We start from the raw sequence: 57,671 nt of genomic DNA, 5'->3' as shown, positions 1-57,671 counted from the left end.
CTCCACGGGCCAGGCTTCGGCGTCTTGGGTTAGACCCGTCGTCAGGGTACCGATGGTGTTGTACTCATAGGTCTCGGCTGCTCTGTGGGCGTCGGGGTCGGCCACAATACGGTCGTTAATATAATTCGTATCGCGGGTAAAGGGTTTACCGGGTGTCGAGTATCCAGAATTTTGTGCTGATTCCATAGACTCACCATATGAGTTCTTCTATCACCCTGGCTAGTAGCCAGTTCACAACACGAGTTACCCAAGACAATCCATCCGGCATGACACTCACGGGGACCAATACGTACGTCGTGGCCGCGCCCGGTGCCGATACCGCAATGATTATTGATCCGGGTTTTGGCGAAGGTGCCGCAGAGCATGCCGATGCAGTGGCCGAGGTGTTGGGCGGTAGATCCGTCGAGTTGATCTTGGTGACCCACCACCACTTCGATCACACGGGAGCCGTGGACACCTTCCACCAGCGTTTTGGTGCACCCGTGCGTGCAGTCGATGAGGATTGGTGTCGCGAGGCTTCACCGCTGTTAGCTTACGAAGTGATTGCGGCTGCTGGCACGCACCTCCGGGTGGTCCCCACCCCGGGGCACACCTCGGATTCGGTGTCCTTTATGCTCCCTGATGACGATGCTGCTCCACATCCCGGTGGCACCGTACTGACCGGCGACACCATTTTGGGAGAGGGCACGACGATGCTCGACTATCCGGACGGGGACCTTTACGACTATCTGATGTCGATGGACACGCTCGAGGGGCTTGAAGTTGACGGGCGTCAGGTATCCGTGTTGCCTGCCCACGGCCCCACGTTGGATTCTGTGGCGCGCACCGCCGACGAGTATCGGAGCCACCGGCTGGAACGCGTGGAACAGCTTCGCGAGCTCATCTCGGACCACCCTGCGATACTGACCCCGGTGGATCCACACTCCGTGGTGGTACACGATCTGTCGATGCAGCTGTATCCCACACTGCCGGATGTGGTGCGTGACCCAGCCAAGCTAACCCTGGCTGCAACTCTGGACTATTTGCTATCGAATGCGAAGAGTTAACCCATGACGATTGTGATTGGATACAAGGAATCAGACACGTCCCGTGCCGCGTTAGATCACGGTTTGGCGCTGGCCGAACGACTCTCGATGCCCGTCGTGGTCATCAATGCTGGCCCCGGGGCCGAACATCGGGCAGAATCCCAGTTGACCCGTGCTGAGACGGAGCAGCTGGAACAGTATTTGGCCAAGGCCCCCGTCGCCGCTGAATTTCGACAGTATTCACGTGGCCGTTCCACCGCCGACGAGTTCAAAGATGTCGTGGCCGAACTGCACCCCTACATGGTGGTCATCGGTGCCGCGCGGCGCTCCGGGTTTTCAAAATTCATGATGGGCTCGGTAGCCGATGAGTTGCTGCGTGAGCTGCCGGTACCGGTCCTTTCGGTAAAAGTACCGGAAGAATCCATCGTCACGAGCGCCAAGGAGTAACGCGTGGAACTGCTCGTGAAACAAGGTGACATCACCACGATCGAGGTTGATGCGATCGTCAACGCCGCCAATACCACTCTGCTGGGTGGCGGCGGCGTTGACGGGGCGATTCACTCGGCCGGTGGTCCCGACATTTTGGCTGCCACCAAGCAGCTCCGCGCCACGAGCCTGCCGGAGGGGTTGGCAACAGGTGATGCGGTTGCCACGACCGCAGGGAACCTGCCGGCACGGTGGGTGATCCACACCGTAGGGCCGGTGTATTCTGCTCGCACGGATCGCCGCAACCAGTTGGTCAGTGCGTATCAGCGTTCACTCGAGGTCGCCGATGAGCTGGGGGCTAGGTCGGTGGCTTTTCCGACCATCTCAGCAGGGGTTTACGGCTGGCCACATGAAGATGCTGTGGCCGCAGGAGTAGACACGGTTTCAGCAATGGCCGAAACCGTGTCTGTTGCGCAGGTGATTTTCGTGCCCTTTTCAGCACAGATGAAAGACCTCTATGAGGCTCATCTGACGCGCTGATCACTCTTTGCGAGTGTCTGTGTCCTCTTGGGCCTCTTCATCGCCCTCGACCACGTCGACTTCGTCGGTGCGCTGCTGACGGGCGCGGTAGACATCTTCGCCCGGTCCGGCCATATCTGCACCGCGTTCGAGTGCGGCAATCGAGCCGGTGTACATCGAACCGTCTTCAGATGGCTGTGTCAGTGGCACCGAAGAGGTATCCGGGCCGGTTTCGACTAAACCGTCCTCATTCTTGCGTGGGACCGTGGGCATCCAGCCCCGCTCAACGGGCGGTTCGCTACCGCGCCGGGAGCGAACTTTGCCTGTGTCGACTTCCGGCACTCGGTTCATATCCCAAGCTTCCTGACGCTTCGATGCGGCTGATCCGTTGGACGAAGTGTCCTTGGTGGTCGCCGCCTCGGTGAGTTCTGCCGATGGTCCCGGTGGCGTATTTTCGATGCGCATGATGTTCATGGCTTCGGGATATTCCTCGGTAATGAATTTAATGGTGTCTTCGCGGACCAGACACTGCAGGTCCCACAGGTCGCCTGCATTTCGTGCTGAGACAGCTGCGCGAAGGGTGGCACGATCATTGGAAATGTCGAGCACCTGAATCGAGACGTCACGACCGTCCCACAGATCCGAGGACTCAACCAGTGCACGCAACCGTGCCCTCAGCGGCTCCACGTTGACTCGCCAATCCACTTCGAAGTCGATGCCCACAGACAACTCCGACCCCACACGTGTGTAGTTTTCGAATGGTGTGGTCGTGAAGTAGGACGATGGATAAATGATCCGTCGACCGTCCCAGATTTTCAGCACCACATACGACATCGTGATGTCTTCGATCGTGCCGTAGTACTCGTCGATCACGACGACGTCGCCGACACGAATCGCATCGGTAAACGCCAGCTGCATCCCTGCGAACACGTTCGTCAGCATCGTTTGCACTGCCAGGGCAGCCACAACTGAAACCAAACCGGCAGACGCAAGAATACCGGCGCCGAGCGCCCGTACCTGCGGGATGGCTAACAGAATCGCGGAAAGCGCGATAATAATAATGATCGTATTGAGCACACGCTTGATGAGCTGCATCTGCGTCTTGATACGGCGACCGCGACGGTCCTCGGTAGTGACCTCGTCGTATTGCAGCTCCACGCGTCGCTCGATCACATTGACCACACGCAGCGCCAACCAGGCAAAACCTGCGGCCGTACCAATGAGCAGCAGGAACGCCAGCACCTGGTAACCGGAGATTTCTTGACCGGACAGCTCGAGTCCAATGCGGGCACCCAAAAAGAACATCGCGACGAAGGCCGGCCCGAGCACTGTCTTCAGGTGCGACCGCAGCCGTGGACGTCGACGCAGCACGAAGCGCACCACGAGTGCCACAATCGCTGTGAGTACCACTCCCACCAGGGCACCAATGGCGATGTTCAATGACACACCGACTATTGGACCCAGCGCGTCAATATTTTCAAGAGCCGAATCCTGCACATTTTCGGGTACAGCTTCTTCAACATTTGGTAACGAGGGCGATTCGGTCGGCTCCGCCGGTCCCTCTTCGGTTCCTAATTGCAACATGGGCTCCATCCTGTCAGCACGATCTTAATTAAAGCTGAAAACCGCTACACTAACAGTCATGCTGAACATCGCAGATTTGCGCAATACCACCTATGATCCGGCCACCGTGATGCCGCGTGCCAAACTCGAAGTTGCCGATGCTTCGGCCGTCGTGGAACCTATCATTGACCAGGTACGACACGGTGGCGCCACGGCAGTTTTAGAACTGACCGAACGCTTCGATGGTCTGCGCCCGCAGACCCTGCGCGTGCCCACCTCCGCAATGGACCGGGCTTTGGAAGAACTCGAGAGTGATGTTCGCGTTGCGCTAGAAGAGTCCATCGCCCGCGCCCGCGCCGTCCACGACGCGCAATTGCCACCAGACACAGTTGTGCCACTAGCGGATGGCGCCCGCGTCGAAAATCACTGGCTCCCCATCCAACGCGTTGGTCTCTATGTTCCCGGTGGCCGTGCGGTGTACCCTTCATCGGTCATCATGAATGTCGTGCCGGCCCAGGCCGCCGGGGTGCCATCCATCGCAGTGACCTCGCCTCCGCAGACCGATTTTGACGGACTCCCCCACCCCGTCATCCTGGCTGCTTGCCAGCTGCTAGGCGTTGAGGAAGTGTATGCCACCGGCGGGGCTCAAGCCATTGCGATGTTTGGCCTCGGTGCCGATGACGACGCCGGCAACACCGTGTGCGCGCCGGTCGATCTGATCACCGGACCGGGCAATGTGTATGTAGCTGCTGCGAAACAGGCATTCCTTGGTCAGGTTGGTATCGATGCGGTCGCTGGCCCGTCCGAAATTTTGGTGCTCGCAGACCAAACGGCTCATCCAGCCTGGGTTGCAGCCGACCTGATTTCCCAATCCGAACACGACCCACTCGCGGCTTCGGTACTGGTCACCACTTCGATGGATCTGGCTGAAGCCGTGGTGGCCGAAATCGAAGCTCAGGTCCCCGGAGCTGTACTGGAAGATCAAATCCGCGAAGCGCTGACTGGACAACAGTCTGGCGCACTCGTCGTTGAAACGCTCGACGAGGCCATTGAAGTCACCAACGCGATTGCCACCGAACATCTCGAACTCCAGACCGCAGATAACGACGCCGTGCTAGAAAAAATCACCCACGCCGGAGCGGTCTTTCTGGGGGCCTTCGCACCGGTGCCCCTGGGCGACTATTCTGCCGGTTCGAACCATGTGCTGCCGACTTCCGGTACGGCACGATTCTCCTCGGGGCTCAACACCGTCTCCTTCTTACGCCTGCAACAACGCATCCACTACGACAAAACCGGCTTGGAACCACTGTCAAAAGGCATTCAGGCACTGGCTACCTCCGAAGGGCTCCACGCTCACGCCGACGCAATTCGTCACCGGTTTGACGAAATGTGACAAAGTCCACTGTCACTGGTCATAAAAATCCGTTAGTCTAGTCTGCAGAATCACGAGCTCTTACCAAACTGTAGCCCTGGCTGGTAAGACGGCAACCCTCCCACGTTGTAGTGGGGTGCCCCAGGTGATGATTTGGCCTCACGGAACACGCCGTGTCGGGCAAGTACAGCGTTCGAGCGCATTCGGGCGCAAAACCTTTAAGGCATGATTGTGACTACTGCTTTGCAAGCTAACGACGTTGACACCACCGCGCAGCTATCCCACGATATTTCGCCGCTGTCATTGCGCAGTGCATTCGGGCAGTTCCCCTCCGGCGTGGCGGCACTAGCCGGTTACACCGATGACGGCACCCCACAGGCCATGGTTGCGTCCTCGTTCACCGTGGGAGTCTCCCTCGACCCACCCCTGGTATCAGTCGCTGTGCAATATACTTCCGCCACATGGCCACTGCTTCGTGACGCCCACCGAATTGGCATCTCCATCCTGGGCGAAGGTCAAGGTACCATCGCACGCCAGATGGCAGCCAAGGGCACCGACCGTTTCGCCCATCTTGAAACCCAGACGAGCAACGACGCTATCTTGGTTGCCGATGCGGCACTGTGGTTAGAAACATCCGTCTACGGCGAATTTCCTGCCGGTGATCACCTCGTAGCCCTTCTAGAAGTGCATAACCTGGCCGATTTCACAAACATCATCGAACCATTGGTCTTTCACAAATCCCAGTTCCGCAATATCCGGGACCACTAACGCCCTATGGAATTTGTTCGTGTTGATGTTTGGTTGCACGCTGTTCGGCTCTTCAAAACTCGCTCAGCAGCAAACACCGCAGTCAAGGGCGGGAAGATTAAGGTCGATGGCGAGCCAGTCAAGCCCTCACATAAGCTCAGGGTTGGTCAAACTGTCACGTTTCGCCAGCCGGGCCGGGAACGCATCATCGAAGTGACCGGACTCCTCGAAAAGCGCGTCGGCCACCCGGTGGCCATCAAGCACTACACTGACCACTCGCCCGAGCCGATCCCTCGCTATCTCATGGCTGTGCCCAGACGCGAGCGCGGCGCCGGACGCCCCACCAAAAAAGAACGTCGTGAACTCGACAAATTGCGCGGCTACAGCAGCCAATAAATACACCCAGGAAGTTCACAGCTAACGTTCGGGCAATATCAAACAAGAATTATTAGACTGATAAGTACCTCTTCAAGGTGCGAGTGATGTTGTAATCCCGCTGCTAGATGATCCCCTTTCATTTGGCAGCGGGATTTTCTTTGTACACAGCCGCTCAGCAAGCGAAAAATTAACCAGTGGCGTAAACTTTTATCGGTGGTGCACGCACCTTTTTGCATTTGGCAGACGCGACAAGAAATGGGACATTTTTGATGTCAGCTCGACAGACCGGAACCATCAAGTGGTTCAACGCCGAGAAAGGCTACGGCTTTATCACCCCCGACGACGCGTCACAGGACGTATTCGTCCACCATACCGGTATTGTCCAGACCGGTTTCCGCAAGCTCGAAGAGGGACAACAGGTCGAATATCTCGCCTCCGAGGGCGACCGTGGCCTCGTCGCGAAGAAAGTTATAACTCGGGCATGAAACTGGCAACTCGTATCGGCGCACTGACAACCGCAGGTCTCATGGCCTGCGGTTCACTGGGTGCTGCACATGCGGATGTCGTCGAGCCTGAACCCTCTGAGACTGCTGAATCACCAGAAAGTGGTGTCGACGAGCCAACGCTCGAAGCGCCAACCGAGGCGAGCACTGAAGAATCCCCTGACCCGCCACCCGAGCCGACCCCCGGGGCATCTGACACGCCAGAGCCCACACGGGAGATGGAGTGTAGCCTGATCGAGACAGTCGACGGTCTCGTCACCATTGAGGTTTCAGATGCCAGCCCCGGCGATGTCGTCCACGTCGGAAATACGGCAGAGACAGTGAACTCCAGCTCCGAGATTCAAATCGCCTACCAACTCGGTGAGCCGCTGGTGTTAAAGCTGCAGCAGGGTGATGAGGAGACACCAGCGCTCCAATGCGAAATCACCGTCAATGCCGACGACGAAGATGAAGTCGATGAAGAGTCCCCCGACGAAGACGAAGAAAACGAAGAAGACGAAGAACCCTCCGACGAACCTACAGGCGGCGCAACGGATACCCCGGAGCCCTCGCCGACAGACCCGACGACAACCGAAGAACCCGAGCCCTCGCCGACTGAGACAGAGGACCCAGAGGTCCCTGCCCCAAGCCCGACCACACCGGATGAGACATGGCCTGAGCCGGCACCGTCGCAGCCAGTGGCTCCACCGAACACGCAGCCGGCGCCCACCTCGACCCCGGACGGCAACGACGCGGCCCCTAGTCCCCCACCGACACCGCCTACGGATGCATCATCTGGGCCCGTAGAGCGCGATATTCGCCCGTTCACCTCGAACCCGCGCCGCCTGCTCTCACAGCTGTGGGGCACCGACTCCAATAATGGGTCGCGGCTCATCATGCCTGGACCCCGGGATGCCGATGAAACACCTGCCCTGGAAACGCTGCCACCGGTTTCGGAAGATGAACTAAACGCCATCAAAGCCGAACGGGCCTCGCCTGACCGCAATGCAACCGGGTCACCGCAGGACGCAGCACTCGACGCCGACGTCGATGAACGCCTGTCAGGCACCGGTTCCTGGTGGCTACTCACCGGTATAGCCGGTCTCGTGTGTCTCAGCGCGGGCATCTGGTGGATTGTCGCCCGTCGCAAACCCGAACACTAATTCCCCGAAGTCCTCAGTGGGTTGCGGCCGGTCCGTCTGCTGATCAACCGTTCTGCTCCCGAGACACCCAACACAGCACAGGCGAACCACACACCGCCGGCTGGCCCGACCGGCCCGGCAACCACGCTGGCCGCAATCGGCAACACCACTTGGCCAACCCGATTACCCATGAGCCGCAGAGCCAATGCTGGCCCCCGCCATGACCGCGGTACAGCCTGAGAAATCATCGTCATGGTCATCGGTTGACCCACACCAAGCGTGAAACCACCCACCGACATGAAAATAAATGCTGCGACCACGCCGGGCGTTCCTAGCCCGAGCACGAGCGGGACCACCGCTATCGTGGCGCCAGAAACGAGCAGGGCCACCAGCACCAAAACATTACGCGAAAAACGTGCTGACAACGGTTGGATAAAGATTCGTGAGATGACCGAGGTGGCCCCACGGGCTGCCAGCAGAGCACCGATAACCATCGGAGAGACGCCCATGGATTCACCCACGAGTGGCATAAAGGCCACTAAAATATCCAGGATGGCAAGCAACGCCAGTGCAGCCAGCATATGCGAAGCAACTCCTGGCATTTTCAAAATATTGAATGCTGACGGCTTGGTGCCTGGTTCAACCACCACGATGTCTTGGGTCTGCGTGACGGGTGATTGTTGCGAGGCTCGCATGGTGTAGAGCACCGGCACCGCGATGATTGAGGTGATCGCACCAATCCATAAGGCGAGGTTCACACTGAATATGAAGTCGTCCCCACCGGCCTGGGTTTGGGTCAGCGATGTATCGCCCAAAATGATGCCGGATAGTAACGGCCCCAGCATCTGTCCCACCGAAAATGAGGCGGTGAACCAACCAAAATTTGCATCCATTTGTGTGGCACTCGATCGTCTGGCGATCATACTTTGACCGCCAATAGTAAACATCAGGTGCCCAACCCCGAGCACAGCAGATGCGATCATCAGTTGGACGATATGGTCGGTCAGCGCCAAATATGCGGCACCGATCGCCAGAATGAGGATACCGAGGATCACGAAATTTCGTGGTGATTTCAATCGAGATTGTAACCGGCCAAATGGTAGTGCCAGGAACAGCGGCAACAGCGCATAGGCCGCGGTTGCGATACCAATTTCTGTCTCACCCCAGCCAAGCGAAATCAACTTATAACTGGTGACCGGTCGAACCAGATTGGCAGTTGTCTGGGTGAGTACCCCCGCAGCAACCATGAGCCATAACCAGCCCGGTAAGGCACTCTTGACCATTTTCATCATATCGAGAGCGTACCCCTATCTTCGATTCCACCACGAAGTGCAACAGCCGGCGAGGGTCGAACAGTAGGGTTATAGACAACGACGTATCGCAACCGCACATACCCTTGAGGTGACACTATGGCTTTTCCTTCCGCTCGGCGATCTGGCACTGAGGTCGGACACCGCGGCGCATCGCCGCTTCGTGCCGCTCAAGATTCGCCGCTAGGGTCACCACTGTTCTTCTACCTGTCACAAATGGAACACGTGTTTCGCACTGAGCTGTCTGCAGCGCTGACCGAATGTGAGCTGGACCTTCGACAATATTCGACACTTGCGTTCATTGCCGATGGCCACACGCCGACACAGCACGAGTTGGCTCAGATTCTGCATCTTGATCCATCGCAGGTCGTCACATTGTCGAAAAGCTTGGAAGCCAGAGGGTTGCTGGTCCGTCAGACCCTCCCCACGGATCGACGCGCCAAGGCGCTAGGCATCACTGAAGCCGGTCGTGCTATCTATTCCGATGCCGTGAAGAGCGTGCGGAGCATCGAAGAATCGCTGACCGCATCGTTATCTCGTCGGGACCACAACGCCCTGAAGTCTTTTCTCGAACGGATTCTCCCGCTGTCTTAACGAAATATTGTCAGGTTCAACGAACCAGACAATATCGAAGAGTTTTGTGAACTAGTCGGCGCTCGAGACGGTGTATAGCCGTTTCTCAGATGCGTCGTCAGCGGACTGTGATGGCAAGTAATACTCGGGGTCCACCCATTTGTCATTCACTTTGACTTCGAAATGAATGTGTGGCCCGGTGGAGTTACCAGTCGATCCGGCCAGCGCGATGGTGTCGCCCTGCGATACAGTCTCGCCAACCCCGACACTGAGCTGAGAGTTGTGGCTATACGCGGTAATGACGCCGTTGCCGTGGTCGATTTCTACACGGTTACCACCGGTGCTGTGCACACCTGCGAAGCTCACGGTTCCTGCTTCTGTGGCTTTGACCGGGGTACCACTTGGGACTGGGAAGTCGGTGCCAACGTGAAACTGCGTACCGGCACCCGTGGGGTTGCTGCGCATGCCGAAGGTCGACGAGGTGCGAGTGGATTCCGCGGGGAAACTGAGCTGCAGGTTGCCCGGCAGGTTCTTCTGGGAACCGTTGTCTGGGTTCTGTGCTTCGGCCACGGCCAGTTGACCGGCTGCAACGTCCCCTTCACCTTCTTGATGGAGGCGACCCAGACCAACTTGTGAAGCGGCCATTTCGTCGGTCATTTTCGCAACAACACGCTCGTCGCCGCCGGAGATGGCAGCGGGAATGACGGTGGTCTGTCGTGGTGCTTCCTCAACGGATGCGCCTGCAGCATCTGCATGGGCGGTCTCGCCAAATGCAAAGAGGTCGCCTTCAGCTACGGCGTTGCCGCCGAAAGTCACTGCAGCAGACGACACCGCAACTGCTATGCCTGCCGTGACGACGGAGGCTTTCGTGCGCTCGTTCTTTGTGCTGCCTGATTCGCGCAGCGAACGGCGTGAAGGGTATTCGGAAACAGTCATAAGTGTGTGGTCACCAAGAAAGGGAAATCGATGATTGCTTTTCATATAGTACCGTTATCGTTTCGTTATATCCAATCGTTGCTCTCACGTGGTTGGATACCGAATCGTGAGCTCTCGGGCGGGCATACGTGATCATGGGTTGTAGCCTAATTGTGACTTTCCAACGCCTCTTTCGTGTCGCGCTCAATTGTGGATAACCGTGTAAGCGATGAGACATCCCGGCCCTTCGATGTCATGAGTTGTATGATGAGCCCAACATGTCCGGCCACAAGCTGGACATGAACGTTGCCCACAATGGTGTGTGTGACAACTCTGCTCTACATCATGGAGCGCTTCTGAGTTTTCTTGCCCGGGTTTTGCACCCGGGTCTTTGTATGTGTCAACCGCGTTGGTGCAGTCCTACGGCAGTATGCGCCAGCGCGGATATGGATAAGTGAGTCATGACTGAAGTTCAAACCCATCTACGCACCGAAACCGATCTCATCGGCCCCGTGGAACTCCCGGCCGACGTCTACTACGGTGTCAACACTGTTCGTGCAGCAGAAAACTTCCAGCTGTCGTCCACGCGCCTGGAACAATTTCCCGAGCTCATCTCCACGCTGGCAATCATCAAACAGGCGGCCGCGGCAGCGAACCGCGATGTTGGTGGCCTCGAAACGACGATTGCCGATGCGATTATTGCAGCATCGCAAGAGATCGCAGCAGGACAGTTCCACGAGCAGTTCATTTTGGACATGATTCAAGGTGGCGCAGGCACTTCGACAAACATGAACGCCAACGAGGTGATCGCCAACCGCGCCCTAGAGCATCTCGGGCATGCCAAAGGCGACTACGACGTCCTGCATCCGCTGAACCACGTGAACATGGGCCAGTCGACCAACGATGTATACCCCACCGCGTTGAAGCTGGCGCTACATCACATGACCGGTCTCCTGTTGGAAAACCTAGCGGTGCTGAAAAAATCATTGCGCACCAAGGCTGAAGTCTTCGACTCGACGGTCAAAATGGGGCGCACCCAGTTACAGATCGCCGTCCCGATGACACTGGGCCAAGAGTTTGCGGCGTGGGCCGTCATGATCGAACGTGCCGAAACCGGTCTGAAACGTGTTCGTTTTGATCTGCTGGAACTCAATCTGGGTGGTACCGCCATTGGTACCGGCCTCAATGCCAATCCCGGCTACCGCGAGCGCGCCATCCACCATCTGCGTGACATCACCGGTCTCACCGGGATTGCCTCAGCTCCAGATTTGATCGCTTCTACCGCTGATACACAAATCTTCGTGGACCTGTCGAGTGCGCTCAAACGTGTGGGGACATCGATGTCGAAGATTGCCAATGACCTGCGTTTGCTGTCGTCTGGCCCGTCGGGTGGTTTCGGTGAACTCAATTTGCCTGCTCGTCAGGCCGGCTCGTCGATTATGCCGGGCAAGGTCAACCCGGTCATCCCAGAAGCTGTCAGCCAGGTAGCTTTCCAAGTGGCCGGTCACGATGCGGCAATCACCATGGCGTCCGAGGCGGGGCAACTGCAATTGAACCCATTTGAGCCGATCATGGCTCGGGGCCTTTTCGATTCGATCTCGACGCTGAGCAACGCGGCAACCATGTTTGCAGAAAAATGTATCGACGGCATCACCGCAAATGAGTCACTCATGCGAGACATTGTGGAGGGTTCAGCTGGTCTCGCCACCGTCTTCTCACCGGTGGTCGGCTACAAGGAAGCAACCGCTTTGGCGCTTGAAGCCAATGCAACCGGTGCAAAGGTGACTGACCTGGTCCTTGCAAAGGGTCTGTTGTCTCCACAACAGGTGGAGCAGCTCATCAGCGAGGCCCTGACAAACTAACCAAACAGTTCGGGTGCGTACATAATGAGCACACCGGCAACCATGATCACCAGTCCGATCACTTGCAGTGGTTGGACTGGTTTTCTTGGTGCCGATAAGACGCCGAAGTGATCGACGACCAACGAGCCGGCAATAATGCCGACCTGGATGACAATGACGGTGGCTGCCGCCCCGATCAGAGGAGACAGAAACGCGACGCCGGTGACGTAGAGCGCACCGAGCAGCCCGCCCAACCACATCCACCAGGGGTTGTGCGTTTCTGCCGCGGGTACGGTGATGCGCAGAGACGAGCGCGTGATGACCACCAACACCAGTAACGCCACGGTGCCCACAACAAACGAGATAAATCCGGCGTGGATGGCTGACCCCAGTACGCCGGTGAGTTGACCATTGACGGCGACCTGAATACCAAAGCACACACCCACCGCGATGCCGATGACGTACCAGCCAGGCGACGGGGCGACCTGACGCTGCGGACGGGCTCGACCGGCAAGGACAGCCAGCAGTGCCGCGCCCACGACGACGAGCGCCCCGGTCAGTCGCCAGCTCGTGGCACGGTAGACGTCAACGCCAAACAGCCCGAAATGATCAATGACCATCGTCGTGATGACCTGAGCGGTCAGGTTCAGCGCCGTCGAATACAGTGCGCCCAAAATAGGTAGTAATAAGACGGTGGTGGTCATCCCGACGACACCAACGAGCCCACCGATCCACAACCACCAGGGTTGCGTGACGAACAGCGTGGCGTCGAAGCTGACGGTGCCGACCGTGGCCCAGGTGAGGACCGCCAAGCAGATGGTACCGACCAAAAACGAGATGACGGCCATGACCCAGGGGGTGGAGACCGAAGCGCGCAACCGGTTGTTGACCGCAGATTGATTCGGTAACAACACCCCGATAGCGACGCCTAGCAATGCGTAGAGCAACAAGAATCCTCGTGGACGTGCATGAATTGGGACACAACGCAGCTAGTCTAATCGAGGTTTTGTCCGTGACGCCTGCTGGCGCGGGCGGAAAACTCCTACGACTTTCGACGCCAGAACTAGTAGGATGACAAGATAGTAGATCGCTGGGCGTTCCGGGACTTCTCAGGTTGGTTCGGTACACTATCCCGGGAACTCAACGCACTGTTCCGCTCACTCAACCGGTTTTCAAGGGAGGAATGCCTGATGACTCAAGGGTCACGGTGGATTACCCCGGCCGAAACGGAACCAATCCAACGTGTCTGGATGCATTTTCCTCGCGCCGGTACCGTGAATTTTTCTGCCATGTGGCAACTATCTTCTGCACGTCGTGCGTGGACGCGGCTGGCCGAGACCATCAACCAGTATGTGCCCGTCACGCTGTTAGTTGATCCGGATGATCAGCACACGGTGTCCTCACACACCTCCTCGAGCCTCGACACCATGGTGATCCCTTTTCATAATGCGGCACTGCGCCGTACCGGTCCGACGATGGTCGTGTCGCGTCGTCCACAGTCCAACGGAGGCCGTCGACCACGTCGTGTTTTAGGGATGGTCGACTTTACCTTTAACGGTTTTGGCCGGCTGCCAGGCGTCGAATACGGGTTGGACGATACCCTGCCCGGCACCCTGATGGATTTGCGCCCGACGACCTCTGGGTGGAGCGAGCGCCTCCTATCGATGATGGTTTCCGAGGGCGGTTCCTGGATTACCGACGGCAACGGTACGGCAATAGCTTCCGAACGCCTGTTGACCGATCAGCGGCGCAACCCCGGCTGGTCGACGCGTGCCGTCGAACGCGAGCTCCGCCGCGATGTGGGGCTGGACCACATCATCTGGTTACCCTCTGGCCTGACCCGCGGTGCAGCACCGGCCGGCTGGGGTGGCTACATCGACCAGCTCGTCGCCTTCCACTCGCCCGGCCGCGTCCTGCTGCACACCCAGCCCGACGAGACCCATCCGGATCACGCCGCCACCAGCCAGGCACGCGAGATCCTGTCTGAAGCCACCGATGCCAACGGCAACCAGCTAGAAATTATTGACATGCCGGCCCCGCAAACGCATTCGGATATGCGCGGTCCGGTCAACTGGTCCTACATCGACTACCTGGTGCTCAATGACGTCATTATCGTGCCGCGCTTCGTGGACCCACACGACGACCAGGCCCGCCAACTGTTGAGCCGACTCTATCCGGAACATCGGGTCGTCTCCTTTATGGCCCAAGATCTCTTTGACCACGGCGCTTCCATGCGTGCCGTCACCCTGCCCCAACCCCAAGTCAGTTCCAGAAAATAATGATGTCTTGACCACAGAAAAAATGACCGGTATCCAACGAGCCATCTTGGTGGTGGTGCTGGTACCCGTGTTCATGTCCCTGTTGTCGATCTCCTCGATCAACGTGGTACTGCCCTCCGTCCAAGCCTCACTCGACGCGCCCACCAGCCAAATTCAGTGGGTGCTCTCGGGCTATACGCTCGCCTTCGGCGTGCTGCTGGTCGCCGGTGGTCGCGCCGGCGACACCCTTGGCCGAGGCAAACTCTTTGTCGCCGGACTCGGGCTGTTCGGGCTCGGATCACTGATCGCCGGACTCGCACTCAACGGCCCCATGCTGATCGTCGCACGCTTCATCACCGGCTTCGGCTCCGGGCTGCTGAACCCACAAACCGTGGGCTTCATCCAACAGTTCTTTGACGGGCCCCGCCGTGCACGGGCCTTCGCCTCATTCGGGTCCGTTGTCGGCGTTTCGGTAGCCATCGGTCCCGTCCTGGGCGGTGGACTCATCGCACTACTGGGCCCCGATTGGGGTTGGCGTTGGACGTTCTTGGTCAACGTACCCATCGCGGTGGCCGCCATCTACTTCGCCTATCGCAACTTTCCGACCTCGGCGTGGCAGCGCTACGTCCCCGAAGGCGTGACCGACGAGGCACGCACCAAACCCGATCTGGACCCTATCGGCACCATCACCTTTACCCTCGGTGCACTATTGGTCATGTGGACCTTCTTAGAACTCGATAAAGGCGGCATCTACTTCGCAATGCTGCCCGTGGGCCTGCTGATTTTGACCTGGTGGGTGTGGTGGGAACGCCGGTATAAACGACGCGGCGGGTCGCCCATGGTCGACATGAACCTGTTCACAAACCGGGCCTACCGCAACGGCACCCTACTCATTGGACTCTTCTTCACCGGTTCCACCTCCGTCTGGGTCACCGTGGCAATCTTTTTACAAACAGGCCACGGCATTTCGGCACTCGTCGCAGCACTCGTGGGCCTACCCTCGGCATTTGCCACCTCGATAACCTCCCAAATCGCCGGACGCTACGTACTGAAAACCGGTCGCGCAATGGTCGCCTGGGGCATGAGCGTGACCCTGACCGCTTTGGGATCATCCATCCTCGTCGTCATCGGGGTCCAACTCTGGGACTGGCCCATCTGGTGGCTCATCCTCACGCTGTCACTGATGGGTGCCGCACAGGGCTTCATTATCTCGCCCAACCAAACACTGTCGCTGATCGAAGTGCCCGCACACGTCTCCGGGGTGGCCGGAGGCGTCATGCAAACCGGCCAACGAGTCGGCACCTCCATCGGCACCGCGCTCATCACCTCGATGCTATTCGGGCTGGCCGCCGCCTACTCCTGGAACTGGGCATTCGTCGGCGCCTTCGGCCTCATCATGCTCATGGTCGCCCTGGCCATGGTCGTCGCCATCGTCGATATTGTCGGCACCCGACGCGCCCAAGCCGCCGTCCCACAGGGCCACGAAGCAAAATAACGTCACACTGTGGGCCAACAATGCGCAGGGTATGGCAATGCGGTAGGTTGGAGACATCGACAGGGGAGCAGTCCAACGAAGCTGCTGAGAGTGCTCGCGCAGACCCTCGAACCTGATTCCAGTTCATACTGGCGGAGGAAGTCGTAACTCTCCACGCATAGCGTGCCCTCCTACACGACAGGAGGACCTCATGAAAAAATTCGTCCCGGCGCTCGCCGCCACCACGCTGATACTGACCGGTTGCTCGGTGACCGACCAAGCGCCCGATGCCACCGACGACGCATCCCAAACCGTCACGGTCATGACCCACGACTCGTTCAATGTGCCCGAAGAACTCGTGACGGCATTCGAAGAAGACACCGGCTACACCATCACCACCACGTCGCCAGGCGATGCCGGAGCCGTGTTGAATCAGCTGATCTTGCAGCAGGACAATCCCACCGTCGACGCGGTCTATGGCATCGACAACTACTCGGCACCCACACTGCTCGAAGAAAACATGCTCACCACCCACGACGTCGAACTGGGCGGCGCTGCAGACTACACGGTCGGAACTGATACAGACGGCCACCTAGCGCCGATCGACCGCGGTCAAGTGTGCGTCAACATGGACAATGCGTGGTTCGAAGACGCCGACCTCGCGCCCCCAGAAACGCTGGCTGACCTCACCGATCCCGCATATGAGGGGCTCTTCGTCACCACCGACCCAACCGTGTCGTCACCCGGGCTCGCCTTCTTGGTGGCCACGGCGACCGCCCAAGATGACTGGCAAGGCTACTGGCAAGACCTCCTGGACAACGGCGCCAAGGTTGCCTCCAGTTGGTCCGACGCCTACTACAGTGACTTCACCTCCACCAGTGACGGTGAGTATCCGCTGGTACTGTCCTACTCGTCGTCACCGTCAGCCGAAGAAGGTCGCACCTCGACCATCACCGCCACGTGCACCGATCAGGTCGAATACGCCGGGGTATTGGAGGAAGCCGCCAACCCTGAAGGCGCCAAAGCGTTCATCGAATTCCTACTGAGCACCGAATTCCAAGCATCGCTGCCCGAGGAAATGTTCATGTACCCGGTCGATGACGACGTCGAACTGCCCGGCGAATGGGAACAGTATGCGCAGCTGGCCGATGACCCCATCAGCGCTGACCTGACCGTGGTCTCCGAGAACCGGGATGCCTGGCTGAACGAGTGGACCGAGCTCTACGAGAACGCCAACTAAACGTGCTCACCCGGTTCGGGTGGGGCGCCGCGCTCGCGGTCGTCCTCACCTTCCTCACCATCTTCTTCGCCTGGCCCGTCGGCGCGATGCTGGTACGCGGCATCACCGACGACGCCGGCAACCTGAACCTCAACACATTTGGCGACGTATTGACCACCGGTCGCACCTGGGCCATCGTCGGCCACACCCTGACGATGGCTTCGCTGGGCACCTTAGGCTCGGTCCTGTTCGGTATCCCCGCCGCCTATATTTTGTACCGCACCGATTTCGTCGGCCGCAACGTGCTGCGTTCCGTCACACTCATCCCATTCGTGCTGCCCACCGTCGTCGTCGGAGTGGCCTTCCGTGCGCTGTTGGGCACCAACGGACCGCTCGGGTTCCTCGGACTCGACCAAACCACCTGGGCCGTGGTCGCGGCCATGGTGTTCTTCAACATCAGCCTCATCGCCCGGCAAGTGGGTGGCCTGTGGCAGATGCTGGATCCGCGCACCGTCGAAGCCGCCCGCAGTCTCGGTGCGTCACGGGCACGGGCGTTTTGTACCATTACCCTGCCTGCACTCACACCCGCCATTGGGGCCTCCGCCGGGCTTGTGTTCCTGTACTGTTCGACTGCGTACTCGCTCGTGCGAACACTGGGCTCCCCCGGCGTGGGCACGTTGGAAACCGAAGTATTCCGGCAAACCCAAGCGTTCCTCGATCTGCGCACCGCCGCCGTGTTTTCGGCGCTGCAGGTGGTGTTTGTGCTCGCGTCGGTTTGGCTGACTCAACGACTGTCCCATCGCACTACGACCGCGCTGCGCCTGCAGCAACCACGTCGACAAAAGCTTTCCCGTGCCGACTGGCTGCCGTTGACCATCACCCTATTCGCCGTGATCGTCATCATCCTGTGGCCCATGGTCACACTGCTCGAACGGTCACTGGCCACCGATGACGGCTATGGGCTAGACAACTACCGCTTGCTGCTCACCTCGCCCGGCACGGGATTCGCCGGCGGCACCACCGCAGCCCAAGCGCTCGAGCACTCGGTCAAAATCGCGCTCGATGCCACCGTCATCACCCTGGTCGCGGCCATCCTCCTCTCACTGGTCATCACACGCCAGGTCAAACACCCGGGACTGGCTCGCGGGCAGCGGCTGCTAGACACCTTCATCATGCTGCCTATGGGTGTCTCATCAGTGACCATCGGTTTCGGATTCCTCGTCTCACTGCACGCGTGGAACCCGAGCCTGAGCCAATCCGGCATGCTCGTCCCACTGGCCCAAGCCGTCGTCGCGCTGCCGTTAGTCGTGCGCAGCCTGATCCCCGTGCTAGCCGCCGTCGACCCCAAACAACGCCAGGCGGCCGCCGTGTTGGGCGCCTCGCCGGCGCGCGTGTTGGCCACCATCGACGGGCCATACATACTCCGCGCGGTCGGACTCGCCGCGGGCCTGAGCTTCTCCGTAAGCCTCGGCGAATTCGGAGCCACCAGCTTCCTCGCGTCCCCCGAATATCAAACCCTGCCCATCTACATCGTGCGACTCCTCGGCCGACCCGGCGCCGACAACTTCGGCATGGCATTGGCCGCCGCCGTCGTGCTGGGTATTGTCGCATCCATCGCACTACTACTCGGCGAACGCATCCGTCCACGCCTCAGGAGATTCACATGAACGCCATCGAAGTCACCAATGTGCACCTGACCTATCCCAACGGCAACCGGGTGCTCACCGGCGTCGATCTCGAACTGGCCGACGGGGAGATTCTCGGCGTACTGGGCGCTTCTGGCTCCGGAAAATCCACGCTGCTGCGTGTCATCGCAGGGCTACAACACCCACAACGTGGCACCGTCACCATTGCTGGGAAGACCACCGATGACGACGACCGTCGACCCACTCCCCCGCACCTGCGCGACTGCACCATGGTGTTTCAGGATGCCCAACTCTTCCCGCACCGCACCGTCGCCGACAACGTGGCTTATGGCCTCGAAGCTGCAAAAGTGCCCGCGGTGGAGCGTCGACGTCGTGTTGCCGACGCACTAGACATGGTGCAGATATCTGAACTCGCCGACCGTGCCGTCACCGAGCTCTCTGGCGGCCAGGCGCAACGGGTGGCCCTGGCACGGTGTCTGGTGATCAACCCGTCCGTCATTTTGTTCGATGAACCACTCTCTGCACTCGACCGTGGGCTGCGCCAACGCCTGGCAGTCGATATTCGACGAGTGGTCAAGGAGACCGGCACCTCGGCAATATACGTCACGCATGATCCCAGTGAGGCATCGACGCTCGCCGACCGCATAGCCGTGGTCGAAAACGGCACAGTACTGGACCTCGGCCCATCCAATCAGTTGGATCCGTCCCAGCTATCCGACTCAGTGGCCAGTTTATTGGGTGATGTCGGAGAAGTGTCCGGTGTTGTCACCGCTGTGACCGAAGATTCCACGACCGTTGAAGTGGTGGATAGATATATCGTGCTCGCCGGACGACAAGGCTCGGTTGGCGACACCGTGACCGTGAAACTAACTCGGTAACACCCCAGACGCATCATTCCTCCCCTCAGATAAGGGCTGAATTCAGCATGCCCAAATTTGGCATGTCTAGAAACGCTTGCAACTGCCGTCGGTCGGGCAATTATCGGGTTTTTCGGGTGTTCTGCAACCGTGTCGTGTGCAGTGTGGAAAAGTCTGAACACGCTCGCAGGTTATCCACAAAACACACGACACACCAAGCACCAACAATCAACACATGATATACAACATTCAAATCTCTTAAATCGTACAACAAAATACACCAAAACCTTGCCCAACAATACGGGCGGCAGGTAGAATAGAAGCCAACATCATCGACTATTGAACACCCATCGTTTGCTCGGTTGAGAGGAGTTTGTTGTGGACTACACCCCGATTTTGCCCAACATCGGTACCCCGTGTCCCACCGATCTCCTCAACCCCGAGAAACTCGATGGTGCTTCCCTGGGTGAAGCCCTGCACGCAGCAGCGTTCATTCTGCAATACGCTGGCAAGAAAATGGCCAACCCCAACACCTTCACCAAGGTCACGACCTTCTCCCAGGGCCCTGGCTCTGACTGGTCCGGCTACCAGCCCCAAACCGGCGATGAAACCAGCCACGACGATGAAGACAGTGCTGGGTCTTCGAAGACACCAGCAGAGGTCGTCCCGCCAGAGCGGTATTACGACTCGCTACCCGCGATTGGGGACATGCTGTCACAAGTCACGCAGTCTACGGATGTGATGATGGCCAACTACACCCGCTACTTCCAAGCCGTCGAACACGACCAAGTCACCTACTTCGGTGCACCCTTTGCCACCAGCGGCTTCACTGACGCCAAACAGTACCTGCGTGACACGATGAAACTCTCCGCCGCCACCGCAGCCAAACACCTCGACCGGGCCGCTTATGTGACCCTGGCCCCAGGCAAAAACCCGGAAGAAGCCGCCAACCTGCCCGTCTTCGCGCGCATGGCCGCCGCATTCATCAACGGACGAATCCCAGCAGAAAATATCGACCGATTCATCAACCTAGATCAGGACCTCACCGACTACGCCGCCAAAACCAGCCAAACCACCGACTACAAAAACGCCGTGTTACAAGCCTTCGAACCCACCCTGGCCGAAACCGCTGAAACCTCCACCCCCGATGAAGTCTCCAGAGTGAAAAAACGGTGGGTGGATCGTATTGCACACGCCATGAACGCCGATGGGCCCTCACCCTCCCAAACCCTGCGCAAGCAACCCGATAATGCGATCAACACCCGCGACAACCCCGATGGCAGCGGCCACATCAGCATGCACGCCACCCCAGACCTGTATGCGCAATTCAAAAACTTCAAACTCCACATGCTCAACCACCACGGCACCACACCAGACATCCCCGACGAAATCGCCGCACTGTTCCCCACCCAAGACACAAGCGATACTGCCGGACACGACGCAGCAGATAACCCTGCAGATCCCAGCACATCGAAAGTCGCCGCAGTCGATCACGATGAAGACGCCGACAACGCACAGAAAGCAAACTCAGCAGCAGATGCCAGCGCATCAGAAGATACGCTACTCGATCACTGCAGCACGCATGAGGGCTCCACCCTGAACGGGACACCATCCACTGTCAATGATCAGCAGACCACACTCGCTGGCAACGATATCTCGACCTTTGAGACCACCAATGTCAGTGATACTGCAGGCGTACAAACTGATCCTGAGTCATTCGGAAAGACTGGCACCGATTCGCGTGAATCGCTTCCAACACATCAACAGGATATGGCTCCGTTGCGTTTCTCTTCTCACAATGAGCCCCCGTTACCCGACCCTGATGCTATCGTGGCCGAAGACGAGCACGGTAACCCGATCACCGCCCAGCGGGTCAATGCCATTGATCAGATGAGCAACGGTCAGAAACTCGGGGCCATGCTCATCGGCATGTTCAACACCCTACTGACCATGGACCCCACAGAAGCGGGCATCAAAAAATCCCACGGCTCCAGCGCACAACTAGTCTTGGTCCAAGATATCCAGACAGCTCACCACACCCTGGGCCTACCAGAATTACCGGCAGCAGCACAGAGACCGCCCGGAGTCGACGGCATCCTGCCACCAGTGATCACCGCACCCAACCCCAACAAGTCGAAGGCACCAGACTGCCACAAATCCTCAGCCGATCATGATGATTTCGAACCACCACCCGACGACCCGGGCACTGATGCGGATGGGTATGTGCATCCCGTCCCATGGACGCCGTATCAGTCAGAGGTCATCAACCACGGGCCAATGCACCCCAAAGATGCTGAAATCCTGGCCTGCAACGCCGAGCTCGTAGGCCAAATCTGGGACGGACCAGATACCGTGCTGCACCAGAAGCGCACCCAGCGGCTCTTCACCCCAGCACAACGCCGCGCCATTTTAGCCCGAGATCGAGGATGCCAGGCGCCTGGGTGTACTGTGCCCGGCATCTATTCCGAGATTCACCACATCAAGGAATGGGAACACGGCGGCACCACCGACGAACCCAACGCGACGACCTTGTGCGCGCACCACCACGGGGCCATCCACATTGGTAAATGGCGCATCGTCAAACACCACGGCATGACATTCTTCCAACCCGCACCATGGCTCGACCCCTACCAACCCCTACTGCGCAACGTCTACTGGAACACCTAGAAAGCGACGCCGAAGTGAGCCCAGGCTGACTTGCACAAGTACCGACGAATCCTTCAACGTCTTCGGCCATACCTCCCAGTCAGACGACGCCCAAGGATGAAACCGGGGCACTAATCTGGGGCACTAAGGTGTGGTCCCGACCCAACTGGACAGCATTACTTGGCTGAGTCTTCAATCTCATCGTCGGTCATCTCCGTGAGATCTACCGGACTGTCATCAAATAGGGCACGAATATCCTCCGCCGTGACATTGGAAGCAAAGGCAGTATCGTCCTCCGTCAATGCAGCGAACATCTCAACCTTCTGCTGCTGTAGGGCCAAGACCTTCTCTTCGATCGAGCCTTTCGAAACCATCCGATAGACCATCACGTTCTTGTCTTGACCAATACGGTGAGCACGGTCAACAGCCTGAGCCTCAACAGCGGGGTTCCACCACGGATCCAGCAGGAACACATAGTCGGCTTCGGTCAAGGTCAAACCAAAACCACCAGCTCGCAACGAAATCAGGAAGACCGGAGCATCGCCAGAACGGAACTGATCAACAGCGTCTCCGCGATTGCGCGTCGACCCATCCAAGTACGCATAGTCAATATCCCGCTGATCAAGCTGCTGCCCCAATCGCGCAAGGAACGACGTGAACTGCGAGAAGATCAACACGCGGTGGCCCTCAGGCAGAATCTCAGTCAACCGTGCCATCAAGTCGTTAAGCTTCGATGACGGAACATGTGCATACTGGTCATCAACAATCGATGGATCCAGCGCCAACATGCGCAACAACGTCAGCGAACGGAAAATCGAAATCCGGTTCGAATCCATATCCGACACCAAGTTCAACACGTTCTTCCGCTCACGCTGCAAAATCTGCTGATACAGCTGCTCGTGTTCCTGCTCCATCTGAACCTGCAGCACCATTTCCTGTTTATCAGGCAACTCGGCAGCGACAGATTCCTTGGTACGACGCAGCATGAACGGCCGAATCTTCGTCCGCAACTTCGTCATGGCCTCCCGAGACCGGGTCTGCTGCTGCACCTGCTGCTCGACATCATCATTGGTACCCGGCTCGGTGCGAGCAACCCGCTGCCCAGCCTCGATCGGACGCAAATAATCGTCGCGGAACTTCGCAAACCGTGGCAACATACCAGGCACCACGAGCCGGAAGATCGACCACAAATCAGACAGTGTATTCTCCATCGGAGTACCCGTAATCGCCAGTTTGAACCCGGCACGGAAACTTCGGATCGCCCGGTGCGCCTTCGTCTGATGGTTTTTGACGAACTGTGCCTCGTCCAAGATCAGACCAGCCCACGGTTCTTCGGCCAGGTAGTCCTCATCCAAGCGAGCAATCGCGTACGACGTCACCACAATGTCCGCACGCTCACGAATCGACGCCAGCGTTTCGGCACGGCGCAAATTCGACACATCGACGGCGACCACGCGCAGATCAGGAGCAAACCGTTCAACCTCATCTCGCCACACCGGCAGCACCGACGATGGAGCAATGACCAAAAACGGTTTGTCCTCACCCTTCGACTTAGCACGGGCAATCATCGCCAAGGATTGCAACGTTTTCCCCAAGCCCATGTCGTCGGCCAGAATACCGCCCAAGCCAAGATCATAGAGGTACGAGAGCCATTCGAAGCCCTCCTGCTGATAGTCGCGCAACTCGGCCTGTAATTTTTCCGGTACCTGAAGTTTCGGAATATCGGTGGCATCCCGCAACACGGCCAAAGCCTGCTGCCACTCAATAATGGCAGGATCAGCATGGAACGCGTCGGCGGCATCTTCCGCGTCGTCGAGTAACGTCGAGTTGAACCGCGAAATCGAGGTGTTTTCGGCGCCGAAGTCGTCCATGCTCGAGGCTTCTTCGAGGAGTTTCCGCAATGGGTCAAACGCCTCGTTCTTGAGCGAGAAATAGGTGCCATCGGTCAACAACAAACTGTCCTGGTTGCGCACCAGCGCGATGAACAGCTGGCGGAACGGAATGGTGCGGTCTTCAATCGTGACTTGGAAACCCAGATCAAACCAGTCGTTCTTCTCCGACTGGGTCGCATTAATGACGATGTGGGGTTCACCGGTCAGACGCGTGTAGGCCGGACGGGTTTCGTTTTCGACGATGCGTAGGTGTTCGTGCTGCTGCAGTTTCGGGAGGGCTTCATCCACAAAACGCGCGGCATCAGCACCAACCAGGGTCGTCTTGCCGGGAATCGCAGCGAGTTCGAGGTCATCCGAGATATCAGCGAGCACCTGGTGCTGATGTTCGGACTGATCTTCGGTGCCCAAATAGTCCCAGCGCGAGGAAATACGCACGTGATCCTGGCGTTCGCCCTGATGGGTGGCCTGGTAATACTCCAACGTCAGTTCCAGGGTCGACGGCGGAATATCGGGGAGCTCGACGGACTGGTCGTGGCTTGCCAACGGAATGACGCCGGCCAACAGCGGATAGATGGTGTCAAAGAATTCTTGGGTGTCATCGGCGGGGATGAGCATCGGCTCGGGTGAATCAATCAGATCCATCACGGTACGAGTCAGCGGTTGCGCCACCGGGATGACGTTGATGTCCGCGGTCGCTGAATCCGCGTAAAAGTCGATCGTATAGAGCCCGATGGAGCCCAGCGTGCCCGACGGGGTGAGCGTCTCAGATGGCAGCTGCGCCTGAATGGACAGGGCAACGTCATCATGATCAGTCTCGGTGGCATCGAAAATAATGCGTGCCGGTTCGGTGATGGACACGCGGTTGATGATCTTTTGCAACGGCACCAGCGGAACACCGGCATTATCGATTTTGGCCAGCACATCCCACATCTGGGGCATGTTGATGGTGGCCAGGGTGATGACGTCGTTGGAACCCAGCGAGGAGACCGATGAGGTATAGAGCTGATTGAGCTCATGGAGGGCATCGTGCTGTTCCGGCAGAAACTGGTATTCACCGTGAGCCGACTGGTGAAACGGTAGGTCGAACATCGTCCAGTTCATGTTGCCTTTGATCCAGCCGCCACGCGCGCCGACGCGTAAGGGGCGCAAGCGTACCGTGAGATCATTCTGATGTTCCAAATCGGCGCCGCTGGCCTCGCGCCAAATAAAACGGGTGCGGTACCCAGACGGCTCGGTGTGGAGGGCATCGATTTCGACACCGAGGGCGACGTCGGTGAATTCCTGATCTGAATCGATCGTCGGCAGCAGTTCGGTGACGACTTGGCGCCACGGCAGCCCTGGAATACCGTTACCGGACTCTTCGGGTTGTGGGCTCGTTTCCAGATCAGCGGCCGTCAGCACATCGGAGGATGCCACAGCACGTTCGTTCGAATCAAAGATGAGCGCAGCTCCGTGTTTACAATCGACGCCGACGGGACAACTACAACTGGCCCCGTCAACGTCCCAGACCGCAATGCCGCCCAGTGTGGCGTCGGTTTTGCGCAGGGTCACAGAAGCCCGCCAGATTTTGTCTTCGGAGCCTCGAACACGGCCCACTAGACGGCCGGTTTCTTCGTTGAATTTCAGCGTGAGTACCCGGTCGTCCGCGGCGTAGTCGCGGCCGCGTTCGGTCATGGTATCGCCGAAGGTGGCGACGAGTGCTTGGATGTCAACGAATGGAGAGTTCACTGTGCCTCGTAGCGGCGTTGATGTTCGGTGACGCCGCTCAACCGAAAGGGTGCATTGGTGGTGGGTTGTGTGCTGAAGGTCTGGGAAGTAGCCGCGTAGGCCTGGTGCAGCCCGCGGTACTCGTCGTAGCTCAGTGCCACGCGATCCTGAAGCTGTTGCGCCACGTGGTCCGGGTAGATGTGGTCGCGGTAGTGTTCTTGGACGACGCCGGTAAAGAATTCGGCCACCGCGCCGGAACCATAGGAAAAGAAGCCCAGACGCTTGCCGGCCAGCTGATCGTTGCTGTGCAGTTGGGCAGTCAGGGCAAAGTACAACGACGCCGTGTAGGTATTGCCCAGTGCGCGGTTATACGACATCGACTCTTCGATGAGGTCCTCGGAGAGCTGAGTCCCAGTGTGCTCACCAAGCGCTACGAGCTGTTTGCGCGCCATCTTGGTAAACGGTTGATGGTGCAGGAACTTGTCGATGTCCTCGAGGTGTAATGCACGACGTGCTGCGAGATCATCCCAGGCCGATGTGGTGGCGTTGAGGTAGGCGTCAAGTGAGAGCTGCCCGTCGACGAACGGGGTGGTCGAGTCGTTTGGCCGCCAGAAATCATTGACGTCAGAGGTATGGAAGCCCGAGCCGGGTTCGATTTCGACCAGGTGCGGGTCAGCGCTGATCAACATCGCGACGGCGCCGGCGCCCTGGGTTGGCTCACCCCCGGTGTCCAGCGCGTAGCGCGCGACGTCGGAGGTGATGACCAAAATCTGTTCTTCGGGGTTCCGGGCGACGGCGTTGACGGCCATCTGCAGCGCGGCGGTCCCTGAATAGCAGGCTTGTTTCAGTTCGATGGATCGCACGTTGGCGGGTAGGCCCAACAGTTCGTGCAGGTAGACCCCGGCGGCTTTGGACTGATCCACGGAGGATTCGGTGGCAAACAACACCTGGCGAACCTGGCCGACGTCATGACGCGCCAACAGCTTCTGGGCTGCTTCGGCGGCCATGGTGACGATGTCTTCATCCGGGGCAGGCATGGAGAAGGCGTCCTGGCCCAGTCCGAGACGATACTTGTTGGGGTCGATACCTTGGTGTTCGGCCAGGGTATCGAGGTCCAGCACGTAGTGGGAGGTGGCGACTTCCAAATCGTGGATGCCTATTTTCACGCGTGTCTCCTTGTTGCTCGGGCCTTACGATTCGGATCGTTCGTAGGCAACGTGTGCTTGCATCAGTTCACCCGGATTGGTCTGGGCTGCCAGCAGCGACAGTTCGCCAGCCAGCACACTCGCTGCAATCAAGCTAGCTAGTCTACGCGAATCTTGGCCGGGTTGGGTAGTGGCACCGATCCCCATCCGCGCCATGGCTTCTTCGATATAGGGCAGGTGTTTGCCGTTGCCGACGGTGCCGACGATCAGGTGCGGTAGGGTGACGGCGAAGTACAAGCCGTCTTCGCGGTCCTCGGCCCACACGAATCCTTGGGAGCCCTCGACAATATTTGCCGCATCCTGTCCGGTGGCTAAGTAGAACGCTAAGAGCATATTGGCAAAGTGGGCGTTCGCTGAGCGGATGGCACCGGCCACATTGGAGCCGACATAGTTTTTGGTGACGACCAGTTCGACGACTTTTGCCGCTGTCGTGTGCAGGTTCTGCTCGACGATGCTGTGCGGGATGATCAGCTCGGCGGTGACCTTTTTACCGCGCCCGAGGATGCCGTTGACGGCGGTGGCCTTTTTGTCCGTGCAAAAGTTTCCGGAAATCGAGCCGTAGGACAGTCCGATGTTCCACGACAAGATGGTGGACATGAGCGTATCCGATGCTGCGGTGGCCATATTGTGGCCCGATGCGTCGCCGGTGAGGAATGCGAACCGCACGAACAACAGGTTGCCGACTATTTCGGGATGAATCTCCAGCAGTTGCGCGAACCGTGATCCCGCGGTGACAACCTCGGCGAGCTCATTGAAGCGTGCCTGGATGGTCTCGGCGGCGGCCTGGGCTGCCCCGGCATCGGTGGCGGTAAACAGCACCGAGCGCGTCATGCGTTCGTCGTGGACGGTGGCGGTGATGCCCGAGGTCAGCATGCGCGAGATTTTGGCGCCACGTCCTACAGATGGCCACAGCGGGGTTTCGTAGGTCGCCAGCGGCACATCGATTTCTTCGACCCCGTCGAATGCGGCACCGCTCATCCGCAGCGGTCCGACCCAGCGGGTTGGTACGGCGGTGGTGAAGGTGTCGTTATACGTTGATTTCGAAGGTTCAATCGGTGTTGGATCGATCACGGCATTCCTTTGTACGAGCTGTACTTTACTGTGGACGGGTTGGTCTACCTTGGTCAAATTCTGACACGATCAGCGAACCGTGTGACGTCGATATTTCGCCCGCGGGCCTTTTCGGCGCTAGGACCGGTAATCACCACGTCGGTTGAACCCAGGGCGTGGGCATCGGCTGCTCCCAGGAGCGCGTAGAGCTGGCGGATGCGGGTGGTGAACAGGTTGATGACCTCGGTGACACCTGCGGCCCCATCGGCCATGGCCACTCGCAACATGACCCCGGCAAGTCCGACGGCACTGGCGCCGAGTGCTTGGGCGCGGACCACGTCGAGCGGATTGCGCACACCGCCCGAGGCGACCACGGTGAGATCGGGTTGGGTTGCCAGTTCGCGCACGCCGGCGATGTCGAGCAGACAGTCGATCGCGGTGAGCCCCATGGGTTCCAGCCAGTCGAATCTCGCGTGGGCATCGATGACCGATGACGGGTGGGCGGTGCGATCGTTTTCGATGCGGGCAAAGTTTGTGCCACCGCTGCCGGCGACATCCACGATGCGCACGCCGATGTCATAGAGCTGCTGGACGGTTTTGGCGCTGAGCCCGAAGCCAACCTCTTTGACGATGACCGGTACGTCCAGCCCGGACACGATGTCTTCGATCAGCTCCAGCCAGGCCGAAAAATTCCGAGAGCCCTCGGGCATGACGGTTTCTTGGATGGGGTTCACATGAATTTGTAGGCCATCGGCGTCCAGCAGCTCGACGGCTGCCTTGGCATGGTCCAGGGTGCGTCCGGCGCCCAAATTGGCCCAGACGATGCCATCGGGGTTGTGTTCCCGGATGACGGTGAACGACTCTGCGGTGGCCGGGTCGTCGAGGGCTAGGCCCACGGAGCCCGAGGCCATGGGCACTCCGGTCGCCGCGGCGGCTTTGGCCAGGGCGGTGTTGATGGGTAGTGCGGTGTCGGTGCCACCGGTCATCCCGTTAATGTAGATCGGCGAGGGCATCGTCCAGGGGCCGATCCTCGCGGAGATATCGACGTCGTTGGCGTTCATACCGGCTAGTGCGTGGTGGATGAAGTCGACGTCGTCGAAGGCGTTGGGCGCACCGGTGAGCTGTGCTTGTTGGGCGGCGGCCAACCGGATGTGATCGTCTTTGCGGGATTGTGCCATCGTTACTCCTTTACCCCGACGCCCAGTTGAGTCACGGACAGTGCGAGCGGTTCGATGCCGTGTTGACGCCACGTGGCGTGTATGGCTGCCGGGTCAACCCAGGGTTCGGCCAATACGATACCGCAATCGCCACCACCGGCCCCCGAGGTTTTCGCTGAGACACCGTCGAAGGCTTCGGCGGTTTCGATCAGGCTGGTCAGCGCCGGGGTTTCGACCAGCGTGCCGGTTCCGCGTGCCATGCGGGCCAGCAGGGTGCGTGCGGTACGGATGCCCGCGTGGATGGTCGGAAACTTTTCGTCGGCCAGTGCCTCGAGTAACGCGTTCACGTTCGCCGCGGATGGCCGCAGAAAGGCATCGCCCCAGTTCAGCCCGTCGCCGTTGTTGGTGGCTTGGGAGACCAGGTGATCCGTCGTGGCCGGGCTGCCGGTCCAACCGATGAGTACTTGGACGTCAGCAGGAGTGGGAATGCGACGGGCACGCATGGGAAGCCATGCCGGGCCGGTCAGCGCCTCGGTCACGCTGGCCCGATCGGTCAGGACACGAGCCAGGTTATCGCGGTCCGGGGATTGGTAGTACACCCAGCCACCGAGGGCACCGGCCGCGAGGTCGCCGCCCGAGGATTTCGGAGAAATCTCGATCGAGGCCAGCATGCCCAGTTGTATTTTTTCGATGACGGTCAGCCCGAGGTCATACAGCTCGTTGAAGGCACTGATCACGGCCATCGTGGCGGCTCCGGAAGAGCCCAGCCCATATTTTTCGCCGGTATCTGAGCGCAGCGTCGAACTGAAGTGCAGGTCGGCGGGGATGCGTTTGATGCCGCGTTCAGCGCGCAACGCGTCCATGACCAGCCATGCGGCCAGTGCGTAGTCGGCGCCACACGAGTTGTGTTCGGTTGCGGCCACACCGTGTTCGTGGGCCAGCAGTTCTGCGGTCGGTGGCCCGTCGACCGGTGCAGCCTCAGTGACTGTGACACTCACGTACCGGTCGACGGCGATGAGGATGGCCGGTTGTCCGGGCGTGACGACGGCATATTCTCCGGCCACATAGAGTTTTCCGGGGGCATCGACCCGAAACGGCAGTGGCCTCATGCGCTGTCCACCAGGTGGGCGCCGACTCCGGGGGCGAATGTTGTGATCTCGCCGAAGGGTGCAACCCGTGCGGCCACCGCGGCGGCGTCATCGGGTCGGCAGATGATCACCACGTTGGGTCCGGCGTCCGCGGTCGCATAGGCTTCGAGCCCGTCGTCGCGCATGGCTGCGACTTCGTCGAAAACTTGCCATGAGACCGGCGCCAAGTAGCGGATGGGCGGGTTGGTGGCATTGATGACGGCGTGCATGCGGTGGGCGTGGGTTTCGGTCAGCTCCCCGATGCGCGTGAAGTCTTCGGCAGCACAAGCGGCGATCATCTCGTCAAGTGTGGCCTCGGTGGTGTCAATCCAGGCCTGATAATACGGGCTGGTATCCCGAGTGGCGACCATGCCGTCGCGCGAGGAGACTTTTTTGGCCGTGGCGTTGACGGTCACCGACACCATCGCCATATCCGGGGCCGAGATGGTCTCGGCATAGCTGGTGGCGTCCGAGGTGCCCGCGTGCCACACGGCGAAACGGTCGATCAGCGAGCGCGAGGCCGACCCCGAACCGCGGCGTGCTAATCGGGAGAGATCTTTGGTGGAGAGTTCGAGCCCGTAGGCTGCGGCCGCAGCGGTGGCCAGGGCGGCGAAACCAGAAGCCGATGATGCCATACCGGCGGCCGTTGGGCCCTCATTGGTCGACACCACGTTGGCGTATGCGTCGGCGGTATCGAGTCCCGCCTCGGCGGCCAGACCGCGCACCAGATCCAGGAAGACGGTAGTACGCCCGGTGGCTTTGGCATCGGCGAGCGTGCCGTTGAGTTTAAAGGTATCGGCGTCGGTGGTCAGTGCGACGCTGGTGGTGGTCGCAAACTGATCCAGGGTCATCGACATCGAACCGGCCACCGGAATGATCAGTTCGTCATCGGCTTTGCCCCAGTACTTCACCAGGGCAATATTCGGGTGTGCCCGAGCAACAGCGGCCACTAGAACTCCCCCTTGGGCACCCGTGCGGTGGGGGCCGTCATGAGGTCAAAGTCGTTGGGCGTCAACGTGGTGGTCCAGGTACGGGTAGCGCCCACCGCGGTCATCGCGGCGGCAACATCACCGGCTTGTTCTTGGTCGGGTACGACGGCCAGCACGCAACCGCCGAGGCCGGAACCAGTGAGTTTGGCACCGTAGGCGCCCGCTTCTAGTGCGGCAGCAACCACGGCATCGAGCGCCGGCGATGACACCCCGAGATAGGCCAGCAGCGAGTGAGCCTCGTGCATGGACTGGCCAACGCGTAGTGGATCGCCCAGCCCCAGTGAATAGACGACATCGTCGGTGAGGTTCGCCAGATCTTCGACCACTCGATCCACGACACGAGATTGCACATCGCGCAGCATCGAGACACCATCGACGGCGGCCGCGGTCGAACCCGAGGTACCGGTGTCGGCGATGACGAACGTACACTTGTCGGCCACCTTGACCGTGGTGGGTTTGCCCTGTTGGAAGCGCAGCGGCGTCATCGATTGCACCGCGTGAGCATCCAGACCCGATGAGGTGCCATGGGCCACGTGTTCGGCCTCTTGCACCAAGTCGTGAGTCTGGGCCGCGCTTAACCGCTCCCCCGCTAAATTCGCGACCGCACGGACCACCGCGGCAGATGTGGCCGCAGACGACCCCAGACCGCGCTCAAAAGGGATCGTCGAACGCAAGATGAGCTCGACCCGATCCGCACGCACGTCCAACTGTTCGGCAGAGACTCGTAACGCGGTGAGCACCGGTCCCATGTGCCTCGGGGCCGATGCCAGCGGGCCCGTATAGAGGTCAGAGGTAATATAGCCACGCCGAGAGCGCCGAATCGAAGCGGTCGCCTGCAAATCCAGCAGCGGCAACACAATCGCCGGGGCGCCGTACACCACCGCGTGCTCGCCCAAAAGAATCGCCTTGCCGTGGGCCGAGCCCAAACCGGTTTCCACCGGGCTGCCCGCGACCTTGCCTACGCCGCCACCTACAAATGGGTCGCCCAACCGATCCCGCATCGGGCGCGGCTGGTCAAATCCGGTGTCGATGCGCTGGGACGACGGCCCGGACGCTTCCCCGTGTGGTGCACTGTGTCTCATCGGTATGCTGGAAACCTCAAAGTCAAAACAAATCTGAAGTTTTTATTCTATGCCACCCGAGCCTACGCGCAGAATGTTTAACTAGTTCAGCGAACAATACCGGCTAGAATCACACCACAACTGTTTGCCGTGCCGCGACCGCGGCCCGTAGGAGAACCAACTTTGAGAACGTTTCCCGCCCTCGCTGCCTGTGCCGCTTCAGCCCTGCTGCTGGCGGGATGTGGAACCTTTCAAGACAACACCGGCACCGACAACACCGACGGATCTTCGGGCCAACAAGCCCAGCCGACGGTTGACCCAGATGACGATTTCCAGCCGCTGGCTGTCAATATGGTCGCCCACTCCGGCACGCATTTTCCCAACGGCGTCGACGGGGCCATCTTCGGATGCTCCGATACGCTGGTCTCCGTTTCGACCGTGCCCATTGAGGCGGAAACTCCGGAAGAACACACCGCGGCCGCCATCGAATTTCTGCTGGATGACTCGCAGTACTATCACGGTGATCCAGCCGTCACGAACTCGCTGACCCTGTCCGAAACACTCGAACTCTCCAACATTGAAGTCGACGGCGACGAAGTCAACGTTGGGCTCACCGGCGACGTGGTGATCCGGGGTGAATGTGAGGCCTACCGCATTCAAGCCCAGCTCTACGGCACCGCCGCCTCCACCGCGGGCACTGAAAACGTGAACATCACCGTCAACGGTACCGAACTCGATGACGTGCTGGGCGTAGACCCATTTGATACGTCACAAGTGTTTGCCCGGGACGCCGAGTAATTTCCCAGCACACCACCGGCGCCAAGCACGGGTCGTTGTTGCTCGCCATCCTCGCGATCCTGTTTGTCGCGCTGAACCTGCGCATCCCCACCACCGCGCTGGGACCACTGCTACCCAGCATTCAGGCCGACACCAACAGTGGCGAAACCTTCGTCTCCCTATTGACGACGATCCCGCTGGCACTGACCCTCGTCATCGCACCCTTCGCACCGCGGCTGGCCACCCGGTTCGGCATCCACCGCGTCATCGCTCTGGCACTGGTGGGCATTATTGCCGGCACACTCATCCGCTCGATCCCGGGCACCCCAACACTATTTGCAGGGACCGTCCTGCTCGGGTGTGCCATCGCGCTGGGCACGGTGCTGGGTCCCGCTGCGATCGCCGGTGAACGCCTCGAACGACGCGGCACGCTGACCGGCGTCTACACCATGGCGCTGAGCCTCGGGCCCGCGATGGCACTCGGACTCACAGTTCCCATGATGACGACGACGGGCTCCGATTGGCGACAGACCCTCGCCCTGTGGTCCCTCTGCGGTGTGATTGCCCTGGTCTTATGGATCGCCTATACCCGCTCAGCAAACCGTCATAGCAAAGCCACCGCTCCCACCAGCCTCGTGCCGACACCCAGTATCGATTCAGGGTTAAAGTCGACGCTGAAAGATCTCCGCGTCTGGGCACTGGCAGCATACCTGGGCATCACTTCGCTGACCTTTTACACCACCTCCGCGTGGCTGCCCACCCTGTTCATCATCGATGATCTTCCCGCCGGTGCGGCCGGTGGCTATGCGTCATTACTGAATATCTTGGCCTTGCCCTTTGCCTTATTGACACCGACGGCCATGCGACGCGGTTGGGCACATATTCTGGCGCCGGCATCACCGGTGGTCGCCATCGCCGGGGTTTCCTTACTCTTGACGATGGGATCAGATGGTGCATTACCGGTCGTCATCCTGCTGGGGCTCTCGCAAGGATTGTGCTTGGGAGTCTCGTATGACCAAGTCGTCCAGTACGCAAAATCGCCCGAGCATGCGGCCTCGGTCTCCGCCGTCACCTCGACGATTGGCTTGGCGATCTCTTCGATGGGGCCACTCGCTTTCGGGTTTGGCCTCGAGGTTTCTGGTGCAGTCATCCCCGTCATCGGTCTCGGTGTTGTCTTGGCGTTGCAGGCCATCGTGGGATGGCGCTCGGGCCGCTTCATTCAGGCGTGAGCGTCGACTCTTTTCCTTATGCATAGCAATGCATTTTGTCGTGACTTTCACGCCGCCCCTTAGCCTTGATCCACCGATGCCAGCAGCCAGATCAAGCCACGCGTGAAATGGAAATGCCCCTCCTGAACTGGGAAAATGGTGATGTTCGAAGTCAACATTCCCGGTCAAGAAAGGGGCACCTCTCAGGTGCTATTCAACCACACACCCACGTCGGTGTCTCATTCCTTCGACGATGGGAATCTCACCGCGACCACCGGGCTGGTCCCGATCATGGGCCTGGCCCAAAAGGCTGGCCTGCCCGAACTCGCCGACGACCGTCTGACCGTGACCACTACCGGCGCTGACAAGGGAGCGAACCCGGCACCGAAACTGGCCACCCTGGTCGCGGGAATGGCCGCCGGGGCCGACTCGATCGATGACATGAACATCCTCCGCCACGGCGGCATGAAACACCTCTTCGACCGCGTCTACGCCCCTTCGACGCTGGGGTCGTTCCTCCGCTCGTTCGCCTTCGGCCACGTCAGGCAACTCGATGCGATCTCTTCGCGCTTCCTGACCAACCTCAACGCGCACACACCACTGCTGCCAACCAGCGAAGACACCAGACAATCGGCGATGATTTTCGTCGACATCGACGACACTGTCATCGATGTCCACTCCGCGTCGAAGCAGGGAGCCGGGTTCGGCTACCAAGGCAGCCGCGGACTCAACGCACTGTTCGCAACCGCGTCGACTGGCGACTCCGGCCAGATCATCGTCGGCCAGCGCCTGCGCAAAGGCTCAACGTCGTCAGCGCGGGGTGCTGACAAGTTCGTCTCCGATGCCGTGGCAACGACGGCCCGAATCGGCTCCGGTGCCCCGGTGCTGGTGCGTGCTGATTCGGCATACTATTCCTCATCCGTGGCCAAGGCCGCTCGGGACGCCGGGGCTGATGTGTCGATCACGGTGCGCATGGACACAAGGATCAAGGCAGCGATCGCAGCGATCAGCGACGACGCATGGACGGGCATCGAATACCCCGAAGCGATCTATGACGAGGACTCCGGGGCCTGGATCAGCAAGGCTGAAGTCGCTGAGGTCCCGTTCACCGCGTTCACCTCGAAGAAGAATGCGCTGCAGGCTACGGGGCGTTTGGTGGTCCGCCGCATCCCGGAGCTCAATGAGGCCAAACGGACTGCCGGGCAGGACCCATTGTTCGATCTGTTCCGGCATCACGCGTTTTTCACCACCGTCGACCGGGACCGTTTCGACACCGTCATCGCTGATCAAATCCATCGCAGACACGCGATCATCGAGCAGATCAATGCGGAGCTGAAGAATGGTGCTCTGGCGCATATGCCCTCCGGGGTGTTCGACGCCAATGCCGCCTGGGTCGCGATCGCAGCGATCACTCACAACCTGTTGCGGGCTGCTGCCGGACTCCTTGGTGGGCGGATGAGCAAAGTGCGCGCCCAAACATTGCGGACCCGGATCATCGGTGTCCCGGCGCGGATCGCTCACCGGGCCAGGAAGCTAATTCTGCACCTACCCAGGGCGTGGCCGTGGGCGCAGGAATTCTCACGACTCTGGCAAGCAGCGCTGAGTCCACCAAGGACAGTATTGTCCTGACAGATTCGCTCTTGTTCGAGCACGACGCCGCAGGGTCTGGAGGAGACCTTGGGAAACATTTGTGGAAGAGACCGGTGAGAGACCGGGACACTACTTCCTGCCCACTCATCGCGATCGCACTCGAATCCAGCCGAGCCCCGCGCCCTCAAGCAGATCGGTGGATCAAGGCTTAGCACAGTAGACGAATACGCAGGTCACGGTTCATACCTGGCCCACGAGCTCTCTCAGAAGAGACCGGCTGTTTCGACCAATGAACTATCGCAAGGTTCGATCTTGTCATTTAACATTGGTCCTATTCGGTTATGTGTCAGGTATTCTCAATGTCGAGTCGCAGGGTAAGGATATCAAGAATCTATGACGATGGACTGGTCGTTCGAGGCTAAGTCACTCTGGGCAAAGACGGGTGAAGAGGAGTCATGGCTCAATTTGCCACGACACATGATGGACTCCGCCGCCGTGGGCGAGGTCTTATGGACAGACTGGTTGGCTCCGGGCCTGCGAAAGCGTCTCGAACACAATCTCAATTTGCAGGGGGACGGCGTACCATTCGCGAGCTGGCTGACCGGTGTACACGATGTCGGAAAGTGCACACCGATGTTTCAGGGGCAGTTGCGCCAACGCATCGGTCTAGAACGGCACATCCACCGAGTACTTGATGCGGGTTTGCCACTACGTGACACCACAACACATGACTGGTACCCACACTCGACGGGAAGCGAAATCATCATTCAACGGTGGTTGGCCGAGCATCTCGATAATGTTTCTCGTCGGTACACCAACCATTTGGCTGCGATCGCCGGCGCACACCACGGTCTGCCCAGTGGCCCTGGGTTCGATCGCGCGTGCAAAGCAGAATTTCAGCAGATGGATCCGGTGTGGCGCACAGTACAGGATGAGCTCATGGAACGACTCATCGAATACTCCGCCAGCTACGAGGTGTTACCCCGAGTGCTTCGGCAACGGATCTCGCGCACCGATCAGATGGTGCTGACCGGGCTGGTCATTATGGCCGATTGGTTGGCTTCGAATCAGGACTATTTTCCCTTGTCGGTGGCCGATGCTGAATCGTCACGGCACCGGGCGGAACATGCCCTGAGGCAACTGGCGTTAACCATGCCGCTAGAATGGCCCGATCTGCCTGACAGTGCACACGAAGTCTTCGCTAAACGGTTTCACTGGCCAACGGGTCGCACTGCCCGACCTGCTCAGGCAGAAACCCTCCGCACGGCACATGAACTCAACGGCCCAGGGCTCATCTGCCTCGAAGCGCCGATGGGTGCTGGCAAAACCGAGGCCGCACTGGCTGCGGCCGAAGTCATGGCCAGTCAGACCGGACGGGGCGGGGTCATGTTCGCAGCACCAACGATGGCAACATCGGACGCACTGCTGAGTCGCGTCAAGGGTTGGGCCGACTCCATCGTCACCACCGACAGCGGCCAGGTGACATCGCTATTTTTGGGGCACTCTAAACAGGGCCTCAACGAAGAGATGCAGCAACTGCGGCGTGCAGCATCGGGCATTCAGAACATTGATGAAGACGACGCCACGAAGGCCGGGGAAGTCGTCGCACACCAGTGGCTATCCGGCAGAAAACTGGGCATGCTAGCCAATATCGTCGTCGGAACGGTGGACCAGGTCCTCTTCCTAGCACTACAAGCCAAACACGCGATGCTGCGACACCTCGGACTAGCTGGCAAGGTCGTCGTCATCGACGAAGTGCACGCCTACGACACCTATATGAACGCCTATTTGGCGCGCGCGTTGGAATGGCTGGGCGCCTACGGCGTACCGATTGTGCTGCTCTCGGCAACGCTCCCCCATACAACGAAGGCCCGACTCATCGCGGCCTACGCCAGCGGCCTGCAACGCGCGAACGTTTCCGCCGACGAGATCGACGCCAGCGGGACGAATTACCCGGTGATCACCGCCGCCGATCGCCACGGTGTTCGCACCATCACCACCGAAGCCCCGCCGACCCAGTATCACGCATCCATGAATCTGCTGGACGACGATCTGGAATCGTTGGCGGAGATTATGCACCGGGTGCGCGACGAGGGCGGGGCGCTACTAGTGCTATGTAATACGGTCGGACGGGCACAAGAAGCCTACGCGTTGGCCCAAGACATCGTAGGTGACGACAGTAGGCTGTTGCACTCCCGGTTCATTGCCATTGATCGAGTGGACCTCGAACGTGAACTCGTCGCCGAACTGGGACCACCGAGTGAAGATGTCGTGCGACCACACCGACGGATCGTCGTCGCCACGCAGGTCATCGAACAGTCGCTTGACCTCGATTTCGACGCGATCATCACCGATATTGCGCCGATGGATTTGGTACTGCAACGGCTCGGTCGCGTCCACCGACACCAACGACCAGCCTCCGACCGCCCCGCCTGGGCCGAGCAACCACAGCTGTGGATTCGTGGCATCGAAGACCCCGGGTCAGACACGACACCGCCCGAGTTTGGGTATGCGCAGGAGCTCATCTACGCCCGAGCGATCCTCTTGAAAACATGGGCCATGCTGCGCCAGCGAATGGTCGGCGATGGCATGGAGATTCCGCAGGATATCCCGCAGCTGGTGCATGCTGTCTACGGTGACAAAGCACCCATCCCGGCCGCGTGGAACCAGACGCTGAATGAGGCACAAGCCGAACTCGAGGCGCAGCAGCTCGACGCAGCCAACAGAGCAAAATCCTTCATGTTTCCGCCGCCCCGAAGCTCGCCGACCATGCGTGGCTTATGGAAGGACCAGACCCGGGACGTGGGCCAAAACGAAGTCTCGGAGGCCCAAGGATTCGCCCAAGTACGTGATACTGACCCCACCCTAGAAGTCATCGTCACCCAGCACGCGTCAGGCGGCTACCGCATCCTGCCCTGGCTTGACGAATCTGACACTGTGCTCACTGCCGAATCGAACATCGATGAGCGTCAGGCATACACTTTGGCATCCTGTTCGTTACGGCTGCCGCATTCGTTCAGTTATCCCGAAGTCTTCGACCAAGCACTCGACGAGCTGGAAGAACATACCGACGCCGGATGGCATCACTCGTACGTGCTCAAGGGGCAGTTGCAACTCATGGTTGACGAGGACCTCAGATGCGTACTGGCGGGTAAAGCACTGCGCTATGACCGAACGCTTGGCCTGATAGAAGAAATCGCAGACGAACCAAAGGAACACGATTGACCGCAACAGAATCATTCCAGCAGCCCAGTTTCAACCTGATTGACTCCCCGTGGGTCCTCTGCACAGATACCCACGGGGACACCCGCAAACTCAGCCTCGTTGAAGTGTTCCAGCAAGCCGACGACATCGTGCGACTAGCCGGTGAGTCTGCGACGCAAGACATGGCGGTGTTTCGCACCCTGCTCGTCATCTTCTGGCGCGCCAACCATACCGCCGGCCAGCTCAACAGTGGGGACGCCGAAGACATAGCAGATTGGTGGTTGGAACGCTTCTGGGGTGAAACAGACATCGCCAGAGACATCATGGAGTATTTCAGCGCGTTCCGCGAGCGCTTCGATTTGCTCCACCCAATCACCCCATTCATGCAAGTCTCCGACCTTGCAACCCCAAAAGATACCTCAGACGGGTTGGAAAAACTTATCCCCGACTCGGAGAATGACTACTTCAGCATGCGAGCCGGATCGGGACTACAGGCCATCGATTTTGATGAAGCCGCACGGTGGCTGCTGCACCAGCACTCATGGAACTACGCGGGTATCAAACCCGGAGTGATTGGCGACGAACGGGTCAAAAGCGGTAAAAGTTTCAGCATCGGCACCGGCTGGAGCGGGCGATCCGGCGGCATCATCTTGCACGGACGAAACCTCAGAGAATCGCTGTTACTCAACACAAACCCGCAGAGAGTTTTCGGTGAGGATCACGAGTATGATCTGCCCGCATGGGAACGACCCCAAGGTGTTCCCGGTACCCACGGACGAGAGCACTCCACGGGCCCGTGTGATCTGTTGACCTGGCAGGTGCGACGCGTCCGGCTGTTCGTGGAAGACGACAAAGTCGTGGGCATACTGGCAACCAACGGGGACAAATTGGATTTGAAGAATCACTTCAACGACCCCATGACGGCCTACCGGTACAGTAAACCGCAGTCGAAGAAAAACAACATCGTGCACATGCCCAAAGCACACAGTGCGACGCGGACGATGTGGCGCGGAATTGAACCACTATTGACCCGCGAAGGTGTAGTCGAAGGACCTGCGGAAACGCGCGACCATCAGCCAGCTACCCTCGACTGGCTGCGTGAAGTCCAGAGCATCGATCAAGACGCATTGCAAGATACCGTCATCGGGGTCGAGCTCATCGGCCAAGAATATGGTTCCAATGACTCGGTCTACGTCTCGACCATCCACGAAGAAATCCCGATGCGTCTCGTCCTATTGGCCGATAAAGACGAGACTGCCGCGCATCTGCTCGTCACAGCAGCCGACGCCACGATGCAGGCTGCCATCAATGTCGGCCAGTTCGCCGGTAACCTCTCGGTCGCGGCAGGCGGAGATTACGTTTTCAGCTCTGACGCGACCGATGCAGTCTTACACCAACTCAATGACCCGTTTAAGCGCTGGTTGACAGGCTACGAGCCGTCCAAAGATCTAGTGGCCCTCAGACGGGCTTGGTTTGACTTCGCGAAACAGACAATCATCCGCTATGCCCAAGGACTCATTCGAGGTGCCGGCCCGGGGGCCATCATTGGACGCGAGCACGATGATCGCTATATTTCTGCGGCAACCGCATGGAACATGCTCATCAGACAGCTCGATAAACGTCTACCGACCCGCACGTCTCATCAGGAATCTGCAGACCAACCCGCTACCGGAAAGGCCCACGCATGACGTCTACATCACAACCATCAACCAAAATTAGCGATCCGCAAGAGTCCGAAGCATCCCTCTATCGAGCCATCACATCGGCTGTGTATAAGATTGCTTCGTCGCTGTCGAGCAACCGCTCCGAATCGATGGCTTATGTGAGGACAGCGTTGAGTCGATTGCGACGTGCAGCAGGAGCACAGCCCGGGGACGATCCCATGACCTGGGTGTTTGTGATGGAAGAGCTGTTGACCAATCTGCCGGAACACGAAATCGGACGCGGCGACGAACCGTCGACCGGTGAATGGGCTGCATTTACCGCCATGACGATGTTTGCCCTCCATCAGCAATCGCACAAGACCAGCATGCATCAACAACACCGCAGTATCGGGCATGCCGTGGGAGAGCTGCGATGGCGTTCCGGCAGCGAGTCCATAAAAGCTCGGTTCGACGCGTTGCAAACCGCCCCGACGCCCAAAGCTCTGCAATACCATTTACGCTCGATCATCAGCCTGCTGAATTCTTATCAGATTCCGCTCGACTACGGCCTGTTGGGCCAAGATCTCAAGAAGCTCCGCAACCCGAAACTACGGCCCGGTGTCATAGTGCGCTGGGGGCGCGACTACGTTCGCGCCCGTTACCCTAAAGCCAACTAATTGCATCCATCTCATCATTTCTACACAACCCTTGAGGAGTATCATGACCACCTATCTCGATATCCACGTGCTGCAAACTCTGCCACCAAACAACATCAACCGGGATGACACCGGAGCACCAAAATCCGCAACTTTCGGCGGCGTCCCACGCCAACGCGTGTCCTCGCAAGCATGGAAACGGGCCATCCGCAAGGACTTCGACAATTACCTGGACCCTACAAAGCGCGGCTTCCGCACCAAAAAAGTTGTCGAAAAAATCATGGGTCGCATCCAAGAGCTGCGCGCAGAACAAAGCAGCTCAGAGAACTTTACGGATGACGAGCTCGACACCATGAGCGACACGGTCGTCGAAATCCTCAAGAAGGCCGGTATCTCGACTGAGAAACAGCCCAAATCAAAATCGGCCACCGAAGACGAAGAGACCACCGACTACCCGGAAACCAGCTACCTGCTGTTTTTGAGTGACCAACAAATCACCAACGTCGCATCCCGGATCCTGGCAGATACTGACGAAAATTGGACGAAGAAGACGGCCTCAGAGTTGCTGAATGTACAACACTCTGTCGACATCGCGATGTTCGGTCGCATGGTGGCCGAAGCGGCCGACTACAACGTTGATGCAGCGGTGCAAGTGGCCCACGCCATCGGCGTCAGCGCGTCCGAACCGGAATTTGATTATTTCACCGCGGTCGATGATTTCGTCGAAGCATCAGAAGAGACCGGCGCGGGCATGATCGGCACCGTCCAGATGACGTCGTCGACGTTGTACCGCTTCGCCACGGTAAACATGAAGGGTCTGGAGAAAAACTTAGGAGACCGCGAGGTCACGTTGGAAGCCGCAGTGGCATTCGTCAAAGCCTTCCTGACCTCCCTACCATCGGGTAAACAGAATACGTTTGCCAATAACACCCTGCCAGAAGCCGTGCTCATTCGTGTGCGCACCGACCGCTCCATCTCTCTAGTCAACGCGTTCGAGGACCCGGTGCCCCTCGAAATCGAAGGCGGCCGACGGCTCGAGGCCGCCCGCAAGCTCGTGGCCGAGGCCCGCTCGATCGATGACATGTACGACATGTCACCCGAAGGGTCGTGGTTCATGAGCACCAGCGATCTGGCAGACACATTCCAAGATATTGGCCAACACGTCAATCAGACCGAATTGTTAGCGCAGCTCAAAGACCAGCTGGAGCAGCTGGTATGACTCAGTCGCTCCTATTAAAGCTCAAAGCCCCACTCCAAGCCTGGGGTGCCGACTCACGCTACCGATACCGCCAAACACACCACGTTCCCACGAAATCCGGAATCCTGGGGCTGATCAGCGCAGCCGAGGGACGTCGCCGGGTCGATTCGGTCGAAGACCTCATCGACCTAGAATTCGGGGTGCGGGTTGATCAGCAAGGCACGATCCTGCGTGACTACCAAACCGCTATTGACTGGAAGAAACGTGACGCTGGACGCAAGTCTGACCCGATGCTCAGCGAACGCTTCTATCTTGCCGACGCACACTTCCTCGCGGCCATCTCTGGTCCGCAGGCGACGCTCGAAGGAATTCGGGGTGCTCTGCTCTCCCCGACCTTTCCGCTATATCTGGGGCGGAGGTCCTGTCCCGCAGGGCCTGACCTCGTGGCGGGGATTAAAGCTGGCGATGTGGAAACCGTACTACGTACCGAACCGTGGGGAGCAGCACAGTGGTACCGGGCTAAGCGCCCCAAAGTGGTACACCTCCCGATCTACCGCGATGCCCGCCCTGGAGAAATGGTCGAAGAGCGTGTCCGCGATGTTCCCAAGAGCTTCGACCCACGCCGTAGAGACTACGACTGGCGACTCGTTCACGCACCTGACCCCGTCGAAATCGACAATCCGGCAGGAAAGAATCATCTTGAAGACCCGTTCTGGGAAGCAGTGATGAGTGTATGACCGTACTGAGTAGAATATTTATCAATCCCCAAACTCGCCACGGGCGAAAATTGCTGGCCAACCGCCAGGCCATGCACGCAGCTGTGATGGCTTCTTTTCCACCCGATGCGTTAGAGAACACCGACCAGCGCGTGCTCTGGCGGCTCGATAGAGCCCAACACCGCTATACGCTGTATGTGTTGAGCCCACTCCCACCAGATTTCACCCACCTGGTAGAACAAGCCGGGTGGATAGGCCAAACCTGGGACTCAACCGATTACCGACCGTTTCTAGAACAGCTGAAAACTGGACAGCAGTGGGCTTTTCGACTGACTGCCAACCCGGTCAAGGCCCTCCGGGAAGCGGGTAAACGCGGAAAAGTGGTCCCACACGTCACACCGCAACAGCAGGTGGCTTGGCTCGACCAACGCGCCGGACGCCTGGGCTTTCGCATACTTCCGACTCCCGGATTTGAAGATCAACTCGATGCGACGGTCACGGAAGGCCGCAACCACCGCTTCGGACGTAACGATCGCAACAACACAGGCAAACGCAACCGCGTGGCCTTACGCATCGTCCAGTTTGATGGTCGCTTGGAAATCACAGACGCCGCACAATTCCAACACGGACTGCTCGCTGGTATCGGACGAGCCAAAGCCTATGGTTGTGGGCTCCTGACGCTGAGGCGGTGACGACATGAGTATCAGCGCGCATCGGCCCGAAGCTTCGGAACTCACCCGCACCTCAGATCGCCTATCGTTCGTATACGTCGAACGATGCACCGTACATCGCGATGACAATGCCCTGACAGCCACGACCAAAGACGGCGTGCTCCACATCCCTTCGGCAACCATCGGTTGCCTGCTCCTTGGTCCCGGGACGAGCATTACGTATGCAGCCATGGCTCTACTGGGCGATTTTGGTGTCTCCGTGGTGTGGGTTGGCGAAAACGGTGTCCGCTACTATGCCCACGGTCGTTCCTTAGCGAGATCATCAAGACTACTGATCTCCCAAGCGCAGCTGGTGTCCAACACCCGGAGCCGGTTAGATGTCGCCCGGAAAATGTACGCCATGCGTTTCCCCGGCGAGGACGTTGCAAAACTCACGATGCAACAGCTGCGTGGCCGGGAGGGCGCACGCGTGCGCCGACTGTATCGCGAAGCGTCGAAGTCATCTGGAGTTGAATGGAGCAAACGCGACTACGACCCCGACGATTTTGACTCGTCCGATGACATCAATAAAGCACTCACCGCGGCAAATGCGTCGCTGTACGGTGTCGTGCAATCCGTGATCACCGCACTGGGATGTTCGCCGGGATTGGGCTTTGTACACACCGGTAACGACCGTTCATTCGTCTACGACATCGCCGACTTATACAAGGCAGACATCACAATTCCAGCAGCCTTCGAGGTCGCAGCAACCGGCTCCATGACCATTGGATCCGACGTCAGACGGCTCGTGCGCGACAAGATCGTCGAGCACCGACTGCTCGAACGATGTGCACGCGACGTCACAATGCTGCTGGCTGCTCAAGAGGACGAACCCGTGGAAGAGTGGATCCAAGACGACATCGTCTCACTCTGGAGCGGACCATCTGGTGAAGACGTACCATCCGGGACGGGTTACGGTGATGACTATTGATGGTACTTGTCCTCACCGCAGCACCGGCCGGGCTCCGAGGGGAGCTCACAAAATGGTTGATGGAGATCAACCCGGGAGTATTCGTTGGAAACCCCAGCCGGAGAATTCGTGATGACCTCTGGGAGCGCACCAAAGAATCTATCCAAGAAGGCCGAGCCGTTCTTGTATATTCCTCCAACGGTGAGCAACGACTAAAATTCGATGTACACCGACACCCGTGGCAGCCGGTCGACCTGGAGGGGCTGACACTCATCCAACGACCACTGTCCGGAGATCAGAAATCAACCCGTCGGACAGGATGGAGCAAAGCCCGTGCACAACGCCGCGCACGCCGACCTTCGTGGCGGTCACAGTTTGACTAAAGCCATGCTGTTAGTCTCGTACCCGGGCTAAACGAGCAAGTCAGAAGGTATTCGCCCCGCGCTCGCGGGGATGAGCCCGGTCTCAGCGACTACCTGACGAATTTTCTGTGGATTCGCCCCGCGCTCGCGGGGATGAGCCCTTATACGACATTGGTAGCCTTTCTTTTGGGCAATTCGCCCCGCGCTCGCGGGGATGAGCCCCGTATTCGGCCATGCTGCGACCGAGTTTCACAATTCGCCCCGCGCTCGCGGGGATGAGCCCCAGCGACCAGGTGGGCCGACTGATTATAGCGAATTCGCCCCGCGCTCGCGGGGATGAGCCCAGAATGAGTAATAACAGTCTACAACTATTCGAATTCGCCCCGCGCTCGCGGGGATGAGCCTCTGACCTGACTTGCACAAGTGAGTGATGATTTTGGCTTTGGATGGGTTGTTTCGCCTTGTCAGCAGGTTTTAGGTTGCTGTTTTGGGGCACTAACGGGACCGATATGATGGGTGCATGAGCCCTTTTTTGCGTAAGGTGACCACGGCCTCTGGTGCTACCGCGGTTCAGATTGTGTCCAAGATTCGTGGGCAGCGCAAGATCCTTGAGCATCTGGGGTCAGCACATTCGGAACAAGAAATCGCAGCCCTGGTCGCGGTAGGCCATCAAAAAATTGAAGCCGCCAGTGGCACTCAGCAGCTCTTGGATTTGGGGCTTGAGACCTCGGAAGTTGCGGTGTCGGTGGAGGCGAAAAAGAAGGTCACCGGTTCGGCTTCCCAGTTGCTGGTCGATGCGATTCGGGCCTGTTATGACCAGTTAGGGTTGAGCGATCAGGTCGCGGATGAAGCGTTTTTTCAAATGGTACTAGCTCGGTTGGTGGAGCCGACTTCCAAGCGCGATAGTCTGCGGGTGTTGACTGAACTCGGGGTGAATACGGTGCACCGTAATACGTTTTTCAATGCACTCAAACGCGCTCAAGACCGTGATTATCGGGGCAAAATTGGTCAAGCCTGCTTTGACTACAGCCTGCACACCACCGGGATGAGCCTGTTGCTTTACGATGTCACGACCTTATATTTTGAGGCCGAACACGAAGACGAATACCGCAAAATAGGCTATTCAAAAGAGCGCCGTGTAGATCCACAAATTGTGGTTGGTCTGCTCGTCGACCGGGCGGGGTTCCCTCTTGACGTTCATAGTTTTGAAGGCAATACCGCCGAAACCCATACGATCCTGCCAGTGCTGGAAGCGTTTCAACAACGCCACCAGGTCGCCGATATGGTCGTGGTGGCTGATGCCGGGATGCTCTCGGAGAAAAATCTGCAAGCTATTGATGAAGCGAATCTGCGGTTTATTGTTGGTTCGAAACAGACCAAAGCGCCCAAAGATTTAGCCAAGCAGTTCCACTTCCACCCGACCAACGACACCGTTGATGGGACCCTCGTGGACACGGTGACCACCCGGGGTCGCTACCAACCCGACCCCAAGCGTTTCGAAACGAAGCAAGAACCGGTCTGGGATCCAGCAACGCACCCGGATCACCGAACACGGTATTGGCGGGCAGTATGGCAATACCGGCAAAAACGTGCCACCCGCGACCTGGTCACCTTAGAAAAACAACGCGAAAAAGCACTTCGCATCGTTGCAGGACAACAGGCTGTGAAATCGGCGCGGTTTGTTAAAACCAAAGGCACCACACGCGTCTTTGACCAGACCACCTTTACCCGGGCCGCCAACTTAGTGGGGTGGAAAGGCTACGTCACCAACCTCGAAGCCAACATCATGGATGGTGCAGAAATCGTGGCCTCGTATCACCAGTTATGGCACGTCGAACAATCGTTTCGAATGTCCAAAACCGATTTGCGAGCCAGACCAATGTTCCACCACACTCGCCAAGCCATCGAAGCACACCTCACTGTAGTCTTCACCGCGTTAGCCGTCGCACGATACATGCAAACCAAAACCGGGGTCTCTCTGAAGCAGATCATCACTACGCTGAAACCCTTACAAGAATTCACCGGCCAACTCGGCGACCACGAAATCACTTTCCCACCAGAAATCCCAGACCAAGCTCAGCACATTCTGGACCGGCTCCATCCAGAAACCTAAAACGGGGCACTAAAATTGTGCAAGTCAGGAGCCCCAGCGACCAGGTGGGCCGACTGATTATAGCGAATTCGCCCCGCGCTCGCGGGGATGAGCCCAGAATGAGTAATAACAGTCTACAACTATTCGAATTCGCCCCGCGCTCGCGGGGATGAGCCTCTGACCTCGGCTGATTTCTAGGCCGCGTTCTGATTCGCCCCGCGCTCGCGGGGATGAGCCCTCAAATTAGACGCCCACCAAGACGAATGCAGAATTCGCCCCGCGCTCGCGGGGATGAGCCCGGAATGAAAATTGCATTTTTTCGGGTGTGGTGATTCGCCCCGCGCTCGCGGGGATGAGCCCGGTGTGTTGAACACTGCCTGATTGAATTCATCATTCGCCCCGCGCTCGCGGGGATGAGCCCCCATACAGGTGCACGCACTGCGCTTACTGGCAATTCGCCCCGCGCTCGCGGGGATGAGCCCTTGACACGATGCGCGCAGACTTAGACCGGGTAATTCGCCCCGCGCTCGCGGGGATGAGCCCGTCTGGTAATACGCTTGCGACGTTCGTTTCTGATTCGCCCCGCGCTCGCGGGGATGAGCCCGAGACAATCACGATAAAATGAGTGACCAGTTAATTCGCCCCGCGCTCGCGGGGATGAGCCCCTCCACACTGTACTCATCCACGGTGATACCGGATTCGCCCCGCGCTCGCGGGGATGAGCCCGCGTTTATTGGTGTCAGGTTAACTTATACCGTATTCGCCCCGCGCTCGCGGGGATGAGCCCCGAAACAACCCAAAGAATTCGACTGGAAACCGATTCGCCCCGCGCTCGCGGGGATGAGCCCCCAACAAAACCGTGATGACACACAACAATTCCATTCGCCCCGCGCTCGCGGGGATGAGCCCGTGACCGTGATGACAACGCGGGTTCATGTGGTATTCGCCCCGCGCTCGCGGGGATGAGCCCCCATATAGGTTGCAGGTGATGTCACATTTCACATTCGCCCCGCGCTCGCGGGGATGAGCCCTCACAGAAAGAGGCCGACACCGGCTTAGCCCTATTCGCCCCGCGCTCGCGGGGATGAGCCCCGGTGCAAGTGGTGTGGCGCTCAAACAGTACGATTCGCCCCGCGCTCGCGGGGATGAGGGCGTCGGCGGTCACACCCATCATAGCAGCCCGCGATTCGCCCCGCGCTCGCGGGGATGAGCCCAGCATCAAGGAAGTTATCACCCTTGTCCCCTAATTCGCCCCGCGCTCGCGGGGATGAGCCCATCACGGGCCAAGGGTTCGGCGGAGTATTGGCATTCGCCCCGCGCTCGCGGGGATGAGCCCCTCGAGGCCTGACTCATAACGAATACGGTCAAATTCGCCCCGCGCTCGCGGGGATGAGCCCGTGAGAGGACTACTCAGTGCAACAGCCAATAGATTCGCCCCGCGCTCGCGGGGATGAGCCCGTTAGGGTATCTCATGACCGCATTACTATTGAATTCGCCCCGCGCTCGCGGGGATGAGCCCGCCAATCACCTGCACTCATACACCGATCACTGATTCGCCCCGCGCTCGCGGGGATGAGCCCGCTGGCCTAGTCAATGTTACTTGCGTTAGACAATTCGCCCCGCGCTCGCGGGGATGAGCCCGACCTAAACCTGAATATGAGTCAAGGACTTGGATTCGCCCCGCGCTCGCGGGGATGAGCCCAAATTATCAGACGTATTCCGTCATGTTTATTGATTCGCCCCGCGCTCGCGGGGATGAGCCCTAGCAATCGAATTCCCAGGCGAATACCCGGAGATTCGCCCCGCGCTCGCGGGGATGAGCCCGCGGAATGAGCGACAAGATCGTCATGGCCGTGATTCGCCCCGCGCTCGCGGGGATGAGCCCTGGCATAGCGAGAATGGCGTGTGGGCACAAGGATTCGCCCCGCGCTCGCGGGGATGAGCCCTGTCCCCCAGTCTTTTGAGTCTGGTGGCCTAAATTCGCCCCGCGCTCGCGGGGATGAGCCCCTGGATGGACGAGACCGCACAGGATAAAGCGAATTCGCCCCGCGCTCGCGGGGATGAGCCCATCGACCTGCTGTTCGTCGTCCTGTGGCTCCGATTCGCCCCGCGCTCGCGGGGATGAGCCCGTAGGGGGTCGAAGACAAGAACACGTCGATGCATTCGCCCCGCGCTCGCGGGGATGAGCCCAGCAGCGGATAGGTTCTATGCGATCCCCTTCGATTCGCCCCGCGCTCGCGGGGATGAGCCCCACTGTGCAAGTCGCGGCAGGTACTGCGAACCATTCGCCCCGCGCTCGCGGGGATGAGCCACTCACTGGCCCACCCTGGTTCGGTCCACGCTAGATTCGCCCCGCGCTCGCGGGGATGAGCCCAGTGTGAGCAACGCCGCCGCGCTAAGTACGCCATTCGCCCCGCGCTCGCGGGGATGAGCCCAAGCCCCGGTCGAAGTCACGCCCAAGCCGCTAATTCGCCCCGCGCTCGCGGGGATGAGCCCGACGCTGCGAAGGTGCTGTGTGAAGACGGCGAATTCGCCCCGCGCTCGCGGGGATGAGCCCCCGTAACCCTGAGAGGCCTCACGGGCCGCCCCATTCGCCCCGCGCTCGCGGGGATGAGCCCGATTTCCGAGAAGACGAGTCGACCGGCGCGGGATTCGCCCCGCGCTCGCGGGGATGAGCCCGGATAAGCCCCTTATAAGTCACCCTTACGTTTATTCGCCCCGCGCTCGCGGGGATGAGCCCCCTCTTTGGGTATGCCGCGTGCTCTGCGGTCTATTCGCCCCGCGCTCGCGGGGATGAGCCCTCCGCTTCGCGCTCCGAGCTTTCTAGCCGCTTATTCGCCCCGCGCTCGCGGGGATGAGCCCCGCGCGGAATCGCGTCACATTATCCGCTTCATATTCGCCCCGCGCTCGCGGGGATGAGCCCGGTTTCCGATGCGCAAGTGTATCTGTCGCTTTATTCGCCCCGCGCTCGCGGGGATGAGCCCCGATCCCTGGAAGCTGGTCGAAACCAATCGTCATTCGCCCCGCGCTCGCGGGGATGAGCCCTCATTCAGACGATCGCGCCGTTGATACAGCTCATTCGCCCCGCGCTCGCGGGGATGAGCCCCTGCCTGATCCTAGGGACGTGGAGTATGGGACATTCGCCCCGCGCTCGCGGGGATGAGCCACTGGAACACCAACATTTATGCCGACCAATGGGATTCGCCCCGCGCTCGCGGGGATGAGCCCCCTCGATCTCCTTATTCAAAAAGAAACCATACATTCGCCCCGCGCTCGCGGGGATGAGCCCATGGTGCCCTCAGCCGTGCGCCGGTGACGCAAATTCGCCCCGCGCTCGCGGGGATGAGCCCAACTTTCAAATCTTTTTTATCCACAGTGGACTATTCGCCCCGCGCTCGCGGGGATGAGCCCACTCACTTGGCATCAGCACAGGACAGTATAAGATTCGCCCCGCGCTCGCGGGGATGAGCCCATATGTTGATGGTGTGATCAGTGTGTATGTTGATTCGCCCCGCGCTCGCGGGGATGAGCCCACGGCCCACGCTGGTAGGGTTTCCGACGCCGAATTCGCCCCGCGCTCGCGGGGATGAGCCCATACGCGATGACATGATATAGGGATACAGTGAATTCGCCCCGCGCTCGCGGGGATGAGCCCAGCGACCAAATGCACGTCAACAGTCTTGCAACATTCGCCCCGCGCTCGCGGGGATGAGCCCCTATGACATCACACTCCGAAACGGGTGGGAAAATTCGCCCCGCGCTCGCGGGGATGAGCCAGTACCTCAAAGACCTGGGAATGCTGAAAGACGATTCGCCCCGCGCTCGCGGGGATGAGCCCCGCATGGAGCACATCCTGTATTGGGGTGATCGATTCGCCCCGCGCTCGCGGGGATGAGCCCTGGTGGCATAGCCCGCAAATTCACCTATGAACATTCGCCCCGCGCTCGCGGGGATGAGCCCGTCATGGTCACCCATTGATCGCCGTCTGCTGCATTCGCCCCGCGCTCGCGGGGATGAGCCCATGACCGCATCGACCGTTGAGATATAACCGGCATTCGCCCCGCGCTCGCGGGGATGAGCCCTATCCATTCGGATAGTGTCAAACAACTTTCAAATTCGCCCCGCGCTCGCGGGGATGAGCCACCGTGACGTTGACCGATGAGTTCGGTCAAGCGGATTCGCCCCGCGCTCGCGGGGATGAGCCCTCTTCCAAGAGTTACGGAATCACAGGGTACTGATTCGCCCCGCGCTCGCGGGGATGAGCCCTCATGTATTACTTTCCTTCAGATACGAGTGTGATTCGCCCCGCGCTCGCGGGGATGAGCCCGGGTGGTCAGCCCAAAAGGCTTCTACTAGTAAATTCGCCCCGCGCTCGCGGGGATGAGCCCACATCCTTACCCACAGAAAATTCGTCAGGTAGATTCGCCCCGCGCTCGCGGGGATGAGCCCCTCTAGAGCGGGGGACGATGTAGATGTATTGGATTCGCCCCGCGCTCGCGGGGATGAGCCCCGCCTCGACGAGTTGCAAGATGATCGGCGTCAATTCGCCCCGCGCTCGCGGGGATGAGCCCGATGTTGACACGTTCAACGCGTGGTTGACGGAATTCGCCCCGCGCTCGCGGGGATGAGCCCATACCACCAATGACGCGCGGGTGGCGTATGTGATTCGCCCCGCGCTCGCGGGGATGAGCCCAGTGATTTTGCGGTGCACCTCCATCTGACTATATTCGCCCCGCGCTCGCGGGGATGAGCCCGTGTGCAAGGGTGTTTCGTGTCACATACACACATTCGCCCCGCGCTCGCGGGGATGAGCCCCATCACCCCACCGGTTTCGTCCACGAGTTCAGATTCGCCCCGCGCTCGCGGGGATGAGCCCGTGAAACTGGTCATCTACGACGAATTCGTGATATTCGCCCCGCGCTCGCGGGGATGAGCCCCAGTCCATGATGAATGCACCATCGAATTTCAGATTCGCCCCGCGCTCGCGGGGATGAGCCCTAGAATCGGCCGACGCTTGGCTCGATTCCCTCATTCGCCCCGCGCTCGCGGGGATGAGCCCACACCGCTGCGATTCGACAATTCAATCGGTACATTCGCCCCGCGCTCGCGGGGATGAGCCACCAACCGATTTGGGCCACTATCCTACACACCGATTCGCCCCGCGCTCGCGGGGATGAGCCCTCGGATCGATCATCTCGGAGCTAACTAATGACATTCGCCCCGCGCTCGCGGGGATGAGCCCTGCTACCAACACCGAAAGCCGGGGACGGAGAGATTCGCCCCGCGCTCGCGGGGATGAGCCCGTCACAGCCTCAAAAGCCGCCACACTGCCACCATTCGCCCCGCGCTCGCGGGGATGAGCCCCCTCCGCCCCACACATTGTCTGACGCTGGTTGATTCGCCCCGCGCTCGCGGGGATGAGCCCTGGGACAAGCATCAGCGCATCGACAAGCCCAAATTCGCCCCGCGCTCGCGGGGATGAGCCCATCGAAGACCGACTATTATTCATCGGCCTATGATTCGCCCCGCGCTCGCGGGGATGAGCCCGTCTTTGAGCATGCCGAGAACTTCGACCACTGATTCGCCCCGCGCTCGCGGGGATGAGCCCTGTCAAATGCATGGCTGCATATATCTATGCCGATTCGCCCCGCGCTCGCGGGGATGAGCCCGCGTGCGTGTCCGTTGGTTCCATGTCGCCGTCGATTCGCCCCGCGCTCGCGGGGATGAGCCCACTAGATCGACCCGCACAGGTCCCTCGATACGATTCGCCCCGCGCTCGCGGGGATGAGCCCGCGGCGCTGGCAGCCACACCGGAGCAGTCGGAATTCGCCCCGCGCTCGCGGGGATGAGCCCTCTGCGTGCCACACCGTCTCAGCGTTGAAGTGATTCGCCCCGCGCTCGCGGGGATGAGCCCAACCAATACGAATGCCAGATTTGTCACGCCACATTCGCCCCGCGCTCGCGGGGATGAGCCCAGTCGCTGATACGCACGCTTCGAGATGGACTGATTCGCCCCGCGCTCGCGGGGATGAGCCCCTGCGTCAACAGCGGGATCGACTGGAAAAAGAATTCGCCCCGCGCTCGCGGGGATGAGCCCTGACGACATCAGCAATATTGATGATCTGTTTGATTCGCCCCGCGCTCGCGGGGATGAGCCCGCCAAGACGGACTGTACGCGCCCCAGAAACACATTCGCCCCGCGCTCGCGGGGATGAGCCCCTGATTACGCCCCTGGCATTAGTCAACCGATCATTCGCCCCGCGCTCGCGGGGATGAGCCCAGATCATCAACCAGGCCCTCAATCACCGGCGCATTCGCCCCGCGCTCGCGGGGATGAGCCCTCGTCCAAAAGCTCTTGCTTACTCACGTGTCAATTCGCCCCGCGCTCGCGGGGATGAGCCCGACTAGCTGAGGACTTGGGGTGCACAGAGAAGATTCGCCCCGCGCTCGCGGGGATGAGCCCCAACTCAAAATGCTCGGCAACGGCGTCGTGCCATTCGCCCCGCGCTCGCGGGGATGAGCCTCACTACGTCACGCCGGCTACTATGAGTCAGGGATTCGCCCCGCGCTCGCGGGGATGAGCCCGATTAGCCGAACGTAGAATGCCTGCGTGTTTGATTCGCCCCGCGCTCGCGGGGATGAGCCCCCAAAATGCCGCGCTGCCCTCTGCGTGGTGTGATTCGCCCCGCGCTCGCGGGGATGAGCCCAGAACCCGGTCGAAGTCACGCTTAAGCCGCTAATTCGCCCCGCGCTCGCGGGGATGAGCCCACTGTGACGATCACACCGCAAGACGGCGTGATATTCGCCCCGCGCTCGCGGGGATGAGCCCCACTATGACTGCGGCGGGCAGATCAAAGCAGAATTCGCCCCGCGCTCGCGGGGATGAGCCCGTCTCAGTGAGCGCCCCGTCACGGGCAACAGAATTCGCCCCGCGCTCGCGGGGATGAGCCGTCACACGAATCGACGCGCCCGCTGGTGCATCGATTCGCCCCGCGCTCGCGGGGATGAGCCCCGAGATCAGAGCCCTACTCGATGAAGTACGCGATTCGCCCCGCGCTCGCGGGGATGAGCCCCCACCGCCACACCGCGACGAACACACCCCAACATTCGCCCCGCGCTCGCGGGGATGAGCCCGGCTGGATAGTGATTTTCTGTCGCTTCCCACGATTCGCCCCGCGCTCGCGGGGATGAGCCCAGTTCAACGGGGTTACGCCTTGGTATAGTGACATTCGCCCCGCGCTCGCGGGGATGAGCCCAGTTCAACGGGGTTACGCCTTGGTATAGTGACATTCGCCCCGCGCTCGCGGGGATGAGCCCTGCCCCCGAATACTCGCCAATATACAAGTAAGATTCGCCCCGCGCTCGCGGGGATGAGCCCGGACCTACGGATTCCCGCGAGCCAACAAATGGATTCGCCCCGCGCTCGCGGGGATGAGCCTACCGAGGGCGGTAGCTCTGCAATGATGTCTGATTCGCCCCGCGCTCGCGGGGATGAGCCCCGGGTCTCGACCCGCACGTTCACACCAAAAGAATTCGCCCCGCGCTCGCGGGGATGAGCCCTGATCCAGGCAGGACGATTCCCAGGGGTGCTAATTCGCCCCGCGCTCGCGGGGATGAGTCATCTTTGGCATTCGATTATATCGAGTACGCGTAATTCGCCCCGCGCTCGCGGGGATGAGCCCATGACCAAACGAAAGGAGAGAAAAACATTCAGATTCGCCCCGCGCTCGCGGGGATGAGCCCGGAAGTAACAATGTCTAGACGAGCTCAGCCAAATTCGCCCCGCGCTCGCGGGGATGAGCCAGAATTGTATCGCAACTAATTGAGGCAGCAAAGATTCGCCCCGCGCTCGCGGGGATGAGAGAATGACGAGGTGGAATAATGACTGTATTTAGAGATTCGCCCCGCGCTCGCGGGGATGAGCCCGTCGTCGCACCAGCAGCGAACCCGGCTAGAATATTCGCCCCGCGCTCGCGGGGATGAGCACCGTGTCGACGACAGGTGAATAATGACCCCTAGACGACGAATGAAAATGGACCCCTTTGGCTTTTCATTCAAACTAGGAGGCATGATTAATGTGGAAGATTGGGCAGAGATCCGTCGGCTTCATCGGGCCGAGGGTGTAGCTATCAAAGAAATTGTTCGCAGGTTGGGGATTAGTCGCAATACGGTGCGCCGGGCGTTAGCGTCTGATGCGCCGCCGAAGTACCAGCGCAAACCCCAAGGCTCGATCGTGGATCCGTTTGTGCCGCAGATTCAGCAGTTGCTGGCGGATTCACCACGGATGCCAGCCACGGTGATTGCGGAGCGGATTGGCTGGCACTACTCGATGACGACGTTGAAAGACAAAGTGCGGCAATTGCGGCCGTTGTATACCGGTGTGGATCCTGCAGATCGATTAGTGCATCGGCCTGGTGAAGCTGCTCAGTTGGATTTGTGGTTTCCAGAGCCAAAGATTCCGGTGGGGTTTGGTCAGTCGCGGATGTTGCCGGTGTTGGTGATGACGTTGACGTTCTCTCGATGGCTGGCAGCGGTGATGTTGCCGTCGCGGCAATCTGGTGATCTGTTGGCTGGGATGTGGCAGTTGGTATCTCAGGTTGGTGGGGTCTCCAAGTCATTGATCTGGGATCGAGAAGCCGCCATTGCCCCGCAGGGCAAGCCGTTGCCACCGGTCCAAGGATTTGCCGGCACCGTTGCAACCAAGATGGTCATTGCTCCACGCCGAGACCCGGAATTCAAGGGCATGACGGAACGTAATAACCAGTACTTTGAAACCTCGTTTCTGCCGGGCAGGGACTTCCGATCACCACAGGATTTCAATGCCCAACTAAGCTCCTGGCTGGCTGAACGCGCGAATCAGCGCAAAATCCGGTCGCTGGGTGATCGACCCGTCAACGTGCTGGACCGGGATTTGGCGGCGATGACTGCGTTACCGCCGCATCCACCTGCCACCGGGTTTTCGTGGCAGATCAGATTAGCTCGGGACTATTACATACGCTTTGATACCAATGATTACAGCGTGGATCCCACGATGATTGGCCGATTGGTCCAAGTCACCGCGACCTTGGATCGGGTGATAGCGATCTGCGACGGCACCGTGGTGGCAGACCATGCCCGGTGTTGGGCCAACCAGCAGGTCATCACCGATCCAGGCCACGTCACCACAGCGAAAGCCTTACGGGCTGACTACAACCAGATCCGCCGACGACGCTCTGACCATACGATGCCCGGTGAGGTGGTGTATCGACCGCTGAGCGTCTACGACGAACTCTTTGGACTCACCGCGACTGTTGATGACGCCGGTGACGTTGGCGAGGAGATCGCATGAATGAGCTTACTGCTGAGGAAAATATCGCATCCACGCTAGGCCACCTTGCCAGGGCGTTGAAAACCCCCACGATTGGCCGAGTCTGGCAACATCTGGGTGATACGGCCCGTGAGCAGGGTTGGTCGCATGAACAATATCTCGCCGCGGTGTTGCAACGCCAAGTCGCGGATCGTGAAGCCAACGGCACCGCGCTGCGGATGAACTCTGCGAGGTTTCCAGCACGCAAAACCTTGGAAGATTTCAACTCTGATTATCAACCCAGCCTACGCCGCGACGTGTTGGCTCATCTGGCCACCACCAGCTTCATCCCCACCGCCGACAACGTGATCTTGTTAGGCCCACCCGGGGTCGGCAAAACACATCTGGCCATCGGGTTAGGCATCAAAGCCTGCCAAGCCGGCTATCCCGTACTGTTTGATACCGCAGCAGGCTGGATCAGCAGGCTCACTGACGCCCACCAACACCACGGCGGGTTAGATAAGGAACTCAAACGCCTACGCCGCTACAAGCTGCTCATAATCGATTTATGCCGAGGTGGGGATTATGTCGATAAGTCTGCTGACGGGTGGCTCCGATCGTTGAGAACACTGCCTTTGACGGCTTTTTCTAGCTGAGACGTATCGGCATAATTACGGCTGGGTCATGATGTTTTCTAAGGAACAAAACGTTCCTGATGGGAGAACAGATCATGACTGG

General features: G+C 59.5%; 42 protein-coding genes, 2 CRISPR repeat arrays and 2 riboswitches (1 of these 46 running past the window's edge). Of the genes, 30 read left to right on the top strand and 12 right to left on the bottom strand.

Features of this window, described 5'->3' with window-relative positions:
- Nucleotides 1-186: the 5' end (the start) of a glutathione S-transferase family protein gene (locus ACYVJT_RS10700; protein ID WP_343959982.1), read on the bottom strand. The gene continues 915 nt to the left of window position 1, outside the view; the window shows 186 of its 1,101 coding nt (coding positions 1-186); the start codon lies at nt 184-186; its stop codon lies off the left edge, out of view.
- An 11-nt stretch (nt 187-197) separates the two neighbouring features.
- Here ACYVJT_RS10700 and ACYVJT_RS10695 point away from each other — a divergent pair, with 11 nt between their 5' ends.
- From ACYVJT_RS10695 to ACYVJT_RS10685, 3 genes are read left to right on the top strand one after another with little or no spacing between them, the layout of a single operon-like run.
- Nucleotides 198-1,046, top strand: coding sequence for an MBL fold metallo-hydrolase (locus tag ACYVJT_RS10695; protein WP_343959980.1), 849 nt, complete (start codon nt 198-200; stop codon nt 1,044-1,046).
- A gap of 3 nt (nt 1,047-1,049) precedes the next feature.
- The gene (locus ACYVJT_RS10690; RefSeq protein WP_343959978.1) at nt 1,050-1,472 is read left to right on the top strand and encodes a universal stress protein; all 423 of its coding nucleotides are present in this window, start codon (nt 1,050-1,052) and stop codon (nt 1,470-1,472) included.
- A 3-nt stretch (nt 1,473-1,475) separates the two neighbouring features.
- Nucleotides 1,476-1,991 carry an O-acetyl-ADP-ribose deacetylase gene (locus ACYVJT_RS10685; protein WP_343959975.1) on the top strand — a complete coding sequence of 172 codons (516 nt, stop codon included), beginning with the start codon at nt 1,476-1,478 and terminating at the stop codon, nt 1,989-1,991.
- On the opposite strand, the gene ACYVJT_RS10680 is transcribed toward ACYVJT_RS10685, so the two are convergent.
- Nucleotides 1,992-3,554: a mechanosensitive ion channel domain-containing protein gene (locus ACYVJT_RS10680; protein ID WP_343959973.1), complete on the bottom strand. Its 1,563-nt coding sequence runs from the start codon at nt 3,552-3,554 to the stop codon at nt 1,992-1,994. It lies immediately after the preceding gene.
- Nucleotides 3,555-3,612: 58 nt separating this feature from the next.
- Between ACYVJT_RS10680 and hisD the strand changes: the two genes are divergently transcribed.
- From hisD to ACYVJT_RS10655, 5 genes are all read left to right on the top strand, one after another.
- Nucleotides 3,613-4,926 carry a histidinol dehydrogenase gene (gene hisD / locus ACYVJT_RS10675; RefSeq protein ID WP_343959971.1) on the top strand — a complete coding sequence of 438 codons (1,314 nt, stop codon included), beginning with the start codon at nt 3,613-3,615 and terminating at the stop codon, nt 4,924-4,926.
- A 48-nt stretch (nt 4,927-4,974) separates the two neighbouring features.
- A riboswitch (SAM riboswitch) is annotated at nt 4,975-5,098 on the top strand.
- Between the two features lie 38 nt (nt 5,099-5,136).
- Nucleotides 5,137-5,673 carry a flavin reductase family protein gene (locus ACYVJT_RS10670; RefSeq protein ID WP_343959969.1) on the top strand — a complete coding sequence of 179 codons (537 nt, stop codon included), beginning with the start codon at nt 5,137-5,139 and terminating at the stop codon, nt 5,671-5,673.
- Between the two features lie 6 nt (nt 5,674-5,679).
- Complete coding sequence (locus ACYVJT_RS10665) at nt 5,680-6,048, top strand: RNA-binding S4 domain-containing protein (protein WP_343959966.1); 369 nt, start codon at nt 5,680-5,682, stop codon at nt 6,046-6,048.
- Nucleotides 6,049-6,299: 251 nt separating this feature from the next.
- Nucleotides 6,300-6,515 carry a cold-shock protein gene (locus ACYVJT_RS10660; RefSeq protein WP_343959963.1) on the top strand — a complete coding sequence of 72 codons (216 nt, stop codon included), beginning with the start codon at nt 6,300-6,302 and terminating at the stop codon, nt 6,513-6,515.
- Nucleotides 6,512-7,675 carry a hypothetical protein gene (locus ACYVJT_RS10655; protein ID WP_343959961.1) on the top strand — a complete coding sequence of 388 codons (1,164 nt, stop codon included), beginning with the start codon at nt 6,512-6,514 and terminating at the stop codon, nt 7,673-7,675. Before ACYVJT_RS10660 ends, ACYVJT_RS10655 begins: the two co-directional genes overlap by 4 nt.
- Here ACYVJT_RS10655 and ACYVJT_RS10650 read toward each other — a convergent pair.
- Nucleotides 7,672-8,946 carry an MFS transporter gene (locus ACYVJT_RS10650; RefSeq protein ID WP_343959959.1) on the bottom strand — a complete coding sequence of 425 codons (1,275 nt, stop codon included), beginning with the start codon at nt 8,944-8,946 and terminating at the stop codon, nt 7,672-7,674. The two genes, ACYVJT_RS10655 and ACYVJT_RS10650, sit on opposite strands and share 4 nt — an antisense overlap.
- 117 nt (nt 8,947-9,063) lie before the next feature.
- Between ACYVJT_RS10650 and ACYVJT_RS10645 the strand changes: the two genes are divergently transcribed.
- Nucleotides 9,064-9,558: a MarR family winged helix-turn-helix transcriptional regulator gene (locus ACYVJT_RS10645; protein ID WP_343959957.1), complete on the top strand. Its 495-nt coding sequence runs from the start codon at nt 9,064-9,066 to the stop codon at nt 9,556-9,558.
- 51 nt (nt 9,559-9,609) lie between these two features.
- Here ACYVJT_RS10645 and ACYVJT_RS10640 read toward each other — a convergent pair whose 3' ends face one another.
- Nucleotides 9,610-10,473, bottom strand: a complete 864-nt coding sequence (locus ACYVJT_RS10640; protein WP_343959955.1) for a M23 family metallopeptidase — start codon at nt 10,471-10,473, stop codon at nt 9,610-9,612.
- Nucleotides 10,474-10,913: 440 nt separating this feature from the next.
- Between ACYVJT_RS10640 and ACYVJT_RS10635 the strand changes: the two genes are divergently transcribed.
- Entirely contained in the window at nt 10,914-12,314 is a 1,401-nt protein-coding gene (locus tag ACYVJT_RS10635) for an aspartate ammonia-lyase (protein WP_343959953.1), read from the top strand.
- Here ACYVJT_RS10635 and ACYVJT_RS10630 read toward each other — a convergent pair.
- Nucleotides 12,311-13,240, bottom strand: coding sequence for a DMT family transporter (locus ACYVJT_RS10630; protein WP_343959951.1), 930 nt, complete (start codon nt 13,238-13,240; stop codon nt 12,311-12,313). The genes ACYVJT_RS10635 and ACYVJT_RS10630 overlap by 4 nt on opposite strands.
- A 243-nt stretch (nt 13,241-13,483) precedes the next feature.
- Here ACYVJT_RS10630 and ACYVJT_RS10625 point away from each other — a divergent pair, with 243 nt between their 5' ends.
- From ACYVJT_RS10625 to ACYVJT_RS10600, 6 genes are all read left to right on the top strand, one after another.
- Entirely contained in the window at nt 13,484-14,572 is a 1,089-nt protein-coding gene (locus ACYVJT_RS10625; RefSeq protein WP_343959949.1) for an agmatine deiminase family protein, read from the top strand.
- A 7-nt stretch (nt 14,573-14,579) separates the two neighbouring features.
- A complete protein-coding gene (locus tag ACYVJT_RS10620; RefSeq protein WP_343959946.1) occupies nt 14,580-16,046 on the top strand; it encodes an MFS transporter in 1,467 nt (488 codons plus the stop codon).
- Nucleotides 16,047-16,097: 51 nt separating this feature from the next.
- Nucleotides 16,098-16,203, top strand: a riboswitch (TPP riboswitch).
- A 33-nt stretch (nt 16,204-16,236) separates the two neighbouring features.
- A complete protein-coding gene (locus tag ACYVJT_RS10615; RefSeq protein WP_343959943.1) occupies nt 16,237-17,265 on the top strand; it encodes a thiamine ABC transporter substrate-binding protein in 1,029 nt (342 codons plus the stop codon).
- Nucleotides 17,235-18,911 carry an ABC transporter permease gene (locus ACYVJT_RS10610; RefSeq protein ID WP_343959941.1) on the top strand — a complete coding sequence of 559 codons (1,677 nt, stop codon included), beginning with the start codon at nt 17,235-17,237 and terminating at the stop codon, nt 18,909-18,911. Before ACYVJT_RS10615 ends, ACYVJT_RS10610 begins: the two co-directional genes overlap by 31 nt.
- Nucleotides 18,908-19,768 (top strand): ABC transporter ATP-binding protein, encoded by an 861-nt coding sequence (locus tag ACYVJT_RS10605; RefSeq protein ID WP_343959938.1) that lies wholly within the window; start codon nt 18,908-18,910, stop codon nt 19,766-19,768. Before ACYVJT_RS10610 ends, ACYVJT_RS10605 begins: the two co-directional genes overlap by 4 nt.
- Nucleotides 19,769-20,125: 357 nt before the next feature.
- The gene (locus ACYVJT_RS10600; RefSeq protein ID WP_343959936.1) at nt 20,126-22,414 is read left to right on the top strand and encodes an HNH endonuclease signature motif containing protein; all 2,289 of its coding nucleotides are present in this window, start codon (nt 20,126-20,128) and stop codon (nt 22,412-22,414) included.
- 155 nt (nt 22,415-22,569) lie between these two features.
- Here the strand turns inward: ACYVJT_RS10600 and ACYVJT_RS10595 are convergent, their stop codons facing one another.
- The 7 genes from ACYVJT_RS10595 to mvk are packed head-to-tail and all read right to left on the bottom strand — an operon-like array spanning nt 22,570 to nt 32,602.
- A complete protein-coding gene (locus ACYVJT_RS10595; protein ID WP_343959934.1) occupies nt 22,570-26,013 on the bottom strand; it encodes a DEAD/DEAH box helicase in 3,444 nt (1,147 codons plus the stop codon).
- A complete protein-coding gene (locus ACYVJT_RS10590) occupies nt 26,010-27,158 on the bottom strand; it encodes a hydroxymethylglutaryl-CoA synthase (protein WP_343959932.1) in 1,149 nt (382 codons plus the stop codon). Before ACYVJT_RS10590 ends, ACYVJT_RS10595 begins: the two co-directional genes overlap by 4 nt.
- Nucleotides 27,159-27,182: 24 nt before the next feature.
- Nucleotides 27,183-28,268, bottom strand: coding sequence for a hydroxymethylglutaryl-coenzyme A reductase family protein (locus ACYVJT_RS10585; protein ID WP_343959929.1), 1,086 nt, complete (start codon nt 28,266-28,268; stop codon nt 27,183-27,185).
- A gap of 53 nt (nt 28,269-28,321) precedes the next feature.
- A complete protein-coding gene (gene fni / locus ACYVJT_RS10580) occupies nt 28,322-29,425 on the bottom strand; it encodes a type 2 isopentenyl-diphosphate Delta-isomerase (protein WP_343959927.1) in 1,104 nt (367 codons plus the stop codon).
- A 2-nt stretch (nt 29,426-29,427) separates the two neighbouring features.
- On the bottom strand, nt 29,428-30,513 hold the full coding sequence (locus tag ACYVJT_RS10575) for a phosphomevalonate kinase (RefSeq protein ID WP_343959925.1): 1,086 nt from the start codon (nt 30,511-30,513) through the stop codon (nt 29,428-29,430).
- Nucleotides 30,510-31,481, bottom strand: coding sequence for a diphosphomevalonate decarboxylase (mvaD, locus tag ACYVJT_RS10570; RefSeq protein WP_343959923.1), 972 nt, complete (start codon nt 31,479-31,481; stop codon nt 30,510-30,512). The genes ACYVJT_RS10575 and mvaD overlap by 4 nt, the downstream gene beginning before the upstream one ends.
- Nucleotides 31,481-32,602: a mevalonate kinase gene (mvk, locus tag ACYVJT_RS10565; protein WP_343959921.1), complete on the bottom strand. Its 1,122-nt coding sequence runs from the start codon at nt 32,600-32,602 to the stop codon at nt 31,481-31,483. The genes mvaD and mvk overlap by 1 nt, the downstream gene beginning before the upstream one ends.
- Before the next feature lie 162 nt (nt 32,603-32,764).
- Between mvk and ACYVJT_RS10560 the strand changes: the two genes are divergently transcribed.
- The 14 genes from ACYVJT_RS10560 (at nt 32,765) to ACYVJT_RS10495 (ending at nt 57,589) form a co-directional block, all read left to right on the top strand.
- On the top strand, nt 32,765-33,379 hold the full coding sequence (locus ACYVJT_RS10560; protein ID WP_343959919.1) for a GerMN domain-containing protein: 615 nt from the start codon (nt 32,765-32,767) through the stop codon (nt 33,377-33,379).
- Between the two features lie 35 nt (nt 33,380-33,414).
- Nucleotides 33,415-34,587: an MFS transporter gene (locus ACYVJT_RS10555; protein ID WP_343959917.1), complete on the top strand. Its 1,173-nt coding sequence runs from the start codon at nt 33,415-33,417 to the stop codon at nt 34,585-34,587.
- A gap of 213 nt (nt 34,588-34,800) precedes the next feature.
- Nucleotides 34,801-36,195 carry an IS1380 family transposase gene (locus ACYVJT_RS10550; protein ID WP_343959995.1) on the top strand — a complete coding sequence of 465 codons (1,395 nt, stop codon included), beginning with the start codon at nt 34,801-34,803 and terminating at the stop codon, nt 36,193-36,195.
- A gap of 354 nt (nt 36,196-36,549) precedes the next feature.
- The gene (cas3, locus tag ACYVJT_RS10545) at nt 36,550-39,381 is read left to right on the top strand and encodes a CRISPR-associated helicase Cas3' (protein WP_343959915.1); all 2,832 of its coding nucleotides are present in this window, start codon (nt 36,550-36,552) and stop codon (nt 39,379-39,381) included.
- Entirely contained in the window at nt 39,378-41,048 is a 1,671-nt protein-coding gene (casA, locus tag ACYVJT_RS10540; RefSeq protein WP_343959913.1) for a type I-E CRISPR-associated protein Cse1/CasA, read from the top strand. Before cas3 ends, casA begins: the two co-directional genes overlap by 4 nt.
- Nucleotides 41,045-41,680, top strand: coding sequence for a type I-E CRISPR-associated protein Cse2/CasB (gene casB, locus ACYVJT_RS10535; RefSeq protein ID WP_343959911.1), 636 nt, complete (start codon nt 41,045-41,047; stop codon nt 41,678-41,680). Before casA ends, casB begins: the two co-directional genes overlap by 4 nt.
- Before the next feature lie 43 nt (nt 41,681-41,723).
- Nucleotides 41,724-42,878, top strand: a complete 1,155-nt coding sequence (cas7e, locus tag ACYVJT_RS10530) for a type I-E CRISPR-associated protein Cas7/Cse4/CasC (RefSeq protein WP_343959909.1) — start codon at nt 41,724-41,726, stop codon at nt 42,876-42,878.
- The gene (gene cas5e, locus ACYVJT_RS10525; RefSeq protein ID WP_343959907.1) at nt 42,875-43,594 is read left to right on the top strand and encodes a type I-E CRISPR-associated protein Cas5/CasD; all 720 of its coding nucleotides are present in this window, start codon (nt 42,875-42,877) and stop codon (nt 43,592-43,594) included. The genes cas7e and cas5e overlap by 4 nt, the downstream gene beginning before the upstream one ends.
- Complete coding sequence (gene cas6e / locus ACYVJT_RS10520; RefSeq protein ID WP_343959906.1) at nt 43,591-44,265, top strand: type I-E CRISPR-associated protein Cas6/Cse3/CasE; 675 nt, start codon at nt 43,591-43,593, stop codon at nt 44,263-44,265. The genes cas5e and cas6e overlap by 4 nt, the downstream gene beginning before the upstream one ends.
- A gap of 4 nt (nt 44,266-44,269) precedes the next feature.
- Nucleotides 44,270-45,214 carry a type I-E CRISPR-associated endonuclease Cas1e gene (gene cas1e, locus ACYVJT_RS10515; protein WP_343959904.1) on the top strand — a complete coding sequence of 315 codons (945 nt, stop codon included), beginning with the start codon at nt 44,270-44,272 and terminating at the stop codon, nt 45,212-45,214.
- Nucleotides 45,214-45,576, top strand: coding sequence for a type I-E CRISPR-associated endoribonuclease Cas2e (cas2e, locus tag ACYVJT_RS10510; RefSeq protein WP_343959992.1), 363 nt, complete (start codon nt 45,214-45,216; stop codon nt 45,574-45,576). Before cas1e ends, cas2e begins: the two co-directional genes overlap by 1 nt.
- A gap of 49 nt (nt 45,577-45,625) precedes the next feature.
- Nucleotides 45,626-45,960: a CRISPR direct-repeat array (repeat unit 29 nt; unit sequence ATTCGCCCCGCGCTCGCGGGGATGAGCCC).
- Between the two features lie 115 nt (nt 45,961-46,075).
- The gene (locus ACYVJT_RS10505; protein WP_499418376.1) at nt 46,076-47,668 is read left to right on the top strand and encodes an IS1634 family transposase; all 1,593 of its coding nucleotides are present in this window, start codon (nt 46,076-46,078) and stop codon (nt 47,666-47,668) included.
- Nucleotides 47,669-47,734: 66 nt separating this feature from the next.
- A CRISPR array of direct repeats spans nt 47,735-55,634; the repeat unit is 29 nt; unit sequence ATTCGCCCCGCGCTCGCGGGGATGAGCCC.
- Between the two features lie 81 nt (nt 55,635-55,715).
- Entirely contained in the window at nt 55,716-56,975 is a 1,260-nt protein-coding gene (istA, locus tag ACYVJT_RS10500) for an IS21 family transposase (RefSeq protein ID WP_499418375.1), read from the top strand.
- Complete coding sequence (locus ACYVJT_RS10495) at nt 56,972-57,589, top strand: ATP-binding protein (RefSeq protein WP_499418373.1); 618 nt, start codon at nt 56,972-56,974, stop codon at nt 57,587-57,589. The genes istA and ACYVJT_RS10495 overlap by 4 nt, the downstream gene beginning before the upstream one ends.
- Nucleotides 57,590-57,671 lie beyond the last annotated feature (82 nt).

Source organism: Yaniella soli, from assembly GCF_054782375.1.
The sequence above is the reverse complement of the archived record's forward strand: the minus strand, read 5'-3'. Positions and strand labels throughout refer to the sequence as shown.

Bases quoted from the DNA above. Each gene is read 5' to 3' on its own strand.
- ACYVJT_RS10695 (WP_343959980.1), top strand. From the start codon at position 198: ATGAGTTCTTCTATCACCCTGGCTAGTAGCCAGTTCACAACACGAGTT.
- ACYVJT_RS10690 (WP_343959978.1), top strand. From the start codon at position 1,050: ATGACGATTGTGATTGGATACAAGGAATCAGACACGTCCCGTGCCGCG.
- ACYVJT_RS10680 (WP_343959973.1), bottom strand. From the start codon at position 3,554: ATGTTGCAATTAGGAACCGAAGAGGGACCGGCGGAGCCGACCGAATCG.
- hisD (WP_343959971.1), top strand. From the start codon at position 3,613: ATGCTGAACATCGCAGATTTGCGCAATACCACCTATGATCCGGCCACC.
- ACYVJT_RS10665 (WP_343959966.1), top strand. From the start codon at position 5,680: ATGGAATTTGTTCGTGTTGATGTTTGGTTGCACGCTGTTCGGCTCTTC.
- ACYVJT_RS10660 (WP_343959963.1), top strand. From the start codon at position 6,300: ATGTCAGCTCGACAGACCGGAACCATCAAGTGGTTCAACGCCGAGAAA.
- ACYVJT_RS10655 (WP_343959961.1), top strand. From the start codon at position 6,512: ATGAAACTGGCAACTCGTATCGGCGCACTGACAACCGCAGGTCTCATG.
- ACYVJT_RS10650 (WP_343959959.1), bottom strand. From the start codon at position 8,946: ATGATGAAAATGGTCAAGAGTGCCTTACCGGGCTGGTTATGGCTCATG.
- ACYVJT_RS10645 (WP_343959957.1), top strand. From the start codon at position 9,064: ATGGCTTTTCCTTCCGCTCGGCGATCTGGCACTGAGGTCGGACACCGC.
- ACYVJT_RS10640 (WP_343959955.1), bottom strand. From the start codon at position 10,473: ATGACTGTTTCCGAATACCCTTCACGCCGTTCGCTGCGCGAATCAGGC.
- ACYVJT_RS10635 (WP_343959953.1), top strand. From the start codon at position 10,914: ATGACTGAAGTTCAAACCCATCTACGCACCGAAACCGATCTCATCGGC.
- ACYVJT_RS10625 (WP_343959949.1), top strand. From the start codon at position 13,484: ATGACTCAAGGGTCACGGTGGATTACCCCGGCCGAAACGGAACCAATC.
- ACYVJT_RS10615 (WP_343959943.1), top strand. From the start codon at position 16,237: ATGAAAAAATTCGTCCCGGCGCTCGCCGCCACCACGCTGATACTGACC.
- ACYVJT_RS10605 (WP_343959938.1), top strand. From the start codon at position 18,908: ATGAACGCCATCGAAGTCACCAATGTGCACCTGACCTATCCCAACGGC.
- fni (WP_343959927.1), bottom strand. From the start codon at position 29,425: ATGGCACAATCCCGCAAAGACGATCACATCCGGTTGGCCGCCGCCCAA.
- ACYVJT_RS10575 (WP_343959925.1), bottom strand. From the start codon at position 30,513: ATGAGGCCACTGCCGTTTCGGGTCGATGCCCCCGGAAAACTCTATGTG.
- mvk (WP_343959921.1), bottom strand. From the start codon at position 32,602: ATGAGACACAGTGCACCACACGGGGAAGCGTCCGGGCCGTCGTCCCAG.
- cas3 (WP_343959915.1), top strand. From the start codon at position 36,550: ATGACGATGGACTGGTCGTTCGAGGCTAAGTCACTCTGGGCAAAGACG.
- casB (WP_343959911.1), top strand. From the start codon at position 41,045: ATGACGTCTACATCACAACCATCAACCAAAATTAGCGATCCGCAAGAG.
- cas7e (WP_343959909.1), top strand. From the start codon at position 41,724: ATGACCACCTATCTCGATATCCACGTGCTGCAAACTCTGCCACCAAAC.
- cas5e (WP_343959907.1), top strand. From the start codon at position 42,875: ATGACTCAGTCGCTCCTATTAAAGCTCAAAGCCCCACTCCAAGCCTGG.
- cas6e (WP_343959906.1), top strand. From the start codon at position 43,591: ATGACCGTACTGAGTAGAATATTTATCAATCCCCAAACTCGCCACGGG.
- cas1e (WP_343959904.1), top strand. From the start codon at position 44,270: ATGAGTATCAGCGCGCATCGGCCCGAAGCTTCGGAACTCACCCGCACC.
- cas2e (WP_343959992.1), top strand. From the start codon at position 45,214: ATGGTACTTGTCCTCACCGCAGCACCGGCCGGGCTCCGAGGGGAGCTC.
- ACYVJT_RS10505 (WP_499418376.1), top strand. From the start codon at position 46,076: ATGAGCCCTTTTTTGCGTAAGGTGACCACGGCCTCTGGTGCTACCGCG.
- istA (WP_499418375.1), top strand. From the start codon at position 55,716: ATGATTAATGTGGAAGATTGGGCAGAGATCCGTCGGCTTCATCGGGCC.
- ACYVJT_RS10495 (WP_499418373.1), top strand. From the start codon at position 56,972: ATGAATGAGCTTACTGCTGAGGAAAATATCGCATCCACGCTAGGCCAC.